Origin of the sequence: Candidatus Merdisoma sp. JLR.KK006, assembly GCF_036941035.1 — a bacterium.
Lineage (GTDB): Bacteria > Bacillota > Clostridia > Lachnospirales > Lachnospiraceae > Laedolimicola.
Genome location: NZ_JAYMNS010000011.1, coordinates 57,113 through 114,783, shown reverse-complemented (window position 1 = coordinate 114,783; position 57,671 = coordinate 57,113). Strand labels below are relative to the sequence as shown.

Here is a 57,671-nt window from a genome sequence, read left to right as displayed (position 1 = left end):
AATAAGATAAAAGATGCTGTTGGACTGAAAAGTGGAGTTAAACAATTGATTGGGTTGTTAGAAGATGGAATGACTAATAACGTTGAAATGAAGTCTGCTTTGACCTTTGATGATGCTCTGATTCCTGTTACAGTAATTAATAATGCACATATGGCTTTAGAAAATATGCATTTGGGAATACCATTAGAAAAACAATATGGAAGTGATGAGCAATGGACAAAAGTGTTGAATGGTTTCAGATGTTATCCAGAGGATACACGGATGCGTCTTCTGGTTTATAGGGATTATGAATATGATATATATGATCATGTATTAGGAGATAATGATGAAACTTGGTCGTATTTTCTAAACTTAAAGATTAATAATGATAAAATAAAAAATAAGTATTTAAGATATATTGTTAATATGACAGAGCGGGCTAATCAGTTAAAGGAGAATATTTTAACAGGGATTACAAAAGTGTCTCATAATGACAGGGAATTTAAAGAACTGTATGAGGGAAGAAAGAAATTAGTAAAAAATTTTCCAGAATCAGCCATAGCGATTTTTGTGCATGAAAATAAGATTGATCCCATAGAAGAAATTTACAAATATACAGATAATACAATTCTAGAACGGAGAGAGATTATACATTGGGTTGCTCAAAATGGTTGGAAAGATTTTATTGCAGAAATATATCCAGCATTAGGGATGTATTTAAAGAAGTATATTTTTAACTGTGGAAGTGTATCAAAAAAACTAACAGATTATTTTGATAAATATAAATTTCTTAAGGTGGAAAATAGAATTAGTGATGAATTTATGCAACTAGTTTATAATTATGGAAAGAATTATATTTACACCAAACTTCAGACGAGAGATGCAGCAATCAATAAAATAGAGAATAAAAGTAAGACTTGTTTATATTGGATTGATGCGCTGGGCGCAGAGCACTTGTCATATATTGCAGAATTGGCCAATAAAAAAGGATTGTCAATTCATATTGATATTGCCAGAGCAGACTTGCCTACGATAACTTCAGTTAATAGGAGTTTTTATGAGAGATGGAATGGTCCAAAGAAGTATAAAGAAGAAGAACTGGATAATATCAAGCATAAGGAGAAAGGTGGCTTTTTCTATGAAGATGGTCAGGAAGCATTCCATCTTGTGAGCGAATTAGATATTATTAAAAACGCTGTTGATTCAGTGGCAACATCGCTTGCAATGCATGAGTTTTGTCAATTTGTTATTGCTAGTGATCATGGCGCTTCCAGATTAGCAGTAATTAAAAAAGATGTGAATCCGCATCTAACAGATACAAAAGGGGAACATTCGGGACGTTGTTGTAAAGCTTATGATGAGAATGATAGAGAATTTGTTATTGAAGAAAATGGATATTTTGTAAGAACAGATTATAGTCGTTATAAGGGAAGCAGGGCAGCAAATGTTGAGGCTCATGGAGGGGCATCATTAGAAGAAGTTGTTGTTCCAATTATAACATTAAAGCTTAAAAAGCAGTCAGATGTAGACATACGAGTATTAAATGGAGATAATTTACAGGTAGATCGCCATAAGGGAACGCTGGTAGAATTGTATATTTCTGATGTTGATAATATCAATAATGTATACTTGGTAATTGATGGAAATAAGTATATTGCATATGCCAAAGACAGGACTCATTATTCTATTCTTCTGGAGGATATTAAAAGGCGGAGAAAATGTAGGGCAGATATATATGATGGAAATGATCTTATTGGAAATGTATTACTTAATATAAAAGGAAAAATAGTAAGTGAGAATAAAGACTTTGAAGATTTGTTTTAGGGAGATGCTGGATGGAATATTTAGAAAAGCTTTGTAATTGTTTTGACGAAATGGTTGTATTTAAAGATCTAAAAAGAACAAATTTTTTTTCGACATTAAGTCTTCCAGCGTTTATGAGAGATTGGCTGTTAAAGAAATTTGAGGATGATAAAGGAGACTTCGATAAAGAAGAATTAGCTCTATTTATAAAAAAGTATATTCCCAGAAAAGATGATTGGACATCAATAAAAAATCGAATCATTATTGAAGGGGAAAGAGTGAAATTTTTAGCAAAAATATGTATAAATATTGATATTAGTACAGGTGAAGTGTCTTTTGCGTTACCTGATTTTGGGCTTGGATTTAGAGATACTACTATAGAGAGTTATGTTTGGGAATCGTGTAAGGATGAACTTGTAAAAACTCAGGAAACATGGGGAATGATTGAATTAGGTTATAGATCTCCAGATGATTTTGATATAGAATTTGAATATGAGAAAAGAAATTCAAAAGCCAAAGTGTCAAAGTCCGGAAAGATTAAATTATTATCTTTTAAAAATTTTTGTCCATATAATATTGATCTTGAAGAATTCAAGGATGCACGTAAAGATTTTAGGATAGATGAGTGGCTCAATGTAATTTTAGGTGCGGTCGATTACAATGCATCTGGATATAATTCGGAAGAAGAAAAGCTGACTATGATTACAAGGTTGCTTCCTTTTGTAGAAAAGAGATTAAACCTTATTGAACTAGCGCCAAAGGGGACAGGAAAATCATATTTATTTGGAAATGTAAGTAGATATGGATGGCTGTCCTCTGGTGGGATTATGAGCAGGGCAAAGATGTTTTATGATCAGGTAAAGCGCAGAGAGGGCCTGATAGCTGGCAATGATTTTGTTACTTTGGATGAAATTCAAACTATTAAATTTACAGATACAGATGAGATGCGGGCAGCATTAAAAGGATATCTTGAGCAGGGAACATATACTGTAGGTGATCATAAAGGTGTTGCGGACGCAGGGATGATTTTGTGTGGGAATATTCGCAAGGAAATTATGGATTTTGATGGATATGCAAATATGTTTGTAGAACTGCCAGAAGTTTTTCACGAATCTGCATTGATAGAGCGTTTTCATGGATTTATAAAGGGATGGAATATTCCACGTATGAATGATGACCTAAAAGTATGTGGATGGGCTCTTAATTCGGAGTATTTTTGTGCAATTATGCATGAACTGCGAAATGATATGTCTTATAGAAGCATTGTAGATGAGCTTGTTATTGTTCCAGATGGAGCAGATACCAGAGATACAGAGGCTGTGAAACGAATTGCAACAGCATATTTAAAGCTTTTGTTTCCATATGTTCAAAAGGCTTCGGATATAACAACAAGAGAGTTTAAACGATATTGCTTAGACAGAGCAAGGAGAATGAGGGATACTATTAAATATCAGTTAGGTTTGCTTGATAATGAATATGCAGGAAAGGATCTTCCGGTATTTACAGTAAGGGAAGTGGAGGAATGATAGATTGGGAACTCAATACTGCTATGTGTGTGGAAAAACTCCTTTATCCAAAGATGAAGTAGGACTGGTAAAAAAAATGATAGATAAAAAAAGTACAAGATACTATTGCCTGCCATGCCTTGCAGAGTATTTTGAGGTTACTGAAGAAGAATTAATAGCTAAAATAGAAGAATTTAAAGAAGAGGGCTGCACCCTGTTTAAATGAGGTTTTTATGAAAGAATATATTTATGCTGATAATGCTGCTACTACAAAATTGGATATGGATGCATTTGAGGCAATGAAACCGTATTTACTTGAGGAATATGGAAATGTGTCACAACCATACTCTTTTTCAAGAAGTGGGAAAAGGGCATTGAAAGATGCCAGGGAAACAATCGCTCGATGTATTAATGCAGAACCGGAGGAAATTTTTTTTACATCTGGGGGAACAGAGAGTGATAATTGGGCGCTTAAAGGAGTTGCTTTTAAGAATAAATTTATTGGGAATATTGTTACTTCTGAAATAGAACATCATGCAATACTAAATACATGCAAAATACTTAATGATGCAGGCATGATAATAAAATATTTGGCTGTTACAAAAAATGCCCAGGTCGAGGTGAAAGAGCTTAAAGAAAATCTGGATAGTGATACAAAATTGGTTACAATTATGTTTGCAAATAATGAAGTAGGATCAATACAGCAAATAAGGGAGTTAGCTGAAGCGGCACATAATAGAGATGTTTTGTTTCATACAGATGCTGTACAGGCTGTTGGGCATGTGAAAATTGATGTAAAAGACTTGAATGTTGATATGCTTTCTGCTTCTGCACATAAATTTAATGGGCCCAAGGGAATTGGATTTTTTTATAAAAAGAATAAAGTGCAGATTGCCCCCTATATGAATGGAGGCGCTCAAGAAAAGGGGTTAAGAGCCGGAACAGAAAATATTGCATTTATTGTTGCAATGGCGTATGCGTTAAAAAAGAATTGCGAGGAACTTGAACAAAACGAAAAGCATTTATTTCATCTTGAAAAAGTGCTTGAACATGGACTGAGGGAAAATAATATTGTTTATCGAAGAAATGGAGCTGAAGTACATATTCCAGGGAATGTGAATCTTTCTTTTCCTGGTTATGAAGGAGAAGTGTTGCTGCATAGATTAGATTTAATGGGAATAAGCGTGTCAACAGGTTCTGCATGTGATAGTGTTAATACACAGATTTCACATGTTCTTCAAGCAATGAAATTGGATGAGGCTTTGGCAAGAGGAACAATTCGCATATCATTTGGCAAAAATAATACAGTAGAAGATGTAAAAAAAATTGTATTTGCACTTACTAAAATTCTTAATTAATATAAGAACTTTATAAACGAAAGAGGGATATTTATGGGGACATTATATGATCCGGTACAAAGTATTTTGAATGATTTTAAACCAGAATTTATATTAAGCCCAGAATTGTGGGGGAAATTTAATTTAGACGGGATTAATGTAGATTATTCTAAGTGGAGCAAGATAAAGATGATTGCTTCAAATGGGGAACTTAATCCAGATATTAATCAAATTCCAACAGAGTATGGCGGTATCTATGTATATGCAATTGTACCTCCAGTAATTCCTAATTGTGGTACATATGTGATGTATATAGGAATGGCAACAAAAACAGAACATGAGAATCTGCGTGCTAGAGTTAGATCATATAAAAGGCAATTTGGAAGTAAATATAATCGATCAAAACTGCATAGTCTGTTTAATAGATGGGGAGATTATATATATGTATACTATCTTCCGATGAATTCAAGCTCTAGCGATATAAAAGAGCTGGAGGATAGGCTTATTGCAACTTTTGGTAAACCACCTTGTAATAAAGAAGTGCTGATTAAAACTGTTAAAGCAGCTGTGGATGCAGCGTTTTAGGGAGGAGATTGGAAATGAGAATACCGGTAATTAGAGGGCATATGGGTGATTGGGGATATTATACAGGTATAATGAAATTTCAACAAGTTTCAGAACTTGTTACACCGTCAGTAGATGAGTTCTGTAATCCGAGCTGCTTAAATGATTTATTGCAAAGACAGCTGACAGATAATTATTTAAGTATAAAGGAGTATATTCTTCATGAAAATCAGAGATTTTTTAATGCTATAGTTTTAGCCATTTATGATGGAGATCCTAAATGGTTAGAGATAGAGTTTGGAGAAGAATATGAGGAATATTCTAATGTTGGCTTTTTAGAATTGAATGAGGAAGTAAGAATATTTCCAGTTGATGGACAGCATAGGGTAAAAGGAATAATAGAAGCTTTAAAAGAGAATGAGCAGGTTGCCGAGGAAGAAGTTCCTGTAATTTTTATAGCGCATAGAAATGATATTGAGGGAAAACGCCGAACTAGAAAATTGTTTTCTACTTTGAATAGAAGAGCGAAACCAGTTGGAGATAATTATCAAATTGCATTGGATGAAGATGATATAGTCGCTATTGTTACACGGGAACTGGTAGAAGAGTGTTCTCTTTTTCAAGGGGAAAGAATGTGTAACAATAGGAATAAACAAATTGCTGTAACTAATACAAACGCATTTACTTCATTGGTTGCTTTATATCAGTGTAATGATTATCTAATACAAAATTTTATTAAATTGTCAGATAAAAAGATGAAACAATATAAGTTATATAGGCCAGCAAATGAGACAATTGAGGATGCTTTAGAGTATGTGAAAAAATATTGGAATGCATTTATTGATAATATTTCTGCAGTCAAGGATTATTTGTTAATCAATGATAATCCTGCCTTGAATTATAGAAATAAAAATGGTGGTAATATTTTATTTAGACCAATTGGTATAATAGAATTTGTTAAGGCTTCTTACATAATATCTGAAAGATCTCATATTTCGTTTGAAGATACCTTGAGGAGACTAAACGATATTCCAATGGATTTGAATACAAAAGTATGGCGAGGAGTTATGTGGGATGGGAAAAAAATAATCAATAGAGTTAATTTGACATTAATTAGATTTTTAATTATGTTTTTAGAATCTGAAAATAATTTAACAGATGATGAAATGCAAAGACTTACTGATTTATACATTGTAGCAACGAATTATGAGGGGAACAGAAAAGATGCATTAACAAATATGAAAAGATAGTTGTTAGACTCAATAATTATGATAGATAAAACGACTAATAACTGATATATAAGAATTTACTACAGAAAGGTATTAAGCTTGGAAGAAAAATCTTATAGTTGAGGCTAATGTGAAAGTTAAAAGAAAGACTAGTATAGCGTATTGAAAGTTCTTGTGTAAATAATGTATATCTGCTATAGTGGTTTTATCAACCGGTATGGAGGACAAAACTATGGGCAGAAACAAAAAATACGGAAACATCATATTGAAAGATGGCGACTGCGAAGTTCTGGAAAAAATTGCTCGATCCCAGACTGCGGAATACTGTAAGGTACAACGCGCAAAAATTATCCTTTATAGCGCAGATGGAATGTCCAACACTGAGATAGCGAAGACAATCGGTGTCCACCCTAACACAGTAGCTAATTTCGTCAACAAATATATAGCCGCAGGGCTTGAGTATGCAATGAATGATGCTGCCCGGTCTGGTAAACCAAACTCCATAACAGATGAGGAAAAGATCTGGATCACCAACATTGCATGCACAAAGCCGAAGGATCTGGGCAGGGCACAGGAACTGTGGACATACCGCACGCTGCAGCAGTACATTCAGTCCTGCTGCATAGAAGCGGGATACCCCGAATTGAAGAGTATTTCCCATGCTACTGTTCGCTCCATTCTTGAAGGCAATGAAATAAAGCCCAATAAGATCAGCTATTACCTTGAACGCAAGGATCCCGAGTTTGAGACAAAAATGCATGACGTCCTCCTTGTATATAAGCAGGTAGAGATGTGCTTTGACAAAGAAGGGAATCTTGTCATCAACATGGAAGAGTCCAAAACAGTGACTGTCTCCTATGATGAGAAACATGGCATCCAGGCTCTTAAGAACATAGCACCGGACCTTCCGCCGACACAGACACACGGTACTGTCGGAAGGGATTATGAGTATAAACGTCTGGGGACATTGTCCTTACTTGCAGGAATGGACCTGCTTACAGGAGAAATTATCCCCCTTGTAAGTGATACCCATAAAAGCTCGGATTTCATTTCATGGCTCCGTAAGCTTGATGCGAAGTATCCGGAACATGATACAATACGGCTTGTCCTGGATAACCATTCCGCCCATACATCCAAAGAGACTCAAAAATATCTTGCAACAAGACCGGGGAGGTTTGAATTTGTATTCACACCCAAACATGGTTCATGGTTGAACCTGATTGAAGGTTTCTTTGGAAAGATGGGGAAGCAATGTCTGAAGGGCATCCGTGTCGATTCCAAAGAGGAACTGGAAGAACGGATATATCAGTATATTGCCGAAATCAACGAACATCCGGTAGTATATCATTGGACATACAAAATGGATGAGCTTGAGATATGATTTCCCACATAAACTTTGAATACGCTATACTAGTAAATGTATTTAGAAAGGAAGCCCCTTATGCTAACACTAAAACTCACCCCCCAATTCCCCACTCCCCACATCCAATCCTGCCAATTGACCCTGCCCGCCGCAATCACTTTCCACCACCTCCATGCCGCCCTGGATCTCATCCTGCAGCTAAGCCACGAAGCCTACTACAGCTTCATGCTAATGACCTCCCGCCACGCCATCGAGGCCAACACAGCCGAAGACTACAAAGCAGTCTCAGCCTTCAAACAAAACCCGCAAATCCGCTACTTAAATCCCTACCCGGGAACCTTCGCCTGTCTGCTGGAGCTTGAATCCATAGACGACAAAGAATCCTATACATATCCCCGGATAAAGGGAACCAATGATGACAAACAGATAAATAACTGGTTAAAGGAATACTGTAACTTTACAAAAGACTGGCAGTACCGAAACGAAGAATTCTTCCAAAGATTATACCACACAAAACAGGGAACTCCGGAAAACCAGAGCATAAAAGAACAGAAAACAATACATAATTCATCCACTCCATGCAGACAGCATCTCAAAACCATGGAAGAAAAACAGCAAGTATGGGACAGCTTCTGGGAGATGCATGAATATGACGAGAATATCCGTGTAACCGTGGGAGCATCAAAATATTCCCAGGCAGAGCTTTTAGAGATATCAAAGAAAGACAATCTCCTGAACTACTGCCGCTATTCCTCCCTGCCGGTAGCAGCCAACTGGAAGAAAAAGCAGTTATCAGAAGCATTTTGCAGCAACCTAAAGGAAAACACCTGGCTTGCTATGGTGCTTCTTCCACGGACAGGCTTAGAACTCTATTTCCGCCTATGCCGTTTAAAGGAAAATCAAAAGCTTTCTCTCAGCCAGGAGGAAGCGGAAGCATTGAAGGTATTGCTCTATTTAGGGATGGCAGATCTGCTTTTGACAAAAGAGGAAACGGATATCCGCCTGGAGCTGCCGGCGGATTTTAAGAAATATTTCCTGAAATTCTTTCAGGATTCCCGTAATTTTACATCCAAGTCAGCATGCGCTTCGTATTTGTCACATGGACAAAAGGCAGGAAGCTGGCAGAAGATTGTGAAAGGATATGAAAAGCTGGATTATCGTACGAGTATGCTCCTGTGCCGTTACGGAATTCTTTCTGTAAAGGATCTTTATGATAAACTGTGTACCTGTTATTCATATACTTTCAGCCAGACAGAATTTAAGGTCTATCTTATGCTCCGTTTAAGGCTGTTAGAGGAGGTGTATACAGGTCATCTCTTGGGAAGCAGAGAGCGGATAGCAGCTCCATTTGGCTTGGATATATCCTATGCATTAAGAGAACAGGAAGAGCTGATTCCGGCATCACGGCAAAGGCCTGTGGCTCAAAAAGAATTAGACGGGTATGAGGAATGGATGGCGGAACAGACAGAGGGGCTGATGCGCCTTATGTCAAATTTCACGGAAGATATTTATCTGCTTGGTGAGCTGACCCAAGAGATCGTTTTTGCTGTCCTGGCAAATTATAAATGGGAAGACTATCTGGAAGTCCTGGAAGAGCTTCTTGAAGAATTAGATGACTCCGGGCAGGTGTGGTTTTGGTATGAGCTGAGTAAATTATATCTGCATCTGCCGGTTGCCGGCCTGGGCGGTTATTCCCGCATAGAATATGCCAAAAAGGAACAGTTGGATAATCCTTATCTGGTGCTGAATGACAAGGAGGATTTTACGGAGCCCCGGAATGCGGAAGAAATTTTCGGACTTCCTTTTGAGATACAATGGCAGCTATTTTCCTATGGAGAGCGCTTTGCAGAAGACGGAAGTGATCTTTCGGAAAGGCGTTTGCTGAAGTATGCCAGAAAACACCTCAATAAAGAAATGGTGTCCGGTCTGCAGATGTATTGCTATATGATTTCCGGAAATCCAAAGCTGCTGGGGCTTTTGGAGAAAATGTCAGAACAAGGAGATGCCAGAGCTCAGGAAATGCTGGGGGAATTGGATGAAATGCTGTCAGGAATGATTGAGGAATGGGAGCCTTATGAATAACACCCACCGCAACATCTTCAAAGCCATACACGAGGGAAAATGGCTGAAAATCGAATACCAAAACATCGAAAACCAGATCACCAGCTACTGGATAGGCATCCGTGATCTGAACATCAAGAGCCGCACCCTCTCTGTAGACGGTCTCCATACCGGAAAGTACACCCTGAGTTCCTACGACCGCATCTACATAGATTCCATCCTGTCCTCAGAGGTCATTGAGGGTTCCTACTGCGAAATCAACCAGCGCCTTGTCCGTGACATTTATCTTAACCCTCACAAATACAAAAGTCTCTTCGACCACGTAGCCAACCTAAAAATTCTAAACTATCTGGAAATGTGCAACCGCATGGATACGGTGCCATACTATTCCGACTTTGAGCTGATCCGCTATCTGGACAGAGACAGCTTTGGGGAGGAATGCTATGAGCTTGACGATGAACAATTCCGAATGATCGTAAAATACTTTCAGCTAAAGACAGAAGAAAAGCGCCCTGACGGGCGCCTGAGCCTTCAGCAGCTTGCCATGAATGTCCTCAGCATCCATACCGGCAAAGGTCTCTATGTGCTGGCCTACCGCCGTCTTCGCCTGGATGTGAAACGGCAGGTGCTCCGTCCGGATGAGGACATTACTATCTGCACGGAATACACCGTTGACGGCACCGTAGAGAGCATCCGCCGGTATCTGGACGCAGACGAATACGAGCTTCTGGAGCATTTTGAGGAACATCAGGAGCGGATCAAGGACTGCATCACCCACTACAACCGTTCCGTACTAAGCGTAGATGATATGCCCTATGTAATCGGCCTTGGCATGGACATTGCGCTGGACCTCCATAAAGAGTATCAGGCAATTATGAATATGTACCAGAAAAAAGAGATTCCAGTTCCTATCCGGGCGTTTTTCGGGGATCTTCTGAATCGCCCTGTCCGGAAAAAGGCATGTCCCATTACCTTGCTGAATAAACGGATCAACCTGGATCAGCTTCTGGCCATTAACAATGCCATGAAATATCCCGTGGCTTATATTCAGGGCCCTCCGGGAACGGGCAAGACCAATACCATTCTCAATACCATTTTAACCGCATTTTTCAACGAAAAGACAGTACTGTTTACCTCGTACAATAATCATCCCATTAACAGCGTATTTGAAAAGCTGATTGGGCTGGAATACCATAATCAAAGAATTCCCTTTCCCGTTCTTCGTCTGGGAAATGTGGAGAAGCTAAGGGAAGCCATCCGGTATTTAAAACAGCTTTATATGCAGACCAAAGCCATCACTGTATATGAATCCACGCTGGATAAGCGAAAGGATGACCGTATTCAGCGCGCCAGGGAACTGTCCGGATTGCTGGCCCGCTATGAGGAGGTTCTGGATCTGAAAGAGCGCAGAGAAACCCTCCATCGAATGACCGAATATCAGAGCCGTTTACAGGGAGCCATCGGGCTTCTTCCCTTTCAGGCAGACCTGCAGGGAAGACAGCTTCAGCAGGTGAGCAGGAAAATTACCGACAAGGGGCAGATTACGGACCAGGAAGCCTTAAGCCTTTTGGATGATAATGAGGAGGAGTTATACAAATACCTTTACTACACCTCTGCAAAATATATTCAAAGGCTGGACGAGCCCAAATACGAGGACCTGAGGAAGATTTTATTTGAGGCAGAGGGAGAAGAGCAGCTATCGGCATTTTCAAAATATCTGAGCAAAACAGAACATGTGAAAAAGCTCCAAAGGGTATTTCCGGTGATGATTACCACCTGCATCTCCGCCCACAGGCTTGGAGCTCCGGAGGCCATGTTCGACATGGTAATTGTGGATGAGGCCAGCCAGTGCAACACGGCAGTTTCTCTTGTTCCCATTATACGTGGGGAACAGCTTATGCTGGTGGGAGATCCCCAGCAGCTTAACCCGGTGATTCTTCTGGATCCGCTGGTAAATCAACGGCTCCGTAAGAAATACAACGTATCTGATGAATACGATTACCGTGCCAATTCTATTTACAAAACCTTTCTCTCCTGTGATTCCGTCAGTGATGAGGTGCTGCTCCACAACCATTACCGCTGCAATGAGAAAATCATAGAATTTAATAATCGGAAATACTACAACTCCAAGCTGAACATCTGCTCTGACAGCAAGGAGCCCCACCCTCTCGTTTATGTGGATGTAAAAAATGAACCCTCTGACCTGAAAAATACGGCCCCGTCAGAGGTCAGGGAGATTGTAAAATACGCAGCCGGACACAGAGACAAGAGTATCGGCGTCATTACGCCCTTCGTAAATCAGAAAAAGCTAATTGATGAGGCTTTGAAAAAGGAGGGGCTTGAACATGTAGCATGCGGGACTGTTCATGCCTTTCAGGGAGATGAAAAGGATGTGGTGCTCTTTTCCACGGCCATCTCGGACAGTACCCAGGCAGGCACCTATGAATGGCTGAAGAATAACAGAGAGCTAATCAACGTAGCCGCATCCCGTGCAAAGGATCAGCTCATTGTGTTGTCGGATTCCAAAAATCTGAATCGGCTCCATCAAAAAGAGGGCAGTGATGATCTCTATGAGCTTGTAAAGTACGTGCAGGCCAACGGAATGTCCCAGGTGAGTCAGAAGAAAGCCAACTCCCGGGCATTGGGAATCAAGCCCTTCAGCACGGCTATGGAGGAAGCATTTCTTGCCAACCTGACCCATGCCCTGGAAAATATCTGGCTTTCCCAAAGCCGCTATTCAGTGCGAAAAGAAGTGGCGGTTTCCCAGGTATTTATGGACAATATAAGCCATGAGGATCTGTTCTATTCCGGCCGATTCGATTTTGTAGTCTATGAGCGTCAGGGAAAGCAGGAGCTTCCTGTGCTGGCCATTGAATTGGATGGGAAAGAGCATTTTGAGGATGAGATTGTAAGGGAACGGGATCGGAAAAAGAACGCCATTTGCAGAGCCCATCAGATGCAGATTATCCGGGTGGAGAATGCCTATGCCAGACGGTATAATCATATCAAGGAAATATTGATCAATTACTTTTCTATCCGCCATTAAAAGCAGATGCCAGTTTCAAAAAGCTAATCTGAGTATTAAAATTCAACAGCTATAAAAGGATGAAGATATCATCATGTAAATATTTGACGGCTAATAAAGAATCGTGTACAATAGAAAAATAACTTGGATACAAAAGAGAATGTCAGCAGAGAATAACAGGTAAAAGAACAAAAAAGGAGCTTCAAATGAAGAAAGCGATCATCATCGGCGCAGGTCCGGCAGGCGTGACGGCGGCGTACGAATTGTTAAAGCAGTCAAAGGAATATGAGGTACTGGTGCTGGAGGAAAGTCAGGAGATTGGCGGAATCTCCAGAACTGTCCGCTATAATGGAAACCGGATGGACATCGGCGGCCACCGATTTTTCTCCAAGGATGACAGAGTAACCCGGTGGTGGGATCAGATCATGCCCCTTCAGGGCAAGCCTTCCTATGATGATAAGGTGCTGGGACGTACCCTGCCGCTGAAAAAGGGCGGTCCGGATCCGGAGAAAGAGGATCAGGTCATGCTGACCCGTAACAGAGTATCCCGTATTTACTATAAAAAGAAATTTTTCGACTATCCCATTAAGCTGAATGCAAAGCTGTTTTTGAATATGGGTTTTGCGGATACGGTGGTGGCTGGCTGCAGTTATTTGAAGACAGCAGTAGTTAAAAAGCCGGTGGACTCGCTGGAGAACTTCTATATTAACAGTTTCGGCAGAAAGCTTTACTCTATGTTCTTTGAAGGCTACACAGAGAAACTATGGGGGCGTCATCCCAGAGAGATTGCGCCGGACTGGGGCGCACAGCGGACCAAGGGCCTTTCCATCATGGGAATTCTAAAGGACAACCTGGTGAAACTTCTTCCGGGGAAGCAGGACAAGAAGCATGTACAGACATCCCTGATTGAAGAGTTCAATTATCCCAAATACGGTCCGGGCCAGCTGTGGGAGACAGCGGCGGAGGAAGTAGAGAAGATGGGCGGAGAGATCCGCAAAGGCTGTAAAGTAACAAAGATCAATACCGCCGGAAATCGGGTGGAAAGCATTGTCTACGAATGCGATGGCCGGGAAGTGACCGTGGAAGGTGATGTATTTATTTCTTCTATGCCGGTAAAGGATCTGATAGCAGGCATGAACGATGTGCCGAAGGATAAGGCTGAGATTGCGGCAGGCTTACCCTATCGTGATTTCGTGACCGTAGGACTTCTGGTAAAAAAGCTGAATCTGAAAAATGAGACCAAGCTTAGGACCTTAAACAACATTGTACCCGATTGCTGGATCTATGTCCAGGATACGGGAGTGAAGCTGGGGCGTATTCAGATCTTTAATAACTGGTCCCCCTACATGGTGGCAGAACCGGAGAAAACTGTCTGGATCGGTCTGGAGTATTTTTGCAGCGAAGGCGACAAGTACTGGAAGCTCAGTGAGGAAAAATGGGTAAAATACGCCACAGCCGAGCTCTTGAAAATGGGTGTGATTTCCCGTGAGAGTGATGTGCTGGATTCCCACAGAGAGCGGGTGAAAAAAGCATATCCGGCGTACTTTGATACCTATGAGCATATGGATGACCTGATTTCCTATCTCAATGGTTTCGGCAACCTTTACTGCGTAGGCCGCAACGGTCAGCACCGCTACAACAACATGGATCATTCCATGGCAACCTCCTTTGAGGCTGTGGGCAATATCTTAAGCGGCAGGGAGGATAAGAAGAATATCTGGAGTGTGAATACGGAGAAGGAGTATCACGAGGAAAAGAAATAAAAAAGACCCATAAAGAAGCAAACAGGCATGTCTAATTACAGGCATGCCTGTTTTTTGATCCGGTGGAAATAATACATTTCAAAAAATGTCACTTATTAAGTGCCAGAACCTCATATCGACTTCCCTAAGTGGGCAATCCTATAATAAAAGAGAAGACGGCGGCATGTTGAGAAAGGAAAAGCGATGCTGAAAAAGAAAAGGAAGCTGGTAAAAATCCTTTCCGAATCAACAGAACAATTGTGGAATTCGGAACAGTTGGCCGGGCTGCTTCACACAAGCCAGCGAACGGTACTGCGGTATATCAAGGAGTTGAAGGAAGAGGAAGAAAAAGGCGGATTCAAGCTATACTCCCAAAAAGGAAAGGGGTACTGCTTTGAAATTGTTGACAGGGAACGGCTGCGGCAATATACGGTCGAAAATGAGGAAGTACGACAAATATTACTGAAAATCCTTTTGGAAAGGGTTAGCAGGCTGGATGATTTAGCGGAAATGTTTCATTATAGCCGTTCCGGAATGGCAGGTCTTATCGAACAGGTAACACAGGAGGCGGAGGCCCATGGTTTGAAGCTTTTTGGAAAGCCCTATGTGGGATTTGTAGTTCACGGAAGTGAGATTCATATTCGAAACTATCTCTATGAGCTGATAAAGGAAACGGACTGGGAGCAGGTGGAAGCCATATTGAAGTTTCCTAAGCAAGAACGTGCAGCTATTCGAAACTTTGTGGAAGACAAGCTGGAGAAGAAAGGGGTTGAAAAAAATACGGAAAGAGAAGTATTTTTTCTCAAATATTTTGGAATCCAGCTTCGAAGAATTCAGCTTGGTGAGACTATTTGCATCGGATTTTTTGCAAATCTGGGAAATGAAGGACATTTTCAGGATGACCTATGTGTGGCGGAAACATTGCTTAACATCTGTGGTATCGACAAACAGTCAGCAGATAATTATGAAACCGAAAGAATTTATCTGGCACTGATATATCGGCAGGCATTTTGGCAGAATGGAATTGTGGATAAGGTAGATGAACGGGATTTGGGATTTTATCAGGAGCTAGTGGAGACAGCACTTTTAAAAATTCGTAAAGACTACCACATGGATCTCTTAGAGGATGAGACCCTGACGAATGGCTTGATTCTTCATGTGGCCTCCAGCTATCGTAAGTATCTTCTGGGAATGGAGGAGGAAAATTATTTTCATAACAATATGCTGGTAACCTACCCAACGGCCTATTATTTTGCCATGGAGCTTGCTGGGGTGATATCCAATCAGATTGGGTTACCCTTAAGTAAGTATGAAGTCAGCTTTCTTGGAATGCACTTTGCATCCTTCCTGGAAAGAAATCTGCAAAATCACTCCTGGAAGGCAGCGATCATCTGCATGAGTGGGTTCGGGACTGCACAGCTATTGCAAAGCCGGTTGAAGAATTTATACGGCGATTTGGAGATCACAGGACTGTATTCTCTGGATGATGAGGAGGCTCGTTGGCAGGAAGCGGATCTTTTGATTACAACGGTTCCTTTGACGGAGGCGGAAGCTTCGGGAAAGGCGTGGGTACAGGTCTCTCCCCTTTTGACCCTGGAAGAACAGATTTCTCTGGAAAATATGTTTAAGCGGTTGGGCAGAAGAAGGCGCTGGCAGGAGAATGGCGTACCAAAGTACTTTCACTATTTAGGTGGAAAACTGAGGAAACGAGATATACTGGAGCAGATTTGTGATAGCTATGTGGAGCTTGGAAGAATTTCCTTAGAAGAGAAAGCAGGAATTATGGAGCGGGAATCTCTGGTTTCTACGGAGATTTTGGATGGTGTTGCCATGCCCCACGGACTTATTCAAAAGGAAAGCTTTTTAACCTTCATTTTGCTGGAACATCCGGTCATGTGGGGAAGGACCAGGGTGCGTCTGGTGATTCTGGGCTGCTTTCACCGGGGAGATGAGAGGATGAAGCAGGAATTGGAGCATATTTTTCAAATGCTTTTAAATGAGGAAAGAAAGGAAGAATTGCTATCTTGTAAGACGATATCACAGTTGGAGGAGAGGATAAGTGAATACTACAAAAAATAGTACATTGCAAAAATTGCTAACCAGAGAGGTAGTAAAGCTTGGAGTAGTAGGACTTAAGACGCCACAGGAGGTAATTGCATATGGTGGTAGCCTTTTAGAAGCGGCGGGAAAGGTAAACAAACAATATATAAAGGACATGATTTTGGCCTATGAGTCGTTGGGACCTTATATCGTAATGGCTCCTGGTCTGGCTATGCCCCATGCAAGGCCAGGTGGAAATGTTGTGGAAAATGGCATTAGCTTTCTTCAATTGAAAACGCCGGTAGAGTTTCAGCATTCTTCCAACGATCCGGTAAAGATTGTTATTACATTGGCTGGCGCTTCTGATAATGGGCATATTGATTTGTTGCAGGACTTGAGTTCTTTTCTTGGCAGGGAAGGTGTGATAGAGCAGCTATCTCAGATTACCAGCTATGAAGAGCTTATGAAAATGATATAAAGTCCAACTAAGAAATGTAAAGTGTTTAACAGAAATATGTTCTGTTGGACGGTAAAGTTGCGAAAGCGCACGAGAGGAACTTTCATGAGTGCACTTTCGAATGAAAGATTCTCTCATAGGTGTGCGCTGAAGTGACTTTACCCATTAGTATTGTTGCGTAGCAACTTAAAAAAGGAGGGATAAAATGCGGATTCTGACAGTATGTGGGATGGGATTCGGAACTAGTCTGATGCTTCTGATGACCTTGAAGGAGATTGGCAAAAAGTATGGGGTAGCCATCGAGGGAGAGGCCGTAGATCTGGGCTCCTACAAAGGAAAGCCTTGTGATCTAATTGCTGCTTCCGGTGAGATAGCCAAACAGATTCAGACGGATGTTCCGGTTCTGGCTATTAAAAATTTGCTCAATAAGGCAGACATTGAAGAGCAGATAAAGCCTTTTCTGGAAAAGAAAAATGGATAAGACATTAAGGAAACCCATTGAGACAAAAATGAGAATAAATAACTAGGAGGGAAGGTTATGGTAAATTTTCTTGTGAAGTTTTTAAGTGAGCCTACGATTGTTATGGGATTGGTAGCTATGATTGGCCTGCTTGCAATGAGAAACAATGCATCTACAGTGATTCAGGGAACCATGAAAACAATTTTAGGATTTTTGATTCTTTCAGCAGGCTCCAATTTGATTTGCACTGCATTAGTGCCCTTTAGTACAATGTTCAATTCGGCATTCGGTATCTCAGGAGTAGTTCCGGAGGATAATGCACTGGTAGCTGCGGTGCAGACAGTTTTAGGCTTTGAGACACCAATGATTATGCTATTTTCTTTTGCAATTAATATTGTACTTGCACGTGTAACACCTTTCAAATACATTTTCTTGACAGGGCATATGATGTTTTCATTTGCCGGAACTATGGCAATTGTTTTGGACCAAATGGGCATCAATGGATGGACAGCAATTGCTATTGGATCTGTGATTCAGGGGATCTGTATGGTACTATTCCCAGCTATTGCACAGCCTTATACAAAGAAAATACTTGGTACGGATGCGGTAGCCTTCGGCTTCTGGGGAAGCTCTCTGATTGTATTTAGCGGTTGGATTGGAAAATTAGTTGGAAAGAAGGACAGAAACGAAGAGGAGGATACCTGGGAGAAGGTACATGTATCTGAAAAACTAAACTTTTTAAAGGATATGTCTATCCTTATGAGTATTGTAATGATTGTAGTTTATCTGATTACAGCATTTGTGGCAGGCCCGGCCGTAGTGGGTGAGCTCTCCGGAGGACAGAATATGGTGGTCTACACATTGATTCAGGCAATGACCTTTGTTGCAGGCGTTCTGGTTCTGCTACAGGGTGTTCGGATGTTCTTGGGTGAGATTATTCCGGCCTTCAAAGGGATTAGTGAAAAAATTGTTCCTGGCGCAAGACCAGCACTGGATGTACCTATCTTTTATGCCAGTGGTCCTGTAGCTACAACAGTGGGCTTCCTGTGTGCTATGGTCGGCGGAATTTTAGCTACCTTAATTTCTACAGCTATGAGCGTAGTAGTGCTTCCGGGTGTCATCGGCCTCTTCTTCATGGGAGGAGCAGCCGGCGTCTTTGGAGACAAGCTAGGTGGAAAGCGTGGCTGCGTGGTTGCTTCATTCCTGCTGGGATTTTTGTTCAGCATCATTGTTGCTTTGGCATATCCGTTAATTGATGTTGGCAGATATGGAATTGAAGGGCTGTGGTTTGCTTCTACGGATGCCATAATTATATCCGTACTGATGCGCCTTGGTGGTATGATTTTTGGCTTGTAGAGGTAAGATAAATGAGATAAATGCGTACTATAGGGAATGTTACGGAACTATAAATAAAGGAGAAAGACAATGGGCTATGCACGTACCGTACTAGGAGACATCAAAGGGGAGGATATGGGATTTACATATCCCCATGAACATCTATATGCGGACCCGCCGGCTTGTCAGAAGGATCGGGATCTGGAGCTGACAAGCTATGAGAATAGTGTAAAAGAGCTGCTGAATTTTAAGGAGGTAGGTGGCCAGACACTAGTAGAGGCTTCCACCTTGGACTATGGACGGAATCTGGGCCTACTAAAGAAAATGGCAGAGGAGACAGGGGTCAATGTAATTGCCACCACCGGGTTTAACAAGCACATTTACTACCCAAACTGGGTACAGGAAAAGAGCGTGGAGGAAATTGCGGATATCCTTGCAGGGGACGTTATGGAGGGAGAGAAAGAGACAAAGATTCACGCAGGCTTTATTAAAATAGGAACCTATTACAACATGATTCATCCCTTGGAAAAAAAGACAACGATTGCTGCGGCCATAGCGCAAAAGAAATGTCATGCACCTATCTGGGGTCACACAGAGGCCGGAACTATGGGAATGGAGGTGTTGGATATTCTGGAGCAGGAGAGCGTGGATTTTTCCACGGTGGCACTAGGGCATCTGGATCGAAATGCTGACGAATACTATCTTCTGAAGCTGGCAGACAGAGGAATCTATATTCAGTTTGATGGTCCGGGCAAGGTGAAATATTATCCAGACAGTGTCAGAGTACAACTAATTAAAAGTTTGATTGCTCATGGACATGTGGACCAGCTGCTGATTTCCGGAGATATGGGACGGGCCTCTTATCTGGAAGGCTATGGAGGTGGTCCGGGCTTTCGATTTATTAAGACCAAGTTTATTCCACGTTTGCTGGATGAGGGGATTACACAAGAACAGATCGACAAAATATTTATTGAGAACCCAAGACGCTGGCTGGCAGTTTTTTAAACAAACAACGGAACTGGAAACGGCAAAACTTCGTGCAGTGCCAGAAGGATGCTGTTAGAAGTATTGCAGAACTAGAAATAGGAAAAGCAAATGTTAGAAAAAGTAAAACTAATGGCAATTATTCGGGAGGTAGAGCCAGACCATACAAAAAAGGCAATAGAAATATTAGCGGATGTGGGGGTCCGAGATTTTGAAATTTCCTTGAGTGATTCAGAGCTTGGACTTGAGTGCATTCGGCAGGCGCAGGCGGACTATGCGGGGACGGAGATACATGTAGGGGCAGGAACAGTGTCTGCAAAGGAAGAGCTGGATATTCTTGCCGAATTGAAGGTTCCCTATATACTAACTCCAGGCTTTGATAGAGAAATTATAGTCTATGCTCAGAAGAAAGGATTCGAGGTCCTGCCCGGAGTGCTCACTCCAACAGAGGTACAGATGGCCGTAAATTGCGGCATTAAAAGGCTAAAGCTATTCCCGGCAAATGCTTTTGGTCCTAATTATGTGAAAGGATTAAAGGGGCCTTTTCCTCAGACAGAATACTTTGCAGTGGGGGGAGTAAGCTTAGAGACAGCTGCATCCTTTTTGGAGAATGGTTTTGCAGGTATTGCCGTGGGAAGTAATCTGGTACCAAAGAGAGCAAAAGAACAAGATATGGCTGCAATCCGGGAGAAGGGGCGCAGATATATGGAGATTGTGAGCAGATTTCTTTAGAAAATGGAGGAAAGGCGAATGGCATTTTGGTTGAATCAGTTGACCTGGCCTCAGGCAGAGAAGCAGATAGAGAGGGTTCCGGTTGCACTGGTGCCGGTAGGGGCAACAGAACAGCATGGTCCTCATCTTCCCATTGGAACAGATGTATTTCTTGCAGAGAAGCTGGCAGCTATGGTGTCGGAAAATACAGGAGCTCTGGTATATCCCAGTGTAAACTTTGGCTATTCCTGGGTGTGGCGTGACAGAGTAGGAACCGTATCTCTGGAGCAGCCAGTATTGCAAAAGGTGTTGGAAAACATCGTGCAGTCTGTGGAGCGTTATGGAATACGCCTTCTGGTTTTTGTGAATGGTCATGAAGCAAATTCCGCTACGCTAAAATATGCAGTAAGAGAGATTCAGGATAAAACTCCTGTTAAGGTGTTGGGAATGTTCTATCCAGGCTGGTCGAAGGTGTATGAGGATTATATGGAGACGCCTACTTGGAACGGTATGTTTCATGCCTGTGAATTTGAGACTTCTATGATGCTTGCGGCGTGTGAGGAGCTTGTTTATATGGAACAGGCAGTGGAAGAATATCCGAGGCGTCCCCTCCTTTATGGAATGGACAATACTTCTATTGGAGATTTGAGCAAATCGGGAGTCTATGGCAATCCCAAAGCTGCAACTAAGGAAAAGGGTGAGAAAATGCTAGAGATTTTTGCCAGGCAGATTACTCAGATAATTATTGACTGTGGGTATGGACAACAGTAAAAGCATTAAAAAAATGAGCCTATTTTATGGATAAGATCATTCATAAACGAGGCTCATTTTTACTGCACAAAAAACAACATCTTTAAATTAAGCTCTAAAAGTTTGTGAAGGTTTCAGGCAAGAACGCCCCCTGGCGGGGCGTCCCTCATCCCCTACGCCGGCTAATGACGTTGCTGCTTAGAATAGATGCTTTTCGGTCTTCTTTATTTCGCAAACTTCTGCCAATACCCCGTCACAAAGATAAACAACACAATCAACGGCAGAATATAAGACACATAAAATCTTGCCCATTTGGGAAACTTAATGCCTTTTCCGGCATCCGCCTCCACAATAAACTTATCCCATCCCCATCCATACCGGCTGGTACAGAACAGAAGATACACCAGGCTTCCCAGAGGCAGGAGATTGTTGGACACAATAAAATCCTCCAGATCCTGAACCGTAGAACCGGCGCCTAAGGGGGCAAAGCCGCTCCACAGATTAAAGCCCAGCACACAGGGCATGGAAAGAATCAGAATTGCAATCAGATTCACCAGAACCGCTTTCTTGCGGCTCCATCCCCACAGATCAATAGCAAAGCTGATAATATTCTCAAACACGGCTATCACCGTAGACAATGCCGCAAAGCTCATAAAGATAAAGAACAAAGTCCCCCACAGCCGTCCCCCGGCCATCTGATTAAAAATATTCGGAAGAGTCACAAACACAAGTCCCGGCCCCTCCCCCGGGTCTACCCCAAAAGCAAAGCAGGCAGGAAAAATAACAAGTCCGGCCATAAGTGCAATCAGCGTATCCAGAACACAGATATTCATGGTTTCTCCCATCAAAGTCCTTTCCTTGCTGATGTAGCTTCCGAAGATAGCCATAGCGCCGATTCCCAGGCTTAAGGTAAAGAAAGCCTGGCCCATAGCGGCAAATACCACTTCTCCCACGCCGTTTTCTACAACCTTGCCAAAATCGGGAACCAGATAAAAGCTTAGACCGTCTTCGGCGCCCTTAAGGGTGACGCTTCGAATACACAGTACAATCAGAATTACAAACAGAAAGCCCATCATAATCTTAGTGATACGCTCCACGCCGTTTTGAAGCCCCAGATTACAGATGCCAAAACTCAGCAGAACTGTAATCACCATCCAAAATGTCATAGAACCGGGCGAGGCCAGCATTTCGCTGAATACACCGCCTACTTCATCCGGTGTAAGGGCAGTAAAGGTTCCCGTTGCCATCTTAAATACATAGGAAAGCATCCAACCGCCGACAGTGGTATAGAACATCATCAGCAGATAATTACCGGCCATAGCTGCATATCCTTCCAGATGCCATTTGCTCCCCTTAGGCTCCAGCACATGAAAGCTCCTGGCCGCCGACTTCTGGCTGGCCCGGCCAACGGCAAATTCCATAGCCATAATCGGCATTCCCAAAATAACAAGAAATACCAGATAAATCAAAACAAAAGCGGCTCCGCCATATTTTCCCGTTATGTAAGGAAACCGCCAGACATTGCCAAGCCCTACGGCGCATCCGGCCGAGATCAAAATAAATCCAAGCCTTGACGAAAACTTTTCTCTTTTTTCCATAGCAATATACTCCCTTATTAAACTTGCATGTGCCTGTGGATTGCTGTTTCGTAAAGACATTTCTGCAATGGCACACGAAATTATAATAACAGAGAATAGAACCTGCGTCAAATTATTTGCAAAATCAATTTGACATTTAAGCGTATCGTGTTATACTAAACAAGTTCGGATATTCATTCCGGCAAAATCCGTGTGTTCGAAACCATCCACACGTCGGCCGTAAACAGAGCTTGCGGTTGGCGCAGCAATTGCCGCATGAACAAGGAAGCATGTTCCCACGGCTTATTGCATGCGTAAAACAAAACTAAGGAGAGAAAGAAAAATGAAAGAGAACAAAGTATTATTCATGGCACAGGCTGCAATGATTGCAGCTATCTACGTGGTGCTTTGCATTGCATTTGCACCCATCAGCTACGGAGCAATCCAGGCAAGAATTGCCGAGGCCTTGGTCATACTGCCCTACTTTACACCGGCAGCCATTCCGGGCCTGTTTATCGGCTGCTTCATTGCCAATCTCATCGGTGGAAGCATCATGCTTGATGTCGCATTCGGCAGTCTGGCAACCCTAATAGGAGCCATAGGAACCTATCTGCTCCGCAAAAAAAGCCGTTTCCTTGCACCCGTCCCGCCCATCTTAGCCAATACACTAATCATACCCTTTGTCCTTCACTATGGCTACGGAGAACCCCTTCCCATCCCATTCCTAATGGGAACCGTAGGAATCGGAGAAATCGCCGTATGCGGAGTAATGGGAATCATACTTCTAACCATCTTAGAAAGATACCGAAAATTCATATTCCGAACAGCCTAGCCTGACACACGAACCACCAGGTAACCAACCCGGCAGTTAGCAGTCCTTACTCCAAATTTAACCAATTTGGACAAGAAAAAAACCGTTAACAACCTATGAAAACGCAATATATCAGAAAAAGAGCAAAACAAAAAGCCTGCGATCTCCCAAAATCGCAGGCTTTTTATAAAAACAGCTCACAAGCCAACCAACAGGGGACGAGGGAAGGGATTTCCGATATCCAGTGTCCGGCTGTTCACGAACGCTTCGTCTGCTCTGAGCGAACATTACTTCAAAACCTTAAACAACACAAAAACAACAAGAGTAATGTACGTTCAGAGCAGACGAAGTGTACGAGAACCGTCCGAACACAGGATATGGAAATCCCTTCCCTCGTCCCCGTCCGCCCCCAAAACATTTTTCCTAAAACCCAAGAAACCCTGTTGACTTACATGTTATAAAATGTTATAATCTGTTACAAGTTAAGAAAAGAACATAACAAATCTTAACAAGAAGGAACCTACATGAACCAGCTTCGCAGAGAAAAGATCGGAAAATATATTCAGGAAAAAGGCGCAGTCACCGTAAAAGAAGTCAGCGCTCTTTTTCCTGATGTCAGTTTAATGACCGTTCACCGTGACCTGGAGAAGCTGGAAGAGGAAGGCATCATCATCCGAACCAGGGGCGGAGCCATATCTGCGACCCCGGGAACCAGCCCCACAGAGATCAAGCTGGAGACCCGAATGCAGACCAACTGGAAAGAAAAAAGGGAAATGGCCAGAAAAGCTCTGCGTCTCATAGAGCCGGGAAGCGCTGTATTCCTTGATGCGGGCACCTCCAACATGGCTTTAGCCCAGGCAATCCCGGACATAGATCTCAACATCTTCACCACAGGTCCCGGAATCGCATTGGAACTGGGAAAGCTGTCCATCCCCACCGTCCATATGTGCGGAGGAACCCTGAACCGCTTCAACCAGGCAGTCTCCGGCCAAAGCACTCTGCAGATGCTGGAGCAGATCAACATTGCCACCGCATTCTTAGGCGTATCAGGCTATACGGAAGATGGGGGGTTCACCTGCGGCAAAGAGGATGAGATGCTGGTAAAGCGCTTGATGATGAAAAAAGCCGGAAAAAAAGTCATCTTAATGGACAGCTCCAAGTGCGGCAGAATCCTCCCCTATACCTTTGGTAATGTAGAAGATGCCGATTACATTGTCAGTGACGGTCAGCTCCCGAAGGAAGTACAGGAGCGTGCGGAGCAAGCAGGAACCGAAATCCTTTAAGCCCGTAATAGTAACACAAAATATATATAATAAAGAAATTATGGAGGGAAAAGAAATGGCAGTAGGCGTATTAATGCCAAAAGCAGGAATCACGGTAGAAGAATGCATCATTACCGAGTGGCTGAAGAAAAAAGGCGACCATGTAAACGTGGGCGACATACTCTTCACCTACGAGACAGATAAGGCATCCTTCGAGTGTGAATCCACAGCAGAAGGAGAGATCCTTGAAATTTTTTATGAGGAAGGAGACGAAGTACCTGTTCTGGTAAACGTATGTGCAGTAGGACGGCCTGGCGATGATATCTCCGGAATCAAAGATGGAACCGCATCCGCAGCGGAGACAGAACCGGCTCCGGCGGCTGCACCTGCACCGGCAGCAGCGCCTGCAGCGGCACCGGCGGGAAATATGGCTCAGGGCGTACTGATGCCCAAGGCAGGAATTACCGTAGAAGAGTGTGTAATTACCGAGTGGAGTAAGAAAAAAGGCGATCATGTAAATGTAGGTGACATACTTTTTACTTATGAGACGGACAAGGCATCCTTTGAGTGTGAATCCACGGCAGAAGGAGAGATTCTTGAGATCTTTTATGAGGATGGCGACGAAGTACCTGTTCTGGTAAATGTATGTGCTATTGGAAAGCCCGGTGACAGCATTGAAGGTCTGAAAGAAGGAACAGCGCCAGCGGCGGCACCTGCCCCCGCAACAGGAGCAGCACCGGCGGCAGCGCCCGCAGCGGCACCGGCCGGCAATGTGGCTCAGGGTGTACTGATGCCCAAGGCAGGAATCACCGTAGAAGAGTGTGTGATTACTGAGTGGCATAAGAAAAAAGGCGATCAGATTAAGATTGGCGATATCCTCTTTACCTATGAGACAGATAAAGCGGCATTTGAGTGCGAATCCACAGCAGAAGGTGAGCTTCTTGAGATCTTCTATGAGGACGGAGATGAGGTTCCTGTTTTGGTAAACGTATGTGCCATCGGGAAACCGGGAGACAGCGTAGCAGGCTTAAAGGAGGGGACAGCATCCGCAGCCGTACCTGCGCCCGCAGCGGCAGCACCCGCAGCGGCACCGGCTCCGGCAGCATCAAACGGTCCGGCCAACCCGGATGCCAAGGTATCCCCCAGAGCCAGAATGGCAGCAAAGAATTTGGGTGTGGATGCAACGGCAGCAACACCTACCGGACCTCATGGACGTATTGTTGAAGCAGATGTAAAGGCATATGCGGCAAGTGCCCCGGCTCCGGCAGCAGCGGCAGCGCCCGCAGCAGTACCTGCGCCCGCAGCAGAAGCGGCTCCGGCAGCGGCAGTTCCGGCAGACGTGGAATATGTAGATGTGAAGTTCTCCGGTGTGAGAAAGGCTACCGCAAAGGCAATGGTGAAGTCCTTAAGTACCATGGCTCAGCTGACCCATTATCATACCTTCGATGCAACGGCTCTTATGAACTTAAGAAAGCAGATTAAGGCCAATGGAGAAGCAATGGGGATGCCCAATATCACTCTGAACGATATGGTAATGTTTGCAGTATCCCGGATACTTCTGAATCACTCTGATTTGAATGCAATTATGCCGGAAGACAACGTGCTTCGCAAATACACCAATGTACATCTGGGAATGGCAGTAGATACTCCCAAGGGACTGATGGTTCCGACCATTTTCAATGCAAATAAGATGACGCTTTCCCAGCTGTGTGTAGAAGCGAAGCGCCTTGCAAAGATTTGCCAGGAGGGCAAGGCTGCTCCGGATATGCTGTCCGGCGCAAGCTTTACTGTATCCAATGTAGGCTCTCTTGGAGTAGAAATGTTCACACCGGTTGTAAATCCGCCTCAGGTAGGTATCCTTGGCGTCTGCGGTATCACTACAAGAGTGAAGGAAGTAAATGGCGAGATCAAGACCTATCCGGCTATGGGTCTCTGCCTGTCCTATGACCATAGAGCACTGGACGGAACACCGGCTTCCAAGTTTGTGAAGGAGCTGTGTAACGCTCTTGAGAACATTTCTCTGTTGATGATGAAATAATAATTAGTCAGCCAACCAGGGCTTAAAGCGCTTTGGGGCTTTGAGTCCGTCCGTCCAATTTATAATATAAAAACTATCCGCATTAATCAGCGGAAGGAATAAATATAACATCCTACAGGTATACCTCAATGCACAAAAAACATGTGCAGATCAAAGAAACACCCTACGGGCATACCTTAATGCACAAAAACATGTGCAGATCAAAGAAACACCCTACGGGCATACCTTAATGCACAAAAACATGTGCAGATCAAAGAAACACCCTACGGGTATGCCTTAATGCACAAAAACATGTGCAGATCAAAGAAAGGAGATAAAGAAATGCCAAAGTCATTGTACATCGATCCCGACAAAATGCGGGCGGAGGGAAAAATTACCTTTAAAGATATTCCCATCAACACCTACAAGAAAACCATAAAAGAGGAGATGGAGGAAGGAAACTTCACAAAAGAGGATTTGCTTCGCATCTTCCGTGACATGACCATCTGCCGTGAGTTTGAGGACATGTTAAATCAGATCAAGACACAGGCAAAATATGCGGATGTGGATACTACTTATCCGGGTCCGGCTCATCTTTCCCTTGGCCAGGAAGCGGCAGCAGTTGGAGAGGCTTATCTGCTGAGCAAAGAGGACTTTACCTTCGGAAGCCACAGAAGCCACAGCGAGATTCTTGCAAAATGCCTTTCCTGTATTCAGAAGCTGGATGACAAGGAGCTTTTGGATGACATGGAGAACTTCTTTGAAGGCAAGACTCTGAAGGCTATCAAGACCGTCAGCAAGGCGGAAGGCGATGTAAAAGAGCTTGCTATCGAGTTCATTGTATACGGCGCATTGGCCGAGCTGTTTGCCCGTGAGAACGGATTCCATAAGGGACTTGGCGGCTCCATGCATGCATTCTTCCTGCCCTTTGGCGTATATCCCAACAATGCGCTGGTAGGCGGTTCCGCAACTATTTCCACAGGTGCGGCCCTGTATAAGAAGTGCAATGATAAGGGCGGCGTAGTAGTTGCCAACCTTGGTGATGGTTCCATGGGCCGTGGCCCCGTATGGGAGGCTCTTTCCTTTGCAACCATGGATCAGTACCGTACTCTTTGGGAGGAGGGCAGAAAGGGCGGACTTCCCCTGATCTTCAATATCAACAACAACTCCTATGGTATGGGCGGTCAGACCTACGGCGAGACCATGGGCTATGGTGAGCTGGCACGTATGGGAGCCGGCGTTACAGAGAGCCAGCTTCATGCAGAGAGAGTTGACGGCTACAACCCGCTGGCAGTTATTGATGCATACCGCAGAAAGCTGCCTCTGGTAAAGAGCGGAGAAGGCCCCGTATTCCTGGATGTTGTTACTTATCGTCTGTTGGGACATTCCACTTCTGACCAGAACGCATATCGTACCAAAGAGGAGATTGAGGCATGGAGAGCTCAGGATCCGCTGGTAACCTACCGCAAGGCTCTGGTAGACGCAGGTGTTGCAGAGGACAGCGAGTTTGAAGAGATTTGGGCAAAGACCAAAGAGAGAATGGCTCGCATCTGCCGTCTGGCAGCAGACAAGGATGCATCTCCTTACCTTGACTTTGACAATGACCCGGGAATCATTGAGCGCCTGATGTTCAACAATGAGAAGAAGCGCAACATGGATCCCTCCAGAGAACCGGCTGTTACAGGCCCCAAAGAGAGCTGCAAGCGTTACACAGATATTCAGAAGAAGGTTCGTACTCACTATCTGGATGGAAAAGAAGTAAGCGCCATGAAGCGTTACAATATTCGTGATGCTATTTTCGAGCCCATGTTTAATAAATACTATGAGGATCCCACGCTCATCGCTTATGGCGAGGACGTGCGTGACTGGGGCGGCGCATTTGCCGTATATCGTGGATTTACGGATGTAATTCCCTACTCCAGACTGTTTAACTCACCCATTTCCGAGACTGCAATCGTAGGTACCGGCGTAGGCTATACCATGTGCGGCGGCCGTGCGGTAGTAGAGCTGATGTATGCAGACTTTATCGGATGCTGCGGTGACGAGATCTTCAACCAGATGGCAAAATGGCAGGCCATGAGTGCGGGAATCTTAAAGATGCCTCTCATCTTACGTGTATCCGTAGGTTCTAAATACGGTGCACAGCACTCTCAGGACTGGACTTCCATGTGTGCCCATGTACCAGGACTTAAGGTATGCTTCCCGGCAACACCTTACGAGGCAAAGGGCCTTATGCAGGCCGCATTGAACGGAACGGACCCGGTAGTATTCTTTGAGAGCCAGAGAATCTATGATATCGGTGAGAAGTTCCATGAGGGCGGAGTTCCTCAGGGAGAATATGAGATTGAGTTCGGTGATGTGGACGTAATTAAGACTGGTTCCGACATTACCATGCTGACCATCGGGGCAACTCTGTATCGTGCATACGATGCGGTGAAGGAACTGGAAGAGAAGTATGGCTTGTCCGTAGAACTGATCAACCTGCACAGCTTAGTTCCCCTTGATTACACCAAGATTCTGGAGTCTGTAAAGAAGACCGGAAAGGTTGTTATGACCTCTGACGCTTGTGCAAGAGGAACCTTCCTGGATGAAGTTGCCAAGAATATTACGGAACTTGCATTTGATTATCTGGATGCACCGCCTGCAATTGTTGGTGCTCAGAACTGGATTACACCACCCTTCGAGTACGATCATTACTTCTTCCCCCAGAAGGAGTGGATCTTGGATGCGATCAATGAGAAGCTGATTACTTTGAAGGATTACAAGCCGGTTACCAATGTGACGGCAGAAGAGCAGCTTAGAAAGTTGAAGCTTGGAATTTAATATTATAACTATAAATGAGTAAATTCCAAAAAGTGCACAAAGATCTAAGAAATTTGTCTTTGTGACAAAGACTTTTCGTAGTGGTTTTGACTTAAAATCCGCATAACGGAGATTATATTGTGCAATGTCTCAAATTTGCTCATTTATAGATTATAACTTATAGTTGAAATGATGAGAGGTGCTTTCCTTTTACAAGGAGGGCATCTCTTTTTTATTATGGAAAAGAACGTATAGGCAATGGGGGCCATAATCAAGGAGAAAAGAATAGCAGTCTGCCATTGGTTGAAACCATAAAAATTCTGATTAGTTCATAATCTATGATTCATGTCGAGCATTTGCAGAACAGCTTAGTGTGTTTGATTGGAGTAAAATATCTGAAAAAATAATTCATATTGAAGTAAAAAGAATGGAGAATTCTGTATTTTGCACAATAATTTTCAGATAAACAAGAAAACAATCAGTGAATATTGGACATAATGCAAGAAAGAACTATGCCTTGTTTACTTCAAACTTTTATATTGATAGTATTAAGTTGAAGTTTTTAAGAGAAAAAAGGAGTGAAAAACAATGGTGGAAATCAGTATTTCTGCATTTGCGGCAGATCCTTTCCATTTGGAGCGGGATCTGAAGGCAATACAGCAGAGTGGGGCGGATGGTATACATGTGGATGTGATGGATGGACATTTTGTTCCCATGTTCGGTTTCCATCAGTCCTTGATCCGGCAGATGATAGATTTTGATCCCATCTGCGGTGATATTCATCTGATGGTGAAAATGACACAGCCTATACTGGAGCGGTTTTTGGAGATTTCCTGCCGGAAACTGACACTGCATGTGGAGTCGGCGCAGCCCGCAGAACTAACTGCCTTTCTGAAGCGGATTTCCCGAATAGGTATAAGCTCGGGACTTGCCATTTCGCCCGGTACCGAGCCGGAACGGTTGAGGCCGTTTTTTCCCTATCTGGAAGAGGTTCTTGTTATGAGCTGTACCCCCGGCACGGAAGGGGCAGTGTTTGAAGAACAGACATATGAGCGAATCCGTATAATCCGTAGACTGCTGGAGAGGGAAAAACTGGAAGGAAAGATTGCGGTAGACGGTGGATTAAATGAAGAGCGGGCTGTATCCTGTATCCGAAGCGGAGCAGATCGGGTGGTGATAGGCAGAGCATTTTTCACATCAGAAGACAAGAAAGGAGTGGTAGAACGTGTTAGGAGAGCATCTGCTGGGAATTTATGAGAAGGCGCTGGATGCTGAGGATGACTGGTATCAGCGGATGGAGAAAGCCAGAGAACTTGGCTTCGATTTTCTGGAAATCAGTATTGACGAGACAGATGAACGCCTTTCCAGAATTTACGGAAACGACAGAGAAATATATCAAATACAGGATGCGGCCCGCAAGGCAGGGGTCTTTCTTCAGTCCATGTGTCTGAGTGTTCATAGACGGTTTCCCTTTGGCAGCGCAGATCCGGAAATCCGTAAAAAAGCAGCGGACATTATGGAGCGTGCCCTTGTATTTGCAGACAAGATCGGCATTCGGGTAATTCAACTGGCTGGTTATGACGTATATTATGAGCCGTCTACAGATGAGAGCAAGAAGCGTTACGAGGAGGGGATGGCTTGGGCAGCTTCCAGGGCGGCCAGATATCAGGTAATGCTCGGAACAGAGATTATGGATATTGAGCTGATGAACTGTATCTGTAAGCACCTGGTGTATGAGGAGAAAATCGGTTCTCCATGGTATAAGGTATACCCAGATGTGGGAAATATTTCAGCATGGGGAATTGATCCCCTGTCGGATCTGGAGGCGGGAATCCACAGTATTGTGGGGGTTCACCTGAAAGATACTCTTTGCAGAACTGCCGATAAACCAGGTGTGTTCCGAGACGTTCCCTTTGGACAAGGCTGCGTAGACTTTGCAGCCTGTCTTGGAAAGCTGGAGGCGTTGGGATATACGGGTCCTTATATGATCGAAATGTGGCACAAGAAAGGACAGGACGATGGAGCGCTGGTAAGAGAAGCCAAAGCTTTTATTGAGAAGCAGTATCAAAAAGGGATTAAAATGTAACAGGAAAGGAGTGAAGACTATGAAATATTTTCTGGGACTGGATAACGGAGGAACCACCACTAAGGCTGCTGTTTACGATAAGACTGGCAGGGAAATCTGTGTGGCATCTACAGCCACGAAAATGGTGGTGCCGGCTCCCGGCTTTGTAGAACGGGATATGGAGGAAATGTGGGAGGCCAACTGCACCGTCATACGCAAAGCACTGGAAAAAAGCGGGATTTCTTCTGCGGATATAGCGGGTGTAGGCATATGTGGCCATGGGAAGGGTCTGTACTTGTGGGGAAAAGAAGGACGTCCTGTGCGCAACGGCATTATTTCTACGGACAATCGGGCTTGGAAATATCCTGTTCGCTGGAAAGAGGATGGGACGGAGGAAAAGACTTTCCGGCTGGCCTGCCAGAATATCATGGCCTGCCAGCCGGTGGCAATTCTTGCCTGGCTCCGAGAGCATGAACCGAAGTGCATGGATCAGATTGAATGGATTTTTGAGGCCAAAGATTACGTGCGTTTCCGCCTGACTGGGGAAGCTGGAGCGGAGTATGGCGATTCTTCCGGAGCAAATCTTATTAATCTTCATAAGAAAGATTATGATATGGAGCTTTTGAAGCTCTTTGGTCTGGAGCAGTACAGGGACGCATTGCCGCCTTTGTGCGAGGCGGGGAAAATCTGCGGCTATGTGACTGCGGAGGCGGCAGAAAAATCAGGACTTCTGAAGGGAACTCCGGTAATAGGCGGAATCTTTGACATTCAGGCATGTATGCTGGCAGCGGATGCGCTTACCGAGGAGAAGCTCTGCATGATTGCAGGAACCTGGAGCGTGGCTCTATATCTTTCTAAGAAACCAGTTATGGAGAAGAAACTGCTTCAATATATCCGAAATACCGTATTTATACTGCCGGAATATTATCTCATTGAGGTTGGTACTCCTGCTTCTGCCGGATGCAACGAGTGGTTTATCCGGGAACTGCTGCCTGAGGCGGTGCAGAAAGCGGAGGAAGAAGGAAAGAGCATCTATGAAGTTATGAACAGCTGGGTAGAGGAGATTCCGGTGGAAGAGCTTTGTCCGGTATTTATGCCCTATCTTTTTGGAAGTAATGTTCATCCCCTTGCCGAGAGCTGTTTTGTAGGGATTACCAGCTTTCATACCAGAAAGCATCTGGTGAGAAGTGTTTACGAGGGGATTGCCTTTTCCCACAGGCTGGATCTGGAACATCTTTTGGAATCTCGGGCGGACAGGCCGGAGGTGATCCGGCTTACTGGCGGTGTGGCAAAATCCAGAGTATGGACACAAATGTTTGCGGATGTAATGAATATTCCCATCGAGACTGTGGATGTGGATGAAACGGGAGCTTTGGGCTGCGCCATTGCAGTTGCGGCGGCAGTGGGGGCTTATGACAGCATGGAAGAGGCAGCTGCGGCAATGGGACGGATAGCAGGAAGAGTAGAGCCCATCCTGGAACATGTGGAGCTGTATAACAAAAAATACGATTTATACAGGAAGACAACACGGGCATTGGATAGCGTTTGGGATGCGTATCGTTCCCAGGAGGATGCTGGTCTGTGATGGTCTCAAAGAATGAGAGGAGACTTGCATGAACGAGCTGATTGTCAAAATGAGATTTCTGATTCCTACATTATCGAGGACGGAGAAGGCCATTGCACAGGCTTTGCTGGAGAAGCCAGAGCTTATCTGTATTATGACGCTGGCAGAGCTTGCGCGGGAGACGGACAGCAGTGATGCTTCAGTGGTGCGTTTTTGCAGAAAAATGGGATATTCCGGTTTTACAGAGATGAAGCAGGCGTTCGTAAATGCACTGAAAGACAGCAGTATTATGACGATAGAGGCTATAACTAAAGAGGATTCCGTGCTGGACAATCTGCGGAAAGTGTATAAGAGCAATATGCAGGCCCTGACCGATACAATTCTTCTGGCAGACGGTGATGTTTATGAGATGGCGGCGCAGGCCCTTTTGAACGCAAAGTCCATTCATTTTTTCGGAGCTGGAGATTCTGCGGCTGTGTGCCAGCTATTTTACTTTAAATTCCGAAGGCTTGGAATTCCAGGATCTGCACCGTCGGATGCTGTCATGCAGATTATAGAAGCCAGTAATTTGGGGTTGGGAGATGTGGCGGTGGCCGTTTCCTACGAAGGAAAATCTCGGACCGTATTGAATGCCATGCGGGTAGCTAAGGAAAAGGGCGCCACCATTATCTGTGTCACGAAAATGAGCAAATCGCCCTTGCTTCGCCTGTCTGATATCAGCCTGTTTATCGCTACCAGCGATGTAACCACGGGACGGGATATTGTTGCTAGGAGAATGGCGGAACAGATGGTGATTGACGCACTGTATCTGAGCGTTCTTGTCCGCTCAGAGAAAGAATATGACAAGAATTTAAACAGTACATCTAAATTCTTAGAACTGAACAAAGTGCGGGGAAAAGGATTTAAATGATAAAACACTATATGTAGGAGGAAATTGTATATGAGTTTGGAATCGTTAAAACAGGAAGTCTATGAGGCCAACATGGAGCTGGTGGAGAAGCGGCTTGTGATTTCCACATGGGGAAACGTGTCCGGTTATGATGAAGAGAGCGGATTAATGGTGATTAAGCCCAGCGGCGTACCTTATTCAGAGCTCAGACCCGATCAGATGGTTACGGTAGATCTAGAGGGAAATGTAGTGGACAGTGATTATGTGCCCTCCACAGATACGGATACCCATATTGAATTGTACAAGGCCTTCAAGGACAAAGGAATCAAAGGAATTGTACATACCCATTCTCAGTTTGCGACTATGTGGGCTCAGTTGGGAATGAATATTCCCTGTTATGGAACCACCCACTGCGATTATTTCTTTGGGGATATTCCCTGTACGCGTCTGATGACTACTAAGGAAATTGAAGAGGCATATGAGAAGAACACAGGGAAGGTGATTCTGGAAGAATTTGAGAAACGCAGTTGTGTGGAAATGCAGGCAGTGCTGGTGCACAGTCATGCGCCTTTTACCTGGGGAAAAACACCTCATGCTGCAGTTATGCATGCACAAGTACTGGAGTATATCTCCAAGATGGCAATTTTTGATTATATTGCTACTCAGGGACAGTGCGAGCTTATTAAAGACAATATTAAAATGAAGCACTATAATCGTAAATTTGGCCCCAATGCATATTATGGGCAGCATAAGAAATAGAAAAAGAGGAAAAATGAAATAAAACAGAGAAATAAATTCTTCAAAATGAAGTACAGAAGTTGGAAAAACTGTGCAATATTACTGAAATTGTAGAATAATTATATAAAATAAACCCTATTAAGAGGGCATAATAGTTAAAAATATACGAGAATATTTACTCCAGCACTTTAAACAGCTAGAATGAATTGTAGCAAAAGGAATTCCAAATGCATGCGAACAACAAAAAGATTTTATGAAAACGAAAGTGGAGGTATTTATATTTATGAAAAAAGTACTTGCGTTAATTCTTTCACTAACCATGATTTGTTCATTGGCTGCCTGTGGCGGCGCTTCTATGGAGGGGGAGACAACCCCGGCACCAGATACAGAGACAGAGTCTCCGGCGGCGGACGCAGAGGATGCAGAACCGGCGGCGGACGCAGATGCGGTTGGTGCGACAGAGTGGGTATGGCCTTCCAAGGAAGAGCTTCATGTAGGATATTCTCAGGCAGACCTGGCAAGTACCTGGCGTACTGTAGAGAGTGAGGATATGCAGAGAGTGGCAGACGAGCGTGGATATAAGATCACAATCGTAAATGCAGAGGGAGATACCGAGCAGCAGCTTTCTGATGTAGAGTCTTTGCTGGCACAGGGCTGTAACGTGATTGTAATCACAGCCGTAGACGGCGACGCTATCCAGCCGGCTCTTGACAAGTGCAAGGAGAAAGGTGTTCCGGTTATTATGAAGGCCAGAGGTTCCAACGGTGTTCCGGGTGTTGACTATGTAACGTTCTTCTCATCTGACTTCGTAGCAGAGGGCCGTTATGCAGGAGAGTGGATTGCCAAGGCATGTGCGGATAAGGAAACCATCAAAGTAGCAGAGATTCAGGGAATTTTAGGTGGAACCGACGTGCGTGACCGTTCCGGCGGATTCCATGAAGTAGCGGACAAAGAGGGCAACTTTGACTTCGTAGTTGAGCAGACGGCAAATTTCTCTCGTACTGAGGCGCAGGAAGTTGCAGCAAACGTATTGCAGTCTACTGGCGGAGAGATTGATGCGTTCTACTGCCACAACGATGAGATGGCTCTTGGAGTATCACTGGCATGCCAGTCCGCAGGTCTTAAGATTAACGAGGATGTGTACATTGTCGGTGTAGACGGTATGTATGAGACCTTTAACGCAATCAAAGACGGTACAGTATCCGCAACCATTACCTGTACTCCGAAGTTTGCGGAGCAGGTATTTGACGGAATCGAAGCTGGAATCGCAGGCGAGACGCTGGAAACCTTCTATGCAATTGAGGATGTTCCGGTAGATGCAACTAATGTAGAAGAGAATTACGATTTGGGCTTCTAAGATCTGGAAATTGATACGCCTCTGATGAGGAAAAATGAATGTAAGAGACTGCTGTGCTGCAGCAGTCTCTTATCATAAAGAGGAGCGGCTGTATGAGCGATAATATATTGGAAGTACATGGACTGACAAAAGAATTTGCAGGTGTTAGAGCGCTTGACAATATTGAATTTTCCGTAGAAAAAGGTGAAATTCATGCGCTGATGGGAGAGAATGGAGCCGGAAAGTCAACGCTCATCAAAATATTAACAGGTCTTTACAAAGCAGATGGCGGTAAAATCATCTTTCAGGGCGAAGAGAGAAAATTTACGACCGTATTAAGTGCGCAGAAGGCAGGAATCAGTACGATTTATCAGGAGCTGAATATGATTCCCTATCTGACTGTAAGTGAGAATATTTTTCTGGGACATTATCCCTATAATAAGGCAGGAATTGATTGGAAGAAGATGCATGAAGATGCCCAGGCGCTGATTGATGAGCTTGGAATTGACATAGATGTAAAAAGGCCACTGAACAATTACAGCACAGCAAAACAGCAGATTATTTCTATTATACGTGCTGTTAATTTCAACAGCAGGCTGTTAATTATGGATGAACCTACATCTTCTCTGGATACCAACGAGGTGGAGATTCTGTTTGGGATCATGGATAAGATGAAGGAAAAGGGCGTATCTATGATTTTTATTTCCCATCGTCTGGACGAGGTCTATAAAAAGTGTGACAGGATCACAGTTCTTAAGGATGGACACTATATGGGAACTTGGAAGACAGAAGATCTTTCAGAATATGAATTATTGAAAACAATGCTCGGAAAGAAAGAGGTAAAGCTTGAGCGTACTCTTCCGATCCGTGATTTCGGTGATAAAGAGGACGTCCTGGAGGTTAAAAATCTTGTCAGGGTGCCCTATGTAAATGATGTAAGCTTTCGGATCAAAAAAGGAGAGATTCTGGGTCTGGCAGGCCTTCTGGGGGCAGGACGTACAGAGACGGCCAGAATTATCTTTGGCTGTGACCATCCTGATTCTGGTGAGATCTATGTGGAAGGAAGTCAGGTGAAAATAAAATCCCCAGAAGATGCAATCCGTTCTGGTCTGGCTTTCTGTACAGAGAACCGGCGTGAGGAGGGAATTTTCCCGGATGTGACAGTACAGAGCAATCTGACCATCTGCTCTTTGAATCAGCTTTCCAAGAGTGGTTTTATCAATGCGAAAAAAAGAAAACAGCTTTCGGATGATTATATTCAGAAGCTGTTAATTAAGACAACCGGGGGAGAACAGCTGATCAAGAATCTGTCAGGCGGAAACCAGCAGAAGGTAATCCTGTCCCGTTGGATGGCCATTCATCCGAAGCTGATTATTCTGGATGAGCCTACCCGTGGAATTGATGTAGGTGCAAAGGCCGAGATTGAGAAGCTGATTCATGAGTTTTCCGATAATGGTATAAGCGTGCTCTTTATTTCGTCGGAGATGGCGGAGCTTGTGCGCAACTGCGATCGGATTCTGGTACTGCGGGATGGGCGGATTATGGGTGAGCTGGTTGGACAGGAAATTTCAGAAAAGAGTATTATGGAGACCATTGTAACAGGAAAGGAGAGATAAGCAATGACGAAAAAGAAGGGCATCACATTGGATTTGGCGTTTTTTAAAAAGAATATTGCTCTGATTTTATTTCTGGTATTGCTGATTTTTAATATCATTTCCACAAATAATTTCCTGAGCTGGATTACATTTAATAACTTTTTTAAACAGGTATCAAGGGTATGTCTCGTATCTTTAGGAATGTCGCTTGTTATTGCCACAGGCGGTATTGATATTTCAGTAGGCTCGGCTATGGCTCTTGGTTCCGTGCTGGCGGCGCTGGGGATTGTACACGCATCTCCTCTTCTGATAATAATTTCTGTGATTCTGGTAATCGGATTTGGCTGTCTGGCAGGAGTAGCAGTTTCAAAGTTCGCGATTCTGCCTATGGTAGCCACATTGGCACTTCGATATGTCATGCGTGGAATGGCTAAGGGTATCAGTGGTGCGGCAAATGTAACCTATACAGCGCCCAAGCTGACGGCTTTCTTCACACAGCCAGTTGTGGGACGTATCCCGGTTCATTTCTTTATTTTAGTTATTGCTGTTGCGGTTATTTATATTCTTGTAAATAAAATGAAGCTGGGAGCAAGAATAGAGGCTTACGGAAATAATCCTGTTGCAGCGAGAAACTGCGGTATTAATACCGTGAAAATCGTCATTTTCTGCTATGCGGTTACAGGAGCGCTTTCCTGGGCAGCAGGAATGCTGGAGGCAGTTGTGGTATCCAGTGCACATCCGTCTACCATTGGAACGGATATGGAGATTGACGCCATTGCGGCAACACTGATTGGCGGAACTCCAATTGACGGTGGATATCCTAATATCGTTGGAACAACCTGTGGTGCATTTGTGCTTCAGCTGATTTCCATGATGTGTAATATGAATAATGTATCTTATCCTGTAACCTTGATGTTGAAAGCCGGTATTGTTCTGGCAGCTCTTTATTTCCATGGAATTGGGAAACGTTCACGTTAAGGAGGGAGAACATGAATAAGACAAAATCATTTTTCAGCAATAATATAGCTCTGGTAGGTCTTCTGATTGTATTGATTGTGGGTATATGTGTACAGAGAACCTTTGTATCGCCAGAAAACCTTTGTAATCTTCTCCGTTCAGCCAGCCTGATGGGATTTATCGGAATCGGAATGACATTTGTGGTACTCTGTGGCTCCATCGATCTAAGCGTGGCGTCCGTATTTGCTTTGGCTGGATACCTGATGCTGAATCTTTCGCAGTACAATATGGTTCTGGCGCTTGTTGTACCACTTTTGGCAGGTGCGGCTGTGGGTTTGCTCAATGGTGTTCTGGTTGAGAAGCTTTCGATTCCGGCATTTATTGCAACACTGGCGACACAGATGTTTGTCCGAGGGCTGGTACAGATGTTCTGTAATCAGGAAACGTATAAGGTGGATTCTGTACCCATGCCGCTTCTGGCTCTTGGACGCCTGACCTTTGGAAAAATTCTGCCGTTGCCGTTGATTCTGTTTATGATTGCTACACTGGTTGCTGCCTTTGTATTGAACCGGCGCTTTATTGGGCGGTCTATGTACATTGTGGGAGGCAACCTGGAAGCAGCAAATATGATGGGTGTCAGCGTACCGAAAACTATGATTACCGCCCATATACTATGCGGTGTACTGACCTGCGTTGGCGGAATGATTTATACTTCCCGTGTAGGAGTTGCTTCTCCGCTGGCTGGAACCGGATATGAGATGTACGCTATTGCGGCAGTTGTTCTGGGGGGTGCTAAACTGACAGGCGGCGTGGGAAAGGTATCGGGAACCTTTATCGGTACATTGATTATGTCCTCTTTCTCAAATATTTTCAGTATGCAGAACATTCTGAGCGCCGTATGGTCAGACGTAGTTGTAGGTTCTGTGCTTCTGATAGTGATTATGGTGCAGGCTGTGGTTACACTTTACAGCAAGGGAAAGAAAGAGGTGTAATATGGGATGTTTGGATGGAAAGGCGGCTCTGATTACAGGAGAGACATTGGCTGTGGATGGCGGATGCATGCAGATTCGTATGCCGGAGAAGCTTTACGAAGCGCCGATTAAATTAGAACAGTAGTACCCATGGGTCTTGCCTGGGTGAGGTAGAACTGGAATGGAGATCCGATTATGAATGAAGAGAGACAGACAAAGCTACTGGAAGCAATGATGGAATTTGACGGAGGCAATCCACTGCGGATTCAGCATTTTCTGAAGGTCTGGAGCTTTGCCCGACAGATCGGAAAGATGGAGGGGCTTGACCTTAGGATACAGGAGATTTTGGAGACAGCAGCTATTGTCCATGACATTGGAATTAAAACGTCGATGGAAAAATATGGGGATTGCGTGGGGAAACATCAAGAGGCAGAGGGGCCGCCTCTGGCGGAAGAGATGCTGACAGGGCTTGGGTATGAGAGAGCCTTTGTGGATCGTGTTGCTTGGCTGGTTGGCCATCATCATACATATAGTAATGTAGAAGAACTGGATCACCGGATCCTTTTAGAGGCAGATTTTCTGGTGAATTCCTATGAAAGCAGTGAAAGCACAGAGGCTATCCGGGCATTTATGTGGAATGTATTTCGAACGCCCTCAGGGATACGACTTTTGAAGTTACAGTGGGGACTGGATTGAAAGGAGTAAGATATGGAGCGAAAAGAACGGTTAAAAAAGGCTATGAAAGATGAGGCGGAAGTGCTCAGCAGAAATGCAGAGCGGATTGATTATGAGATAATGTCAAAGATTACTGACATTTTGGGATCTGTTAAAAGGAAAGGAAAAAAAGTGGTTCTGGCAGGCTGTGGCACAGCTGGTCAGGCGGCCAAGCGGATCGCCCATACTCTGTGTGTAGTGGAAGTCCCATCTTTCTTTCTCTCCCCGGCAGATTCCATCCACGGCGGAATGGGAGTTATGCAGGAGGGAGATGTGCTGATCCTAATCAGCAAGAGCGGAAATACTCAGGAAATTCTCAACTATCTTCCGGCAGCTCAGAAGAAAGGCTTAACTGTCATTGGGGTGACCGAGAATGAGAGCTCGAAGCTGGGGCGGGCAGCAGATATAGTATTGAAGATCAAAATCGATCGGGAACCGGACTGCTGGGGACTTGTCTCTTCAGCGAGTACCTTGGCATTTATCTCAGCTTTTGACGCCATGGCTTTCGCAATCATGGAAGAGAACGGCTATACCAAAGAAGAATTTTATCTTATTCATACCGGTGGCGGCGTGGGAGATATTCTCAGGAAAGAGTTGTAGGAAAGGGACCAGCCATTATGTTTCATGAGGAGATTCTGGAAGAGCTTAAAATAACTCTTTCAGGCATAAAGAAAGAAGAGATTTTTGGATTGGAAGAGGAACTGCAGAAAGCGGAGCGGATATTTTGTGATGGTTTAGGAAGAAGCGGGCTGTTTTGCCGGGCTTTTGCTATGCGTTTGATGCATCTGGGAATGAGTTGCTTTTATGTAGGGGATACGATGACGCCGGCCATTGAACGAGGAGATTTGCTGTTGATTTGCAGTGGGTCAGGTGGAACAGAGACACTTATCTCCCATGGGAAAAAAGCAAAAAAGAGTGGCGCAAGAATAGCGCTTGTCACAGGGAATGAAATTTCTCATCTTGGAGAGTTAGCAGATGTTCGGGTTCTTATTAAGGCACCTCAAAAGAACGAGGCAAAGAGGGGAAAGAAAACGGTACTTCCCATGGGCTCGCTTTTTGAAGATTCGATTTCTCTGTTGTTTGAGAGCCTTGTTTTGGATCTGATGGAACAAAGAAATGAAACGGGGCAATCCATGTTCCAAAGGCATGCGAATCTGGAATAAAAATTTGGATTTAGGACAAATGCTGTGATTATGTTACTGTAATTATCAATTATTTTAAGGGTAGAAATGATTTATGGATAATAAATATTTAAAAAAAACCTTTGCTATTGAAGCCGAATGCCTAAAGAAAGGAGCAGAGGTGGTCAATGAAGAGCAATTTGTTAAGGCAGTAGAACTGCTGAAGGATGCGGAACGAATCGGAGCTTCAGGATGTGGCCATTCGGGAATTGCTTGCCGTCATTTTGCGCATTTGATGTGTTGCATAGAACGGCCGGCCCGTTTTATCTCCCCGGCAGAAGCAGTACATGGAGGAAGCGGGTATCTGAAAAAAAGCGATGTGATGTTGTTTGTATCCAGAGGCGGAAAGACGAAGGAGCTGCTTCCTGTTCTGGATATCTGTAAGAAAAAGGGGGTATATGTAATTACCATAACAGAGAATGAGAAATCTCCTCTTGCAAAAGGAGCTGATGCGGTTTTAAAACAGTATATTAACCGGGAGACTGACAAATATAACAGCCAGGGAACCACCAGCACTACTTCTGCTTGTGTGATATTCCATGCGCTTCAGGCAGCATTGATAGAGGAAACAAGCTTTCAAAACGAAAGCTTTGCTTTGATACATCCGGGGGGAGCTGTGGGTGAGCGCTTAGAAGGTTTGTATAAATAATATCATAGAAGCTAAAGGGAACTGTGAAAAGGTTCTACGAAAGGGACGGGGAAAATAAGGTAGCCCCTCCCTTTTTTAGGTGAGCTATATCCTTTTGGATTTTCTGTTTGCTTTAAAAACTTGAAAACCATTGCTTCTTTTTTTATTTTGGACTACAATGAAAAAAATGCACAAAAGGAGAACTGACATCATGAGCAACTATTTCATTCAAACGTATACATGGAACCCTTGGCACAATCTGGCCGTTGAAAAATATCTTTCCACTCAGATCAAAAAAGGAGATGTGATCCTCTACCTGTGGCAGAACGAACGCACAGTAGTAATAGGAAGAAACCAAAATGCCATTCGGGAATGCAGGGCACAGCTTTTGGAAGAGGAAGGGGGATGCCTTGCCAGAAGAACCACCGGCGGCGGAGCCGTATATCACGATCTTGGCAACCTCTGCTTTACCTTTCTGGCATCTCCTGAGGTCTATAATCTCGAAAAACAGCTTCAGGTGATACAGGCGGCCTGCCGGAGATTTGGTGTTGAGACCCAATTCTCAGGAAGAAATGATATTATAACAGAAGACGGATTTAAGTTTTCCGGCAATGCATTTTCGAAAACTTCTCAGTGCAGCATTCAGCACGGAACCATTATGGTTAATGTGGATGTATCCCAGCTTGGACGTTATCTGACCCCTTCTAAGGATAAGATGAAGGCAAAAGGCGTTAAGTCCGTACAGTCCAGGGTCTGCAATCTCAAGGACCTGAATCCGGAGGTTACTACGGATGCCATGCGCCAGGCGCTGAAAGAGAGCTTTGAGGAAGTGTATGGAAGCTTCGAGGAATTAAACACTAAAATACTGGATAATTCCCAGGTGGAAGATACCTATGAACTCTATTCCTCCTGGGAGTGGAAGTTTGGAAAGTCCCCGGAGTGTGAGACCAGCTACAGCAGGCGCTTTGATTGGGGAGAGCTGGAAGTGTATTTGAAGCTGAATGCCATGCATATTAGTGAAATCATGGTTTTCTCCGATATGCTGGATGTGGAGCTTCCCGGACTTATTGAGCAGCTTCTGACCGGAAAACGCTATGATATGGAAGACGTTGATTTGGAGAAAGAGCTGCCTGATTGCACAGAAGAACGAAAAGAAAGGCTTTATGAAGTAGTTAAATGGCTGAGGGAACTGAGAGATTAAAGCCATTAACAGGGCTATTCGGCGTGGTTTCAGCCTGTTTCCGGACAAAATGAGGAAAGATCCCCTTAAGAATTGCTTAAATTTCCATATCCCCAAAAAAAACGCTTTTCTTTTTAGAAATTATTGTATATAATATAGGTTACGCAAGAGCGGCCTTTATCCCAAGGAAAACGGCGATAACTCAGGTGTAAGGCTTAAAATCAGCAGGTATGCAGTATTAGATTGATTGAGTTATGAGAAAAAATATGGGACAGGCTGGAAAGCTTTGAAGTTAAACTTTCAAATTTACCTGGATGGTACAGTAATTGTGTCAGAAATAGGAAAAAATGAATAACACTAGACAATTCGGAAAAGAATGAAACATAGAGAGAATAGAGCGAAAGGGGATATGGAATCATGGCTGGAACAGATATTGGAATTGACCTGGGTACTGCGAGTATGCTTGTATTTATAAATGGAAAGGGCGTTGTGTTAAAGGAGCCCTCCGTAGTAGCTTTTGACAGAGATACAAATAAGATTCGTGCTATTGGCGAGGAGGCTCGCCTGATGCTGGGAAGAACTCCCGGCAATATTGTGGCGGTTCGTCCCCTGCGCCAGGGTGTTATTTCTGATTACACCGTAACTGAGAAGATGCTTAAGTACTTTATTCAGAAGGCTATGGGCAAGAAGACCTTTCGTAAGCCCAGAATTGCAGTCTGTGTGCCCAGTGGTGTTACTGAGGTGGAGAAGAAAGCGGTTGAGGATGCGACCTATCAGGCAGGAGCCAGAGAAGTATTAATTATAGAAGAACCTATTGCGGCAGCGATTGGAGCCGGAATTGATATTTCCAGGCCCTGCGGCAATATGATTGTAGATATTGGCGGAGGAACCAGCGATATTGCTGTAATTTCTTTGGGGGGGACAGTAGTCAGCACGTCGGTTAAGGTGGCCGGAGATGACTTTGACGAGGCCATTGTCCGTTATATGCGTAAAAAGCATAATCTGCTTATTGGTGAGCGGACTGCAGAGGATATCAAGATTAAGGTAGGGACTTGTTTTCCGCGGGCAGAAGTGGATCGAATGGATGTCCGGGGACGAAATCTGGTAACAGGACTTCCCAAGACGGTGGAAGTAACCTCTGAGGATACGGAAGAAGCACTTCGGGAGACTACCATGCAGATTGTGGAGGCAGTACACAGTGTATTGGAGAAGACTCCCCCTGAGCTGGCGGCAGATATTGCTGACCGGGGCATTGTCCTTACGGGCGGCGGTGCGTTGCTGCGGGGATTGGAGGAACTTCTGGAAGAGAAAACCGGCATCAACACAATGACTGCAGAGGATTCCATGAAGTGTGTGGCAATCGGTACCGGCAAGTTTGTAGAGTTTATGTCAGGAAAGAGAGACGAGTAGAAAAGAGGGGCATGACGGCTCAGTCCGTCCTGCCTTTTTTTGGGAGTTATATGAAACTGGAAGGTTATGTAGAGCATATCGTTTATCGAAATGAGGAAAATGGGTATTCGGTTCTGAATCTGGTATCAGAGGGACAGGAAATTACAGTGGTGGGAAGTTTTCACTATATCAGTGAGGGAGAACTTCTGGAACTGACAGGCGGCTATACAGAGCATCCCTTATATGGAGAGCAGTTTCAGGCAGAAAGCTTCGAAGTGAAGGCGCCCAAAGATGTAATGGCCATAGAGCGATATCTGGGCAGCGGTGCGATAAAAGGCATTGGGGCAGCCCTTGCGGCCCGTATCGTGCGCCGGTTTGGGAAAGACACCTTCTCAATTTTGGAGAGAGAACCGGAGCGTCTTGCAGAGATCAAAGGAATCAGTGAAAAGAAGGCAAGAGAGATTGGAGAGCAGATGGAGGAAAAGCGGGAGCTTCGCCAGGCCATGATGTTTCTTCAGGAATATGGAATTTCTGTGAACCTATCTGTAAAGATTTACCAGAAATATGGACAGGAAATTTATCGCATGATAAAAGAGAATCCGTATCGTCTGGCGGATGAGATGGAGGGCATCGGATTTCGAACCGCAGATGAGATTGCAAAACTGGTAGGTATACGGGAAGATTCGGATTTTCGAATACGAAGCGGAATTCTCTACATACTGCTTCAAGGAGCAGCAGAAGGCCATACCTGTCTTCCGCGTTCCCTGTTGCTTTCCAGAACAGTGGAGCTTTTGGGCGGTGTTTCTATAGAAGCAGTGGAAAAGCACTTGATGGATCTGAGCATTGATCGCCGCCTGGTGCAAAAGCAGCTTCCAGGAGCGAATGGAGAATGCCGGCCCTTTATCTATGCTTCATCTTACTATCACAGTGAGCTTGCTGTGGCCGCTATGCTGCATCAGCTGAAGCTTTCTTTGGAAGTAATGGGGAGTGAGATTCAGACAAGATTAAGCAAGGTGGAAGAACAGGCATCTATCGCTTTGGACGAGCATCAAAGGGAGGCAGTAGCAGCAGCCGTGCAAAACGGCCTGCTGATCCTCACAGGAGGCCCCGGAACGGGAAAAACGACCACTATCAATGCGATGATTAAATATTTTGAACTGGAAGGACTGGATATCTTTCTGGCAGCGCCCACCGGACGTGCAGCCAAACGGATGACAGAGGCTACCGGCTGTGAAGCGCAGACTATTCATCGAATGCTGGAGCTTTCCGGAGGTCCGGAGAATTCTGCAGGTCGGGCTATGTTTGCAAGGAATGAGGAGAATCCTCTGGAGGCTGATGTTATTATCATTGATGAGATGTCCATGGTAGATCTCCACTTAATGCAGGCATTGCTGAAAGCTGTGATTCCCGGAACCAGATTGATTTTAGTGGGAGATGTAAACCAGCTTCCCAGTGTAGGCCCGGGCAGCGTTTTACAGGATATTATCCGCTCCAAAGCATTTCCGGTAGTGCGTCTGACCCGGATCTTCCGTCAGGCGGCCCAGAGCGACATTATAGTGAATGCTCATAAAATAAACAGGGGAGAGCAAGTGACTTTGGATAACAAGAGCAGAGATTTTTTCTTCCTCAAGCGTCAGGATCCTAATGTGATTTTGCGTGTGGTGTTGGCACTGGTTCAGGAAAAAATGCCCAAATATGTTCATGCACAGATCTCAGATATCCAGGTACTGACACCCATGCGCAAAGGGGCTCTGGGTGTGGAAAATCTAAATCAGGTGCTCCAGCGTTATCTAAATCCGGCTTCTCAGAATAAGGAAGAAAAAGAACATGGAAAAGGCCTTTTTCGGGTTGGTGATAAGGTGATGCAGATCCGAAATAATTACCAGTTGGAATGGGAGGTTCGCAACCGATTCGGCATCGCAGCGGATCGTGGACTGGGCGTGTTCAATGGTGATATGGGAATTATCCGTTCCATTAATACTTTTGCGGAAGAACTGACGGTGGAGTTTGATGAGGGGCGTATGGTATCCTATCCTTTTAAGCAGTTGGATGAGCTGGAACTGGCCTATGCCATAACTGTACATAAATCTCAGGGGAGTGAGTATCCGGCTGTAGTGATTCCTCTGCTGACAGGTCCAAGGCCTTTGATGAACAGAAACCTTCTGTATACAGCAGTAACAAGAGCACGCTCCTGCGTAACCCTGGTAGGAAGCGCAGAGGTATTTCAGATGATGGTGGAGAATGAGACGGAGCAAAAACGGTATACAGGTCTTTCGGAGATTATTAAATCTTATCTATCCCCGTAGATGTCCGGTGTGTGACGACATTGTAGGAGGGGGAAAATTGATTTGCGAGCCCTGCCGGCTGAGGCTGCACCCATTGACAGAGCCTCTCTGCAAAAGGTGCGGAAAACCCTTAAGCGCTGTGGAAGCAGAATATTGTCCGGACTGTGGGCGAAAAAAGCATCTCTACACCAGAGGAAGGGCGGCATTGGAATACGATTCGGTTATGAGGGAATCAATCAGCCGCTTTAAGTATAAAAACCGTAGAGAGTATGGAGACTTTTATGTACAGGAGCTTTTGGATACCTGTGGCATGGCAGTACGTTCCTGGGACGTGGATTTGCTGATTCCGATTCCCCTTCATAAAAGCCGCAGAAGAAAACGGGGCTTTAATCAGGCTGAACTGATTGCAAGAAAGCTTGGCAGGGAGCTTGGAATTCCCGTGTCCGTAAAGAGTTTGCTGCGGACAAAAAAGACAAGTCCCCAAAAAGAGCTAAATGATCAGGAACGCAGAAATAATCTGAAAAATGCTTTTTACGCAGTTGATTACCATGTGAAATTTAAGAAAATTCTATTAATTGACGATATTTATACAACAGGAAGTACTATTGATGCCGCCGCTGCCGTCCTTTTGGAGAGTGGTGCGGAAAAAGTTTATTTTTTAAGTATATCTATTGGAAGAGGTTATTAAATGTGGTATACTATACAGATAATCAATAAGCGGAAAAGAGTTGCACTGAGGAGTAAGTTAAAGAGGTGACTTATGCTAAACGAAGAGAAAATCAGGCTTATGACAAAAGCGGCGGTATTTGAAGCTGGTGAGGGAAAAAAGGCTTTGGCCATGAATAAGTATTTTCGGGGAGACTATATCAGCATCAACCTGATTGCATCCTGGATCTCATATACGATAGTATTTGCCATTTGCTTAGCTGCCTGGGCTTTCTATCATATGGAAGAACTGATGGAGAATATCAACACCATGGATCTGCCGGCTATGGGAAAACAGTTTGTGTTTCTTTATTTGGGACTTTTGGCTGTTTATCAATTGATTCATTATGTGATATATCATATACGCTATCAGAAAAATCGCAGGCGGCTTGCTGCCTATCAGCAGATTCTTAAGCAGATTTCCCACATTTATCAGGTGGAGTCCAAAGGCAGCAGCGATTTTGTAGGAGGAGCAAAAGAAAAATGACAACCTTACTGGAACTGAGAGAAAAGATCAAAATATTTATGGGAAAATATGATGTTTACATCATTCCTTTGCTGAAGTTCTTGCTGGCGCTGATAGCATTTCTGCTGATTAATGGAAATGTAGGATTTATGGAGCGGGCGAAGAATCCGTCTATTTCCCTGATTCTTGCTTTGATGTGTTCATTTTTACCAGTGAATCTGATTGCAGTATTTGGCGGAATATTGATTCTGGCCCATGCATATGCTTTGTCACTGGAGTTTTTTGGAATTGCATTTGTCATAATTCTGCTTATGGTTTTACTGTTCTTTCGGACAGCGCCCCAATATGGGTATCTTTTGATTGTGATGCCTCTGGCTTTTATGCTGAAGGTGCCGTATGTGGTACCCCTTGCCATGGGACTGGTGGGAGCGCCTGCGGCAGCTATACCAGTGGCTTGCGGAACGGTTGTGTATTACTTACTGCATTATATGAAGCTGAACACAACTATGCTTAGCGGGACGGAAAGTGAGTCCATGCAGCAGAAGATCACATATCTTATCGACAATGTTGTCCGAAACAGAGAGATGATGTTAATGGCTGTGGCTTTTGCATTGACGCTTCTGATTGTATATGTTGTTCGACGCATGTCTATTGATTATGCATGGACAATTGCCATCGGAACAGGGGCAGTAGCGGATTTTGTGGTTTTGCTGCTTGGAAGTATGGTTATGGGCGTTTCTTTGAAATTAGTGCCGGTGCTGGTTGGGAGCATTGTATCTGCCGGGTTAGCCATTTTACTTCAGCTTGCGGTGTTTAGTATGGACTATTCCCGAACGGAATATGTGCAGTTTGAGGATGATGAGTATTATTACTATGTAAAAGCAGTTCCCAAGCTGACCATTGCCGTTCCGGAGAAAAGAGTGAAAAAAATAAGTCCCCAGAAGAAACAAAGTACGGTAAAAAAGAAGCCGGCTCCTGCAAAAAGGCCAGCTGAGCATAATCGTACAGAGACAAGAGAGCGTTTGCACACAGAACCCAGAGAACGGATACGCAGATAGATTAGGAAAGGTTCCATAACAAGAAAGGACAAGGGGGCAGCAGAATGCAGAATTCCATAACGGATCTGATTGGCAAGTACATGAAAACATTGGACTCCTTGCAGATTCGAAAAACTGATGTGGTAGAAGTAATTATCCTGGCGTTTCTGCTTTATCAGGTTATGGTTTGGATAAAAAGAACAAGGGCTTGGGCTTTGCTGAAGGGATTTTCAGTGCTCTTGATTTTTATCTTTTTAGCATGGGCATTTCAGTTAAATACAATTCTTTGGCTGGCTCAGAATGTGTTCAGTTTAGGTATAACTGCATTGATTATCGTATTTCAGCCGGAGCTTAGAAGAGCTCTGGAGCAGCTGGGGCAGCAGAATATCCTAAATTCCGTGTTCAGCTTGGACAATTCTAAGGAAGAAAGCGCCAGATTCAGTGATAAGACTGTGAATGAACTGATTAAAGCTGTCTACGAAATGGCCAAGGTGAAGACAGGCGCCTTGATTGTAATTGAGAAAAATACGCCTCTTCATGAGTATGAGAGAACAGGAATTACTTTGGATTCTCTTCTGAGCAGTCAGCTTTTGATTAATATTTTTGAGCACAATACGCCGCTCCATGACGGAGCAATTATTGTAAGGGGAGACAGAGTAGTTTCTGCAACCTGCTATCTTCCTCTTTCGGATAATATGTTTCTCAGTAAGGAATTGGGTACAAGGCATCGGGCGGCAGTAGGTGTCAGTGAAGTTACAGATTCTATCACGATTGTTGTGTCAGAAGAGACAGGAAAGGTATCTGTTGCATCCGATGGCAAACTGATGCGGGATGTAAAAGAGGATGAGCTAAGAGAGCAGCTGATTGAGGCACAAAATAAGTCTCAGGATACAGGCAGATTTAAGTTATGGAAAGGACGGGTGAAGAAGCGTGAGAAAAATGCTGACAAATAACCTGGGTCTGAAGCTCCTTTCTATAATTGCGGCAGTGATGCTCTGGCTGATTATTGTGAGCATTGATGATCCGGTGATATACCAGGATTTTTCAGGTATCCGTGTTACCATGCTGAATGAGGATACGGTGACACACAAGGATAAGGTTTATCGTATTGAAGACAACAGCGATATTATCAGTATTCGCGTTCAGGCTAAACGCTCAGTAGTGGAAAAGCTTTCGGCAGAGGACTTTACAGCTACAGCCGATATGGAGAAGAATATTAAGCTTGACAATCTTGTAGGTATTGAAGTGACTTGTAATAGCCGAAAGGTGAGGACTTCTGATATTTTAAATATTACCAAGAGCAGGGAAAATGTAGTCATCCGCATTGAGGATGCCTCCAGCGAGCAGTTTAATGTGGTGGTGAATGAGACTGGCCAGGAGGGTGAGGGCTATATGGTCGGAACAGCTGTGCCGGAACAAAGCCTGATTCAGATTAGCGGACCTGCCTCTGTGATTGAAGAGATTCGCAGGGTAGAGGTGGATCTGAACAAGACAGGCTTTACTACCGATCAGATAAAGAACTGCGAGATTAAAATATATGATAATGCCAACAATCCAATTGATACCACTTATCTGGAATATAACGGAAAGACTACAGGCATGAATGTTCATGTGACCATGTATAAGAAAAAGATTGTTCGTATTCGAGTGGATTATACAGGAACACCAGAGCAGGGCTATAGCTTTAAGGAGCTTACCTTCAAGCCGGAAACCTTGGAGATTGCCGGAACCACGGAGGATATTGCAGACTTAAGAGAGATTACCATACCGGGCGAGGCGGTGAACATAGACGGAATCACAGAAGATACCCAGATAAATGTGGATGTAACAAAATATCTGCCGGAGAATATTCGTCTGGCGGATGAGAAGGACGCTTCTGTAGCTGTGGAGATAACACTGGAGAAAAAGCAGGGCAAGACAGTGCGGATTCCGGTAGAAGATATTGAACTTGAGAATGTGCCCCGGGGACTGGAAGTAGATTTTGATAAACTTAAAGAAGTAGAAATTATTGTAATGGGCACCAGTGCAGAGCTGACAGAATTGGATGAAAATGAAGTTTCTGTAAGCATGAATTTGGAGGGATATTCCAGAGCTGGAACCTATACCAAGGCTCTTGATGTGGAGGTTCCAGATGTGTACAGTTTGATGCAGGAGACACAGGTGGAATTCAGGCTGGTTAAGCGCACTTCCACCGGAAGCAACAGATAATTTTGGTAATTGATGAAAGACAAATCAAAAATGGGAGGTTTTCATATGGTAAGTCAGAAGGTAGTTATTCAAAATCCTACGGGACTGCACTTAAGGCCGGCAGGGATTCTCTGTAAAACGGCAATGCAGTTTAAGGCGCTGATCACCTTTACATTTGAGAATACGACGGCAAATGCAAAGAGTGTGTTGAGCGTACTGGGAGCCTGCGTTAAGTCTGGAGATGAGATAGAGATCATCTGTGAGGGTGTGGACGAGACAGCGGCTTTGGCAGCCATGGTAGAAGCTGTGGAGAGCGGCCTTGGTGAATAGAAAAAAATGGGCAATAGGGTATGTAGTTCTCTGCATGCTCTATTTCGCTGTGTCTGTTTTTCTGCCTCATGACAGACTGGATCCCAGAGGGCTTGCAGGAATTGGGAAGCCTTCTTTAAAATTAAAAACACAAGAGATTACAAATGATACAGAATTGAAATTTGAGTATGATGCGGACGAGCAGGCGCTGAATCAGATTTCTTTTTATTTTACAGATAATGGATATGTATTTACCCAAGGAGAAATTCAGATTGAGGCTTATGACAGTCGGACAGGGGAACTGCTGGCCAGTCAGACCCATTGCATGGCAGATCTGAAGGTAGAAGCCTTTTTGGGGGTATCTTTTGAGAAGGAGCCAAAGGGAAAGACTCTGGATATCGTGATCACAGGCCGGGGACTGAAGGAAGGTCCATCCATCTGGTTAAATACGGAGAGCAGGACTCAGGGCAATTCTTATGAGAATGGCCAGGCTCTGGAAAACAATCTTATCTATAATGCTATATATCGGATACAGGTTCACTATGTTAAAAATCCGTTTTTGACCACTTTGATGCTTCTGATTCTGGGAGGCATGTTCTTTCTGCTGTCAGGAAAGGGAAACGAAGCCCGGGTGCAGGAAAAGCCAAAGAGAATGGCAGGAATCCTTGGAGAGAGAATCAAGGGTTTTTGTCAGAAATATCGTTTGTGGATTGGAATGGGATTTCTCTTATTCCTTGTGGCGCTTATTTTCTTTTATGTGTACGATGGACAAGTCAGGAAGGCTATGAACAGTACCCATAGAGTTGTTGTCATGCGCGATAATAACATGCTTTTACCAGTGACACAGCAAACAAGGGAATTGGTGCAGTATTATACCACAGAAGAGGATACTTTGGTTGGCTTAGGCATTCGGATGGATCTGTCAGAGGACTTTGTTCCGGAAGGAAGTATTCAGGCACAGGTGAGAGATATTACAGAGGGAGAATTGCTCTGCGAGACGGTAATAGGAGCGGATTCTCTGCTTGATGGACAGTATATGGGCTTGATTTTTCAGCATACCCAGAGCAATATTCAGGGACATACTTATGAGGTGCGTCTGGAATTTTCTGAGGAACTGCTGGGAAGCGGACTTTCTGTGATTGTTACGCCGGAGGGATATTATGAGGAAAATGCTCTGTATATCAATGGAGAAGAGAGTGCAAGTCGTTTGAGCATGAATGCTCATACTTACTTTAATATCTTTTTGAAAAAGTATTTCTTTGTTATGTTCCTGTTTTTCGAAGCAATGAGTGCAGGCTTTTATTACCTGGCATTTATCCGAAGATGCAGAGTGGAGAAGGTTTTTCTCTTTACTATATTGTGCCTGGGTGTCATTTATAACTTTATTTTAACTCCTTATATGACACCGGATGAAAAGTATCATATTGATATGTCCTATCGGCATTCCAATACGCTTCTTGGAATTGATCAAATCGGAGAAAGCAGATGCCTGAAAAGAGCAGATGATGCAGAGATGGAATTTACCTCTGAGCCCAGTCTGACGAATTATAAGAATATCTATGACGGACTGTTTTCGCTTGTACAGGATGGGCAATTGGTAGAAGCAGATGCTACGGCTAATACAGAAGCGCCGATGATTCTCTATCTGCCTGCAGTACTTGGTATGACTCTTGCCCGTCTATTGCATCTGGGAACCGTGCCCATGCTGTTAATAGCCAGATGGTGCAGTCTGCTGTTTTTTGCCTGCATGGTTTATTTGGGGATGAAGAAGCTGCCCTTCGGAAAAATGACACTGTTTTTACTTGCGATCTTGCCTATGAACTTGCAGCAGTGCACGTCTTTTTCTTATGATGCAGTGATTACTGGCACAATTTTGCTGTATAGCTGTTATTGTATTGCTTTGGCTTATAATGATGAGCCAGTGAAACCGAAGGATATTCTGGTTATGGGTATTCTGGGAATTGTGTTTATCTATGGAAAAAGCGGAATTTATCTGCCGATGTGTCTGTTGGCTCTTCTGATTCCTGCAAAAAAGTTCGGCGGCAGACGGATACAGGGAATTTGTATGGCAGGGCTTTTCATTCTTCCTGTGTTAAGCTTCCTGAATAAAAATACAGTGGCAGTCAACTACATTGCCACTACCACAGAAGCCACTGCAACTGTAGGCTCTTCTACCACGGCAGGTTATACCATTGGTTATTTTTTACAGCAGCCTTTGGAGCTGGTACGGATATTGGCCAATACAGTCAGTGATAAGACGGCTTTTTATCTGGAATCATTGGCAGGTCAAAAGATGGGGTGGGTGGAGATAGAGATCTCCCAAGTCATTCCCATGCTCTTTTTATTGCTTTTGATCCTTTCGATTATAAAGACAAGAGAAGAACCTTTCTATGTAAAGAGCTGGCATAAATGGTGGATTGCATTCGTCTGTCTGGCATGTACCGGGATCATTCTGGCTGGTATGCTGCTGACTTGGACGCCAAAGGATTATATTTCCATTGAGGGTGTGCAGGGACGCTATTTTATTCCTTTTATGCTGGCCTTGTCCCTCGCTGGCCGCAACAGTTGTCTGATGTACGAAAAGCCTATTGACAGGGGACTGATGTATGCGGGCTTTATAGGGCAGTTATTGACAGTGATGTATCTTATCAAAGCAGTACTGATATTGTAGGAGTGAACATGGATAAAAAACGTGTAGCGATCAATATGACTGCCCAACTGTTGGCCTTTGCAGTAAATATGCTGCTGGGCTTCATTTTGGTACCTATTATTGACAGTATGATTCCCAACTCCTATGGCTTTACAGACATTGCCAACAAATTTGTACAGGCGGCCCAGATTGTTGTGTCTGCATTAAATACCATGGCAAGTCGTTTTATTACCATACAGATACATCGGGATGATAAAGAGGAGGCCAATCAGTATTTTTCATCCGTATTCTTTGCAAATGTATTAATGGCAGTGGTCTTTATGGTGCCGGCTATGTTTGTAGTGGTATATCTTGGACATATCTTCCAGATACCTTCTGAGGCCAGCCTTCCGGATATCCAGATGCTGTTCTTCTTCATATTTGTAAACTTTCTCATTAGCATTACAACCTCAGTATTCGGAGTGGCTCCCTACAGTCAGGATCGGCTGGAGCTAAGTTCGATTGCTGCTATTTTGGGAGAAGTGGCCCGATTGACAGTCCTATTTGTCTCATATCTTTTCTTCCGCCCCTATCTGTGGTATGTAGGCTGTGCTTCTGTGGCATCTACTTTGATTCAGGCAGCGGCCAATTTGATTTTTACCAGACGCCTTCTGCCGGATATGAAAGTGAAACGGAAGTATTTCCGTTGGGCCAAGGTTAAGGAGCTGGTATCTCTGGGAGCATGGAATTCTGTAACCCGTCTGGGACAATTGCTGCTAAGTGGACTGGATACTTCCATTGCAAATATCATGATCAATGCAGCGGCCATGACTACCGTGTCTATCTCATCTCAGGTTCCCACAGTGATTGTGAACCTGATGGGGACAATAGCAGGGGTTTTCAATCCTCAGATGACAATAGCATATGCGAAAGAAGATAAAAAGCAGCTTTTGGAGATCATAGGGAGCGCAGATCGAATCATGATCTTCCTTATCAGTATTCCAATTGCCTTTCTTATCATATTTGGAAAAGCCTTTTTTACATTGTGGATTGGAAAAACACAGAATCCGGATCAACTATATGTCTTAGCCCTATTAAATATCGGCACTATGTGCGTCAGTGCCAGCATTCAGGTTTTGTACCATGTATTTTTAATTACAAAACGGGTAAAGTTAAATTCCGTTGTCATACTTTCGTGCGGAATTTTGACCACAACAACCGTATTTGTTCTTTTAGAAACTACCAGCTTAGGGGTATATGCTATAGTGGGAACCAGTACAGTGTTCGGCATTCTGCGTAATCTGGTATTTACGCCCATTTATGCGGCTCGATGCTTAAAGGTGAAATGGTATACCTTTTATGGAGATATTATATTGGGACTCATATCAATTGGAGCAATCTGTTTAACAGCTTTCCCCTTCCAATTATTCATAAAAATAGACGGATGGTTTAAACTATTCGGGGTAGGAATTGCAGCCGGAATGCTGGCATTAGCAGTAAACTTCTTGATTGTACTGCGCAGGAACGAGCGTAAAATGGTATTAGATATGGTCAAGAAAAAGCTCCCACATTAAAAAGGACTACTTTACAACAGCCGTCACCCTTCAAACAATAAAAAAGGATCCAAATTATGGTAAGCATCGTTGTTCCCGTATATAAAAGCGAAAAAACATTGCATTCCTGCATAGCATCCTTACAAAAACAGACGGAGCCAGATATTGAAATTATTTTAGTAGATGACGGCTCCCCTGATAACTGCCCCAGGCTATGCGATGAACTGGCAGAAAAAGATCCAAAGGTACATGTGGTTCATAAAGAAAATGGAGGGGTTTCTTCAGCCAGAAATGCAGGAATTAAAGAGGCACACGGAGAGTTTCTGCTGTTTGTGGACAGTGATGATTATGTGGAGCCCCAAATGGTAGAAGAACTTTTGCGCCATATGGGGAAAGCAGATTTGGCCATCTGTGGATATCATCATCATTATATGGGCCGGGATGTGGAAAAGGTACCCAAGATCCGGAAGTGGGTCGGAGCAGAAAGCTTTCTTATGCTGTACGGCCAGGGGTATCTGAACATGCCCTGGAATAAATTATTTCGGAGAAAATTAGCTGGAAGGTTTGATGAAGGCTTAAGCTTAGGGGAGGACTTACTCTTTAACCTGGATTATCTGCGCAGAACATCAGGGGGCGTTGCCATTGTGCAAAGAGCTCTGCACCATTATATACAGAATGATACAGGAAATACTCTTTCCAGCAAAAAACGAGATGATAAGCTGGAGTTGGCAAAACGGATTTGGCAGGAAACCTCCAGGTTTTATCAGGAGCTCGCAGGCCATGAGGATGAGAGTGGAATTATCAATGCCCGGCTGCTTCAGGAGGTGCTGGATGATGTGGAAAGCCTGCCCTTTGATTACAGCCGAAGCAGAAAAGAAAAGCTGATGGCTATTGAAGCCTACTGTAAAGATCCAGTGCTCAAAAAGGCAGGAAGGAATGCGGCGCTTCCGGCATTGGATTATCGGATAATCTATGCCTTTATGCAGCACGGCTGGAAGCATTCTGTGTATAGCTTAAGCGTGCTGCGGGCATGTCTGGTTAGGCTTTTATATGCAGAAAGATATAAGCAAAGTTCTGACAGAAAGTGAGGAGCCTGATTCACATGGGAGATTTGATAACAGTGATTATACCGGTTTTTCGGGTAGAAGCATATCTGCGCCGCTGTGTGGACTCTGTACTGGCTCAGACTTATGAAAACATGGAGATTATTCTGGTAGATGATGGTTCGGATGACAGCTGCCCGGCAATCTGTGATGAGTATGCCGGCCAGGATTCCAGAGTAAGCGTGATTCACCAGAAGAATGCAGGCTTATCCGGAGCCAGAAATGCGGGGATAGAACAGGCAAAAGGGGAATATCTGTCATTCGTGGATTCAGATGACTATCTCTCACCGGAATTTTTAGAGCGTTTGTATGCGGCCTGTGTGGAGACTGGCAGTGATATGAGTGTCTGTCGGTGGGAGTATGTAAAGGGCGGGGC

At 44.0% G+C, this 57,671-nt stretch carries 49 protein-coding genes (2 of these 49 running past the window's edge); 48 read left to right on the top strand and 1 reads right to left on the bottom strand.

Annotated features, from left to right (window positions below):
• The 17 genes from pglZ to VSQ61_RS10935 form a co-directional block, all read left to right on the top strand.
• On the top strand, positions 1-1,803 hold part of the coding region annotated (gene pglZ, locus VSQ61_RS11015) for a BREX-4 system phosphatase PglZ (protein WP_334344480.1) (this coding region is incomplete at its 5' end). The annotated region extends 466 nt beyond the left edge of the window; 1,803 of 2,269 annotated nt are visible.
• Positions 1,804-1,814: 11 nt separating this feature from the next.
• Positions 1,815-3,308: a BREX system Lon protease-like protein BrxL gene (gene brxL, locus VSQ61_RS11010; RefSeq protein WP_334344479.1), complete on the top strand. Its 1,494-nt coding sequence runs from the start codon at positions 1,815-1,817 to the stop codon at positions 3,306-3,308.
• A gap of 4 nt (positions 3,309-3,312) precedes the next feature.
• The gene (locus tag VSQ61_RS11005; RefSeq protein ID WP_334344478.1) at positions 3,313-3,513 is read left to right on the top strand and encodes a hypothetical protein; all 201 of its coding nucleotides are present in this window, start codon (positions 3,313-3,315) and stop codon (positions 3,511-3,513) included.
• A gap of 7 nt (positions 3,514-3,520) precedes the next feature.
• Complete coding sequence (locus VSQ61_RS11000) at positions 3,521-4,645, top strand: cysteine desulfurase family protein (RefSeq protein ID WP_334344477.1); 1,125 nt, start codon at positions 3,521-3,523, stop codon at positions 4,643-4,645.
• A gap of 33 nt (positions 4,646-4,678) precedes the next feature.
• A complete protein-coding gene (locus VSQ61_RS10995) occupies positions 4,679-5,209 on the top strand; it encodes a GIY-YIG nuclease family protein (RefSeq protein WP_334344476.1) in 531 nt (176 codons plus the stop codon).
• A 14-nt stretch (positions 5,210-5,223) separates the two neighbouring features.
• Entirely contained in the window at positions 5,224-6,438 is a 1,215-nt protein-coding gene (locus tag VSQ61_RS10990) for a DNA sulfur modification protein DndB (RefSeq protein ID WP_334344475.1), read from the top strand.
• 211 nt (positions 6,439-6,649) lie between these two features.
• Entirely contained in the window at positions 6,650-7,798 is a 1,149-nt protein-coding gene (locus tag VSQ61_RS10985; RefSeq protein ID WP_334344474.1) for an IS630 family transposase, read from the top strand.
• 60 nt (positions 7,799-7,858) lie between these two features.
• A complete protein-coding gene (locus VSQ61_RS10980; protein ID WP_334344473.1) occupies positions 7,859-9,862 on the top strand; it encodes a hypothetical protein in 2,004 nt (667 codons plus the stop codon).
• Entirely contained in the window at positions 9,855-12,887 is a 3,033-nt protein-coding gene (locus VSQ61_RS10975) for an AAA domain-containing protein (protein ID WP_334344472.1), read from the top strand. Before VSQ61_RS10980 ends, VSQ61_RS10975 begins: the two co-directional genes overlap by 8 nt.
• A 185-nt stretch (positions 12,888-13,072) precedes the next feature.
• On the top strand, positions 13,073-14,629 hold the full coding sequence (locus VSQ61_RS10970; RefSeq protein ID WP_334344471.1) for an NAD(P)/FAD-dependent oxidoreductase: 1,557 nt from the start codon (positions 13,073-13,075) through the stop codon (positions 14,627-14,629).
• Between the two features lie 183 nt (positions 14,630-14,812).
• Positions 14,813-16,687, top strand: a complete 1,875-nt coding sequence (locus tag VSQ61_RS10965; protein ID WP_334344470.1) for a BglG family transcription antiterminator — start codon at positions 14,813-14,815, stop codon at positions 16,685-16,687.
• On the top strand, positions 16,668-17,126 hold the full coding sequence (locus VSQ61_RS10960) for a PTS sugar transporter subunit IIA (RefSeq protein ID WP_334344469.1): 459 nt from the start codon (positions 16,668-16,670) through the stop codon (positions 17,124-17,126). Before VSQ61_RS10965 ends, VSQ61_RS10960 begins: the two co-directional genes overlap by 20 nt.
• Before the next feature lie 184 nt (positions 17,127-17,310).
• Positions 17,311-17,586, top strand: a complete 276-nt coding sequence (locus VSQ61_RS10955) for a PTS sugar transporter subunit IIB (RefSeq protein ID WP_334344468.1) — start codon at positions 17,311-17,313, stop codon at positions 17,584-17,586.
• Between the two features lie 57 nt (positions 17,587-17,643).
• A complete protein-coding gene (ulaA, locus tag VSQ61_RS10950) occupies positions 17,644-18,921 on the top strand; it encodes a PTS ascorbate transporter subunit IIC (RefSeq protein ID WP_334344467.1) in 1,278 nt (425 codons plus the stop codon).
• A gap of 69 nt (positions 18,922-18,990) precedes the next feature.
• Positions 18,991-19,905, top strand: a complete 915-nt coding sequence (locus tag VSQ61_RS10945) for a phosphotriesterase family protein (RefSeq protein WP_334344466.1) — start codon at positions 18,991-18,993, stop codon at positions 19,903-19,905.
• Positions 19,906-19,995: 90 nt separating this feature from the next.
• Entirely contained in the window at positions 19,996-20,616 is a 621-nt protein-coding gene (locus tag VSQ61_RS10940) for a bifunctional 4-hydroxy-2-oxoglutarate aldolase/2-dehydro-3-deoxy-phosphogluconate aldolase (protein WP_334344465.1), read from the top strand.
• A gap of 18 nt (positions 20,617-20,634) precedes the next feature.
• A complete protein-coding gene (locus VSQ61_RS10935) occupies positions 20,635-21,366 on the top strand; it encodes a creatininase family protein (RefSeq protein WP_334344464.1) in 732 nt (243 codons plus the stop codon).
• A 203-nt stretch (positions 21,367-21,569) separates the two neighbouring features.
• Here the strand turns inward: VSQ61_RS10935 and VSQ61_RS10930 are convergent, their stop codons facing one another.
• Positions 21,570-22,943, bottom strand: a complete 1,374-nt coding sequence (locus VSQ61_RS10930) for a sodium-dependent transporter (protein ID WP_334344463.1) — start codon at positions 22,941-22,943, stop codon at positions 21,570-21,572.
• A gap of 322 nt (positions 22,944-23,265) precedes the next feature.
• On the opposite strand from VSQ61_RS10930, the gene VSQ61_RS10925 reads away from it, so the two are divergent.
• The 31 genes from VSQ61_RS10925 to VSQ61_RS10775 all read left to right on the top strand — a co-directional run.
• Entirely contained in the window at positions 23,266-23,754 is a 489-nt protein-coding gene (locus tag VSQ61_RS10925; protein ID WP_334344462.1) for a QueT transporter family protein, read from the top strand.
• A gap of 503 nt (positions 23,755-24,257) precedes the next feature.
• A complete protein-coding gene (locus VSQ61_RS10920) occupies positions 24,258-25,016 on the top strand; it encodes a DeoR/GlpR family DNA-binding transcription regulator (RefSeq protein WP_334344461.1) in 759 nt (252 codons plus the stop codon).
• 55 nt (positions 25,017-25,071) lie between these two features.
• Positions 25,072-27,033 (top strand): dihydrolipoyl dehydrogenase family protein, encoded by a 1,962-nt coding sequence (locus tag VSQ61_RS10915; protein ID WP_334344460.1) that lies wholly within the window; start codon positions 25,072-25,074, stop codon positions 27,031-27,033.
• Between the two features lie 321 nt (positions 27,034-27,354).
• The gene (locus VSQ61_RS10910) at positions 27,355-29,835 is read left to right on the top strand and encodes an alpha-ketoacid dehydrogenase subunit alpha/beta (protein WP_334344459.1); all 2,481 of its coding nucleotides are present in this window, start codon (positions 27,355-27,357) and stop codon (positions 29,833-29,835) included.
• Positions 29,836-30,402: 567 nt separating this feature from the next.
• The gene (locus VSQ61_RS10905; protein WP_334344458.1) at positions 30,403-31,071 is read left to right on the top strand and encodes a ribulose-phosphate 3-epimerase; all 669 of its coding nucleotides are present in this window, start codon (positions 30,403-30,405) and stop codon (positions 31,069-31,071) included.
• Positions 31,040-31,900 (top strand): L-ribulose-5-phosphate 3-epimerase, encoded by an 861-nt coding sequence (locus VSQ61_RS10900; RefSeq protein WP_334344457.1) that lies wholly within the window; start codon positions 31,040-31,042, stop codon positions 31,898-31,900. Before VSQ61_RS10905 ends, VSQ61_RS10900 begins: the two co-directional genes overlap by 32 nt.
• A gap of 19 nt (positions 31,901-31,919) precedes the next feature.
• Complete coding sequence (locus VSQ61_RS10895) at positions 31,920-33,464, top strand: FGGY-family carbohydrate kinase (protein WP_334344456.1); 1,545 nt, start codon at positions 31,920-31,922, stop codon at positions 33,462-33,464.
• 28 nt (positions 33,465-33,492) lie between these two features.
• Positions 33,493-34,353, top strand: coding sequence for a MurR/RpiR family transcriptional regulator (locus VSQ61_RS10890; RefSeq protein WP_334344455.1), 861 nt, complete (start codon positions 33,493-33,495; stop codon positions 34,351-34,353).
• 30 nt (positions 34,354-34,383) lie between these two features.
• Complete coding sequence (gene araD, locus VSQ61_RS10885) at positions 34,384-35,091, top strand: L-ribulose-5-phosphate 4-epimerase AraD (RefSeq protein WP_334344454.1); 708 nt, start codon at positions 34,384-34,386, stop codon at positions 35,089-35,091.
• A 262-nt stretch (positions 35,092-35,353) separates the two neighbouring features.
• A complete protein-coding gene (locus VSQ61_RS10880) occupies positions 35,354-36,427 on the top strand; it encodes an ABC transporter substrate-binding protein (RefSeq protein ID WP_334344453.1) in 1,074 nt (357 codons plus the stop codon).
• Between the two features lie 92 nt (positions 36,428-36,519).
• Positions 36,520-38,022, top strand: a complete 1,503-nt coding sequence (locus tag VSQ61_RS10875; protein ID WP_334344452.1) for a sugar ABC transporter ATP-binding protein — start codon at positions 36,520-36,522, stop codon at positions 38,020-38,022.
• Positions 38,023-38,025: 3 nt separating this feature from the next.
• On the top strand, positions 38,026-38,979 hold the full coding sequence (locus tag VSQ61_RS10870) for an ABC transporter permease (RefSeq protein WP_334344451.1): 954 nt from the start codon (positions 38,026-38,028) through the stop codon (positions 38,977-38,979).
• 11 nt (positions 38,980-38,990) lie between these two features.
• Entirely contained in the window at positions 38,991-39,950 is a 960-nt protein-coding gene (locus VSQ61_RS10865; RefSeq protein ID WP_334344450.1) for an ABC transporter permease, read from the top strand.
• Between the two features lies 1 nt (position 39,951).
• On the top strand, positions 39,952-40,074 hold the full coding sequence (locus tag VSQ61_RS10860; protein WP_334344449.1) for a hypothetical protein: 123 nt from the start codon (positions 39,952-39,954) through the stop codon (positions 40,072-40,074).
• Between the two features lie 50 nt (positions 40,075-40,124).
• Positions 40,125-40,625, top strand: coding sequence for an HD domain-containing protein (locus tag VSQ61_RS10855; RefSeq protein ID WP_334344448.1), 501 nt, complete (start codon positions 40,125-40,127; stop codon positions 40,623-40,625).
• A gap of 12 nt (positions 40,626-40,637) precedes the next feature.
• Positions 40,638-41,243: an SIS domain-containing protein gene (locus VSQ61_RS10850; protein ID WP_334344447.1), complete on the top strand. Its 606-nt coding sequence runs from the start codon at positions 40,638-40,640 to the stop codon at positions 41,241-41,243.
• A 17-nt stretch (positions 41,244-41,260) separates the two neighbouring features.
• Positions 41,261-41,806 carry a 6-phospho-3-hexuloisomerase gene (gene hxlB / locus VSQ61_RS10845; protein WP_334344446.1) on the top strand — a complete coding sequence of 182 codons (546 nt, stop codon included), beginning with the start codon at positions 41,261-41,263 and terminating at the stop codon, positions 41,804-41,806.
• Between the two features lie 73 nt (positions 41,807-41,879).
• Positions 41,880-42,473: an SIS domain-containing protein gene (locus VSQ61_RS10840; protein WP_334344445.1), complete on the top strand. Its 594-nt coding sequence runs from the start codon at positions 41,880-41,882 to the stop codon at positions 42,471-42,473.
• A 190-nt stretch (positions 42,474-42,663) separates the two neighbouring features.
• A complete protein-coding gene (lplA, locus tag VSQ61_RS10835; RefSeq protein ID WP_334344444.1) occupies positions 42,664-43,653 on the top strand; it encodes a lipoate--protein ligase in 990 nt (329 codons plus the stop codon).
• A 396-nt stretch (positions 43,654-44,049) separates the two neighbouring features.
• On the top strand, positions 44,050-45,042 hold the full coding sequence (gene mreB / locus VSQ61_RS10830) for a rod shape-determining protein MreB (protein WP_172544402.1): 993 nt from the start codon (positions 44,050-44,052) through the stop codon (positions 45,040-45,042).
• Between the two features lie 50 nt (positions 45,043-45,092).
• Entirely contained in the window at positions 45,093-47,327 is a 2,235-nt protein-coding gene (gene recD2, locus VSQ61_RS10825) for an SF1B family DNA helicase RecD2 (RefSeq protein WP_334344443.1), read from the top strand.
• Positions 47,263-47,994 carry a ComF family protein gene (locus VSQ61_RS10820; protein ID WP_334344442.1) on the top strand — a complete coding sequence of 244 codons (732 nt, stop codon included), beginning with the start codon at positions 47,263-47,265 and terminating at the stop codon, positions 47,992-47,994. Before recD2 ends, VSQ61_RS10820 begins: the two co-directional genes overlap by 65 nt.
• Before the next feature lie 72 nt (positions 47,995-48,066).
• Entirely contained in the window at positions 48,067-48,498 is a 432-nt protein-coding gene (locus VSQ61_RS10815; protein ID WP_334344441.1) for a hypothetical protein, read from the top strand.
• On the top strand, positions 48,495-49,535 hold the full coding sequence (locus tag VSQ61_RS10810; RefSeq protein WP_334344440.1) for a hypothetical protein: 1,041 nt from the start codon (positions 48,495-48,497) through the stop codon (positions 49,533-49,535). The genes VSQ61_RS10815 and VSQ61_RS10810 overlap by 4 nt, the downstream gene beginning before the upstream one ends.
• Positions 49,536-49,579: 44 nt before the next feature.
• Positions 49,580-50,467: a diadenylate cyclase CdaA gene (gene cdaA, locus VSQ61_RS10805; protein ID WP_334344439.1), complete on the top strand. Its 888-nt coding sequence runs from the start codon at positions 49,580-49,582 to the stop codon at positions 50,465-50,467.
• Positions 50,454-51,722 carry a CdaR family protein gene (locus tag VSQ61_RS10800; RefSeq protein ID WP_334344438.1) on the top strand — a complete coding sequence of 423 codons (1,269 nt, stop codon included), beginning with the start codon at positions 50,454-50,456 and terminating at the stop codon, positions 51,720-51,722. The genes cdaA and VSQ61_RS10800 overlap by 14 nt, the downstream gene beginning before the upstream one ends.
• A 45-nt stretch (positions 51,723-51,767) precedes the next feature.
• A complete protein-coding gene (locus VSQ61_RS10795; protein ID WP_334344437.1) occupies positions 51,768-52,031 on the top strand; it encodes an HPr family phosphocarrier protein in 264 nt (87 codons plus the stop codon).
• Positions 52,024-54,681: a DUF2142 domain-containing protein gene (locus VSQ61_RS10790; protein ID WP_334344436.1), complete on the top strand. Its 2,658-nt coding sequence runs from the start codon at positions 52,024-52,026 to the stop codon at positions 54,679-54,681. Before VSQ61_RS10795 ends, VSQ61_RS10790 begins: the two co-directional genes overlap by 8 nt.
• Positions 54,682-54,689: 8 nt before the next feature.
• Complete coding sequence (locus VSQ61_RS10785; RefSeq protein ID WP_334344435.1) at positions 54,690-56,213, top strand: MATE family efflux transporter; 1,524 nt, start codon at positions 54,690-54,692, stop codon at positions 56,211-56,213.
• A gap of 56 nt (positions 56,214-56,269) precedes the next feature.
• Complete coding sequence (locus tag VSQ61_RS10780) at positions 56,270-57,280, top strand: glycosyltransferase (RefSeq protein ID WP_334344434.1); 1,011 nt, start codon at positions 56,270-56,272, stop codon at positions 57,278-57,280.
• A gap of 14 nt (positions 57,281-57,294) precedes the next feature.
• Positions 57,295-57,671 carry the 5' portion of a glycosyltransferase family 2 protein gene (locus VSQ61_RS10775; RefSeq protein WP_334344433.1) on the top strand. Its footprint extends 598 nt past the window's final position, so 377 of the gene's 975 nt are visible here — the first part of the coding sequence; the start codon lies at positions 57,295-57,297; its stop codon lies beyond the right edge, outside the window.

Bases quoted from the DNA above. Each gene is read 5' to 3' on its own strand.
- VSQ61_RS10780 (WP_334344434.1), top strand. From the start codon at position 56,270: ATGGTAAGCATCGTTGTTCCCGTATATAAAAGCGAAAAAACATTGCAT.
- araD (WP_334344454.1), top strand. From the start codon at position 34,384: ATGAGTTTGGAATCGTTAAAACAGGAAGTCTATGAGGCCAACATGGAG.
- VSQ61_RS10970 (WP_334344471.1), top strand. From the start codon at position 13,073: ATGAAGAAAGCGATCATCATCGGCGCAGGTCCGGCAGGCGTGACGGCG.
- VSQ61_RS10880 (WP_334344453.1), top strand. From the start codon at position 35,354: ATGAAAAAAGTACTTGCGTTAATTCTTTCACTAACCATGATTTGTTCA.
- VSQ61_RS10875 (WP_334344452.1), top strand. From the start codon at position 36,520: ATGAGCGATAATATATTGGAAGTACATGGACTGACAAAAGAATTTGCA.
- VSQ61_RS10815 (WP_334344441.1), top strand. From the start codon at position 48,067: ATGCTAAACGAAGAGAAAATCAGGCTTATGACAAAAGCGGCGGTATTT.
- VSQ61_RS10935 (WP_334344464.1), top strand. From the start codon at position 20,635: ATGGCATTTTGGTTGAATCAGTTGACCTGGCCTCAGGCAGAGAAGCAG.
- VSQ61_RS10785 (WP_334344435.1), top strand. From the start codon at position 54,690: ATGGATAAAAAACGTGTAGCGATCAATATGACTGCCCAACTGTTGGCC.
- VSQ61_RS10980 (WP_334344473.1), top strand. From the start codon at position 7,859: ATGCTAACACTAAAACTCACCCCCCAATTCCCCACTCCCCACATCCAA.
- VSQ61_RS10995 (WP_334344476.1), top strand. From the start codon at position 4,679: ATGGGGACATTATATGATCCGGTACAAAGTATTTTGAATGATTTTAAA.
- lplA (WP_334344444.1), top strand. From the start codon at position 42,664: ATGAGCAACTATTTCATTCAAACGTATACATGGAACCCTTGGCACAAT.
- VSQ61_RS10895 (WP_334344456.1), top strand. From the start codon at position 31,920: ATGAAATATTTTCTGGGACTGGATAACGGAGGAACCACCACTAAGGCT.
- cdaA (WP_334344439.1), top strand. From the start codon at position 49,580: ATGCAGAATTCCATAACGGATCTGATTGGCAAGTACATGAAAACATTG.
- brxL (WP_334344479.1), top strand. From the start codon at position 1,815: ATGGAATATTTAGAAAAGCTTTGTAATTGTTTTGACGAAATGGTTGTA.
- hxlB (WP_334344446.1), top strand. From the start codon at position 41,261: ATGTTTCATGAGGAGATTCTGGAAGAGCTTAAAATAACTCTTTCAGGC.
- ulaA (WP_334344467.1), top strand. From the start codon at position 17,644: ATGGTAAATTTTCTTGTGAAGTTTTTAAGTGAGCCTACGATTGTTATG.
- VSQ61_RS10850 (WP_334344447.1), top strand. From the start codon at position 40,638: ATGGAGCGAAAAGAACGGTTAAAAAAGGCTATGAAAGATGAGGCGGAA.
- VSQ61_RS10860 (WP_334344449.1), top strand. From the start codon at position 39,952: ATGGGATGTTTGGATGGAAAGGCGGCTCTGATTACAGGAGAGACATTG.
- VSQ61_RS10890 (WP_334344455.1), top strand. From the start codon at position 33,493: ATGAACGAGCTGATTGTCAAAATGAGATTTCTGATTCCTACATTATCG.
- VSQ61_RS10905 (WP_334344458.1), top strand. From the start codon at position 30,403: ATGGTGGAAATCAGTATTTCTGCATTTGCGGCAGATCCTTTCCATTTG.
- VSQ61_RS10965 (WP_334344470.1), top strand. From the start codon at position 14,813: ATGCTGAAAAAGAAAAGGAAGCTGGTAAAAATCCTTTCCGAATCAACA.
- VSQ61_RS10800 (WP_334344438.1), top strand. From the start codon at position 50,454: ATGCTGACAAATAACCTGGGTCTGAAGCTCCTTTCTATAATTGCGGCA.
- VSQ61_RS10990 (WP_334344475.1), top strand. From the start codon at position 5,224: ATGAGAATACCGGTAATTAGAGGGCATATGGGTGATTGGGGATATTAT.
- mreB (WP_172544402.1), top strand. From the start codon at position 44,050: ATGGCTGGAACAGATATTGGAATTGACCTGGGTACTGCGAGTATGCTT.
- VSQ61_RS10870 (WP_334344451.1), top strand. From the start codon at position 38,026: ATGACGAAAAAGAAGGGCATCACATTGGATTTGGCGTTTTTTAAAAAG.
- VSQ61_RS10955 (WP_334344468.1), top strand. From the start codon at position 17,311: ATGCGGATTCTGACAGTATGTGGGATGGGATTCGGAACTAGTCTGATG.
- VSQ61_RS10925 (WP_334344462.1), top strand. From the start codon at position 23,266: ATGAAAGAGAACAAAGTATTATTCATGGCACAGGCTGCAATGATTGCA.
- VSQ61_RS10945 (WP_334344466.1), top strand. From the start codon at position 18,991: ATGGGCTATGCACGTACCGTACTAGGAGACATCAAAGGGGAGGATATG.
- VSQ61_RS10930 (WP_334344463.1), bottom strand. From the start codon at position 22,943: ATGGAAAAAAGAGAAAAGTTTTCGTCAAGGCTTGGATTTATTTTGATC.
- VSQ61_RS10985 (WP_334344474.1), top strand. From the start codon at position 6,650: ATGGGCAGAAACAAAAAATACGGAAACATCATATTGAAAGATGGCGAC.
- recD2 (WP_334344443.1), top strand. From the start codon at position 45,093: ATGAAACTGGAAGGTTATGTAGAGCATATCGTTTATCGAAATGAGGAA.
- VSQ61_RS10910 (WP_334344459.1), top strand. From the start codon at position 27,355: ATGCCAAAGTCATTGTACATCGATCCCGACAAAATGCGGGCGGAGGGA.
- VSQ61_RS10940 (WP_334344465.1), top strand. From the start codon at position 19,996: ATGTTAGAAAAAGTAAAACTAATGGCAATTATTCGGGAGGTAGAGCCA.
- VSQ61_RS10810 (WP_334344440.1), top strand. From the start codon at position 48,495: ATGACAACCTTACTGGAACTGAGAGAAAAGATCAAAATATTTATGGGA.
- VSQ61_RS10975 (WP_334344472.1), top strand. From the start codon at position 9,855: ATGAATAACACCCACCGCAACATCTTCAAAGCCATACACGAGGGAAAA.
- VSQ61_RS10865 (WP_334344450.1), top strand. From the start codon at position 38,991: ATGAATAAGACAAAATCATTTTTCAGCAATAATATAGCTCTGGTAGGT.
- VSQ61_RS10795 (WP_334344437.1), top strand. From the start codon at position 51,768: ATGGTAAGTCAGAAGGTAGTTATTCAAAATCCTACGGGACTGCACTTA.
- VSQ61_RS10915 (WP_334344460.1), top strand. From the start codon at position 25,072: ATGGCAGTAGGCGTATTAATGCCAAAAGCAGGAATCACGGTAGAAGAA.
- VSQ61_RS10855 (WP_334344448.1), top strand. From the start codon at position 40,125: ATGAATGAAGAGAGACAGACAAAGCTACTGGAAGCAATGATGGAATTT.
- VSQ61_RS11000 (WP_334344477.1), top strand. From the start codon at position 3,521: ATGAAAGAATATATTTATGCTGATAATGCTGCTACTACAAAATTGGAT.
- VSQ61_RS10820 (WP_334344442.1), top strand. From the start codon at position 47,263: ATGAGACGGAGCAAAAACGGTATACAGGTCTTTCGGAGATTATTAAAT.
- VSQ61_RS10920 (WP_334344461.1), top strand. From the start codon at position 24,258: ATGAACCAGCTTCGCAGAGAAAAGATCGGAAAATATATTCAGGAAAAA.
- VSQ61_RS10840 (WP_334344445.1), top strand. From the start codon at position 41,880: ATGGATAATAAATATTTAAAAAAAACCTTTGCTATTGAAGCCGAATGC.